The sequence below is a fragment of the Coralloluteibacterium stylophorae genome (assembly GCF_018122625.2).
Taxonomy (GTDB): Bacteria; Pseudomonadota; Gammaproteobacteria; order Xanthomonadales; family Xanthomonadaceae; genus Coralloluteibacterium; species Coralloluteibacterium stylophorae.
Map to the genome: position 1 here is coordinate 1 of NZ_JAGQFT020000010.1, position 54,991 is coordinate 54,991.

Annotated in this window: 58 protein-coding genes and 1 pseudogene (1 of these 59 cut by a window edge); 45 read left to right on the forward strand and 14 right to left on the reverse strand. The window is 69.0% G+C overall.

Annotated features, from left to right (window positions below):
• Positions 1-149 precede the first annotated feature (149 nt).
• From KB893_RS14060 to crtB, 6 genes are read left to right on the forward strand one after another with little or no spacing between them, the layout of a single operon-like run.
• A complete protein-coding gene (locus KB893_RS14060; RefSeq protein WP_211926102.1) occupies positions 150-1,040 on the forward strand; it encodes a polyprenyl synthetase family protein in 891 nt (296 codons plus the stop codon).
• Positions 1,037-2,110 (forward strand): type 2 isopentenyl-diphosphate Delta-isomerase, encoded by a 1,074-nt coding sequence (gene fni / locus KB893_RS14065; RefSeq protein WP_211926103.1) that lies wholly within the window; start codon positions 1,037-1,039, stop codon positions 2,108-2,110. The genes KB893_RS14060 and fni overlap by 4 nt, the downstream gene beginning before the upstream one ends.
• Positions 2,107-3,387 (forward strand): glycosyltransferase, encoded by a 1,281-nt coding sequence (locus KB893_RS14070; protein ID WP_211926104.1) that lies wholly within the window; start codon positions 2,107-2,109, stop codon positions 3,385-3,387. The genes fni and KB893_RS14070 overlap by 4 nt, the downstream gene beginning before the upstream one ends.
• The gene (crtY, locus tag KB893_RS14075) at positions 3,387-4,559 is read left to right on the forward strand and encodes a lycopene beta-cyclase CrtY (protein WP_211926105.1); all 1,173 of its coding nucleotides are present in this window, start codon (positions 3,387-3,389) and stop codon (positions 4,557-4,559) included. Before KB893_RS14070 ends, crtY begins: the two co-directional genes overlap by 1 nt.
• Positions 4,556-6,046, forward strand: coding sequence for a phytoene desaturase (locus KB893_RS14080; RefSeq protein WP_211926106.1), 1,491 nt, complete (start codon positions 4,556-4,558; stop codon positions 6,044-6,046). Before crtY ends, KB893_RS14080 begins: the two co-directional genes overlap by 4 nt.
• Positions 6,043-6,972, forward strand: coding sequence for a 15-cis-phytoene synthase CrtB (gene crtB, locus KB893_RS14085; protein ID WP_211926107.1), 930 nt, complete (start codon positions 6,043-6,045; stop codon positions 6,970-6,972). Before KB893_RS14080 ends, crtB begins: the two co-directional genes overlap by 4 nt.
• Here crtB and KB893_RS14090 read toward each other — a convergent pair.
• Positions 6,969-7,496, reverse strand: a complete 528-nt coding sequence (locus KB893_RS14090; protein ID WP_211926108.1) for a sterol desaturase family protein — start codon at positions 7,494-7,496, stop codon at positions 6,969-6,971. The two genes, crtB and KB893_RS14090, sit on opposite strands and share 4 nt — an antisense overlap.
• Positions 7,497-7,647: 151 nt before the next feature.
• On the opposite strand from KB893_RS14090, the gene KB893_RS14095 reads away from it, so the two are divergent.
• Positions 7,648-8,232: a DUF2238 domain-containing protein gene (locus KB893_RS14095; RefSeq protein ID WP_211926109.1), complete on the forward strand. Its 585-nt coding sequence runs from the start codon at positions 7,648-7,650 to the stop codon at positions 8,230-8,232.
• Between the two features lie 14 nt (positions 8,233-8,246).
• On the opposite strand, the gene cueR is transcribed toward KB893_RS14095, so the two are convergent.
• Both cueR and KB893_RS14105 read right to left on the reverse strand, forming a co-directional pair.
• Positions 8,247-8,708, reverse strand: coding sequence for a Cu(I)-responsive transcriptional regulator (gene cueR / locus KB893_RS14100; RefSeq protein WP_211926110.1), 462 nt, complete (start codon positions 8,706-8,708; stop codon positions 8,247-8,249).
• Complete coding sequence (locus KB893_RS14105) at positions 8,701-11,151, reverse strand: heavy metal translocating P-type ATPase (protein WP_211926111.1); 2,451 nt, start codon at positions 11,149-11,151, stop codon at positions 8,701-8,703. Before KB893_RS14105 ends, cueR begins: the two co-directional genes overlap by 8 nt.
• Before the next feature lie 120 nt (positions 11,152-11,271).
• Here KB893_RS14105 and KB893_RS14110 point away from each other — a divergent pair, with 120 nt between their 5' ends.
• Positions 11,272-11,499, forward strand: a complete 228-nt coding sequence (locus KB893_RS14110; RefSeq protein WP_211926112.1) for a cation transporter — start codon at positions 11,272-11,274, stop codon at positions 11,497-11,499.
• A 60-nt stretch (positions 11,500-11,559) separates the two neighbouring features.
• On the opposite strand, the gene KB893_RS14115 is transcribed toward KB893_RS14110, so the two are convergent.
• The 3 genes from KB893_RS14115 to KB893_RS14125 form a co-directional block, all read right to left on the reverse strand.
• Positions 11,560-12,045, reverse strand: a complete 486-nt coding sequence (locus KB893_RS14115; RefSeq protein ID WP_211926113.1) for a hypothetical protein — start codon at positions 12,043-12,045, stop codon at positions 11,560-11,562.
• 274 nt (positions 12,046-12,319) lie between these two features.
• Complete coding sequence (locus KB893_RS14120; protein ID WP_211926114.1) at positions 12,320-13,246, reverse strand: M14 family metallopeptidase; 927 nt, start codon at positions 13,244-13,246, stop codon at positions 12,320-12,322.
• 123 nt (positions 13,247-13,369) lie between these two features.
• Complete coding sequence (locus tag KB893_RS14125) at positions 13,370-13,927, reverse strand: DUF3228 family protein (RefSeq protein ID WP_211926115.1); 558 nt, start codon at positions 13,925-13,927, stop codon at positions 13,370-13,372.
• Positions 13,928-14,194: 267 nt separating this feature from the next.
• Between KB893_RS14125 and metF the strand changes: the two genes are divergently transcribed.
• The 3 genes from metF to KB893_RS14140 all read left to right on the forward strand — a co-directional run bounded on the left by metF (position 14,195) and on the right by KB893_RS14140 (position 16,635).
• On the forward strand, positions 14,195-15,019 hold the full coding sequence (gene metF / locus KB893_RS14130; RefSeq protein WP_211926116.1) for a methylenetetrahydrofolate reductase [NAD(P)H]: 825 nt from the start codon (positions 14,195-14,197) through the stop codon (positions 15,017-15,019).
• A gap of 67 nt (positions 15,020-15,086) precedes the next feature.
• Entirely contained in the window at positions 15,087-15,653 is a 567-nt protein-coding gene (locus KB893_RS14135; protein ID WP_211926117.1) for a hypothetical protein, read from the forward strand.
• A 58-nt stretch (positions 15,654-15,711) separates the two neighbouring features.
• Positions 15,712-16,635 carry a branched-chain amino acid transaminase gene (locus KB893_RS14140; protein WP_211926118.1) on the forward strand — a complete coding sequence of 308 codons (924 nt, stop codon included), beginning with the start codon at positions 15,712-15,714 and terminating at the stop codon, positions 16,633-16,635.
• Positions 16,636-16,701: 66 nt separating this feature from the next.
• Here the strand turns inward: KB893_RS14140 and KB893_RS14145 are convergent, their stop codons facing one another.
• The 7 genes from KB893_RS14145 to KB893_RS14175 form a co-directional block, all read right to left on the reverse strand.
• Positions 16,702-18,027 carry a sensor histidine kinase gene (locus tag KB893_RS14145; RefSeq protein WP_211926119.1) on the reverse strand — a complete coding sequence of 442 codons (1,326 nt, stop codon included), beginning with the start codon at positions 18,025-18,027 and terminating at the stop codon, positions 16,702-16,704.
• Positions 18,020-18,697, reverse strand: coding sequence for a response regulator transcription factor (locus KB893_RS14150; protein WP_211926120.1), 678 nt, complete (start codon positions 18,695-18,697; stop codon positions 18,020-18,022). Before KB893_RS14150 ends, KB893_RS14145 begins: the two co-directional genes overlap by 8 nt.
• A 164-nt stretch (positions 18,698-18,861) precedes the next feature.
• Complete coding sequence (locus tag KB893_RS14155) at positions 18,862-19,401, reverse strand: hypothetical protein (RefSeq protein ID WP_211926121.1); 540 nt, start codon at positions 19,399-19,401, stop codon at positions 18,862-18,864.
• 138 nt (positions 19,402-19,539) lie between these two features.
• A complete protein-coding gene (rimK, locus tag KB893_RS14160; RefSeq protein WP_211926122.1) occupies positions 19,540-20,490 on the reverse strand; it encodes a 30S ribosomal protein S6--L-glutamate ligase in 951 nt (316 codons plus the stop codon).
• A complete protein-coding gene (locus KB893_RS14165; RefSeq protein ID WP_211926123.1) occupies positions 20,487-20,933 on the reverse strand; it encodes an ATP-dependent zinc protease family protein in 447 nt (148 codons plus the stop codon). The genes rimK and KB893_RS14165 overlap by 4 nt, the downstream gene beginning before the upstream one ends.
• Positions 20,934-21,259: 326 nt before the next feature.
• Positions 21,260-22,156 carry a LysR family transcriptional regulator gene (locus KB893_RS14170; protein WP_425491172.1) on the reverse strand — a complete coding sequence of 299 codons (897 nt, stop codon included), beginning with the start codon at positions 22,154-22,156 and terminating at the stop codon, positions 21,260-21,262.
• A 332-nt stretch (positions 22,157-22,488) separates the two neighbouring features.
• Complete coding sequence (locus KB893_RS14175) at positions 22,489-22,767, reverse strand: hypothetical protein (protein ID WP_211926124.1); 279 nt, start codon at positions 22,765-22,767, stop codon at positions 22,489-22,491.
• Positions 22,768-22,993: 226 nt separating this feature from the next.
• Here KB893_RS14175 and KB893_RS14180 point away from each other — a divergent pair, with 226 nt between their 5' ends.
• From KB893_RS14180 to KB893_RS14350, 34 genes and pseudogenes are all read left to right on the forward strand, one after another.
• Positions 22,994-23,905: a LysR family transcriptional regulator gene (locus KB893_RS14180; protein WP_213173803.1), complete on the forward strand. Its 912-nt coding sequence runs from the start codon at positions 22,994-22,996 to the stop codon at positions 23,903-23,905.
• A gap of 516 nt (positions 23,906-24,421) precedes the next feature.
• Positions 24,422-25,198, forward strand: coding sequence for a receptor protein-tyrosine kinase (locus KB893_RS14185; protein ID WP_015038902.1), 777 nt, complete (start codon positions 24,422-24,424; stop codon positions 25,196-25,198).
• Positions 25,199-25,316: 118 nt separating this feature from the next.
• Positions 25,317-25,535 carry an AlpA family transcriptional regulator gene (locus tag KB893_RS14190; protein WP_016446183.1) on the forward strand — a complete coding sequence of 73 codons (219 nt, stop codon included), beginning with the start codon at positions 25,317-25,319 and terminating at the stop codon, positions 25,533-25,535.
• Between the two features lie 40 nt (positions 25,536-25,575).
• Positions 25,576-26,403: pseudogene (locus KB893_RS14195) on the forward strand (ParA family protein); the annotation flags it as partial.
• Positions 26,404-26,653: 250 nt separating this feature from the next.
• The gene (locus KB893_RS14205) at positions 26,654-28,312 is read left to right on the forward strand and encodes a ParB family protein (protein WP_211927817.1); all 1,659 of its coding nucleotides are present in this window, start codon (positions 26,654-26,656) and stop codon (positions 28,310-28,312) included.
• A 17-nt stretch (positions 28,313-28,329) separates the two neighbouring features.
• Positions 28,330-28,890 carry a DUF2857 domain-containing protein gene (locus KB893_RS14210; RefSeq protein WP_128721118.1) on the forward strand — a complete coding sequence of 187 codons (561 nt, stop codon included), beginning with the start codon at positions 28,330-28,332 and terminating at the stop codon, positions 28,888-28,890.
• Between the two features lie 2 nt (positions 28,891-28,892).
• A complete protein-coding gene (locus KB893_RS14215; RefSeq protein ID WP_213173804.1) occupies positions 28,893-30,086 on the forward strand; it encodes an STY4528 family pathogenicity island replication protein in 1,194 nt (397 codons plus the stop codon).
• A 238-nt stretch (positions 30,087-30,324) separates the two neighbouring features.
• On the forward strand, positions 30,325-31,077 hold the full coding sequence (locus KB893_RS14220; protein ID WP_023101518.1) for an OST-HTH/LOTUS domain-containing protein: 753 nt from the start codon (positions 30,325-30,327) through the stop codon (positions 31,075-31,077).
• A gap of 188 nt (positions 31,078-31,265) precedes the next feature.
• Positions 31,266-32,054, forward strand: a complete 789-nt coding sequence (locus KB893_RS14225) for a PFL_4669 family integrating conjugative element protein (protein ID WP_015038897.1) — start codon at positions 31,266-31,268, stop codon at positions 32,052-32,054.
• Positions 32,051-32,599 carry a DUF3158 family protein gene (locus tag KB893_RS14230; protein ID WP_034021438.1) on the forward strand — a complete coding sequence of 183 codons (549 nt, stop codon included), beginning with the start codon at positions 32,051-32,053 and terminating at the stop codon, positions 32,597-32,599. The genes KB893_RS14225 and KB893_RS14230 overlap by 4 nt, the downstream gene beginning before the upstream one ends.
• Positions 32,596-32,979, forward strand: a complete 384-nt coding sequence (locus tag KB893_RS14235) for a single-stranded DNA-binding protein (RefSeq protein ID WP_013721963.1) — start codon at positions 32,596-32,598, stop codon at positions 32,977-32,979. Before KB893_RS14230 ends, KB893_RS14235 begins: the two co-directional genes overlap by 4 nt.
• Positions 32,980-33,273: 294 nt before the next feature.
• Positions 33,274-35,289, forward strand: coding sequence for a DNA topoisomerase III (locus tag KB893_RS14240; protein ID WP_211926045.1), 2,016 nt, complete (start codon positions 33,274-33,276; stop codon positions 35,287-35,289).
• Positions 35,290-36,068: 779 nt separating this feature from the next.
• Positions 36,069-36,305, forward strand: a complete 237-nt coding sequence (locus KB893_RS14245) for a hypothetical protein (RefSeq protein ID WP_010792170.1) — start codon at positions 36,069-36,071, stop codon at positions 36,303-36,305.
• Between the two features lie 25 nt (positions 36,306-36,330).
• Positions 36,331-36,723: a hypothetical protein gene (locus tag KB893_RS14250; RefSeq protein WP_003141051.1), complete on the forward strand. Its 393-nt coding sequence runs from the start codon at positions 36,331-36,333 to the stop codon at positions 36,721-36,723.
• A gap of 250 nt (positions 36,724-36,973) precedes the next feature.
• Positions 36,974-37,690: a DUF5983 family protein gene (locus KB893_RS14255; RefSeq protein ID WP_211926046.1), complete on the forward strand. Its 717-nt coding sequence runs from the start codon at positions 36,974-36,976 to the stop codon at positions 37,688-37,690.
• A gap of 291 nt (positions 37,691-37,981) precedes the next feature.
• Positions 37,982-38,779, forward strand: coding sequence for a GTPase (locus KB893_RS14260; protein WP_211926047.1), 798 nt, complete (start codon positions 37,982-37,984; stop codon positions 38,777-38,779).
• 65 nt (positions 38,780-38,844) lie between these two features.
• Positions 38,845-39,210: a DUF3085 domain-containing protein gene (locus KB893_RS14265; protein ID WP_029578154.1), complete on the forward strand. Its 366-nt coding sequence runs from the start codon at positions 38,845-38,847 to the stop codon at positions 39,208-39,210.
• Between the two features lie 344 nt (positions 39,211-39,554).
• Complete coding sequence (locus tag KB893_RS14270; protein WP_031755002.1) at positions 39,555-40,106, forward strand: STY4534 family ICE replication protein; 552 nt, start codon at positions 39,555-39,557, stop codon at positions 40,104-40,106.
• Between the two features lie 55 nt (positions 40,107-40,161).
• Entirely contained in the window at positions 40,162-40,773 is a 612-nt protein-coding gene (locus tag KB893_RS14275; RefSeq protein WP_053461227.1) for a DUF3275 family protein, read from the forward strand.
• A gap of 89 nt (positions 40,774-40,862) precedes the next feature.
• Positions 40,863-41,228 (forward strand): hypothetical protein, encoded by a 366-nt coding sequence (locus tag KB893_RS14280; protein WP_088446852.1) that lies wholly within the window; start codon positions 40,863-40,865, stop codon positions 41,226-41,228.
• A gap of 85 nt (positions 41,229-41,313) precedes the next feature.
• Positions 41,314-41,964 carry a hypothetical protein gene (locus KB893_RS14285; protein WP_003141029.1) on the forward strand — a complete coding sequence of 217 codons (651 nt, stop codon included), beginning with the start codon at positions 41,314-41,316 and terminating at the stop codon, positions 41,962-41,964.
• A 65-nt stretch (positions 41,965-42,029) separates the two neighbouring features.
• Positions 42,030-43,139, forward strand: coding sequence for a DUF6094 domain-containing protein (locus KB893_RS14290; RefSeq protein ID WP_104727335.1), 1,110 nt, complete (start codon positions 42,030-42,032; stop codon positions 43,137-43,139).
• 101 nt (positions 43,140-43,240) lie between these two features.
• Positions 43,241-43,546, forward strand: a complete 306-nt coding sequence (locus KB893_RS14295) for a hypothetical protein (protein WP_023124349.1) — start codon at positions 43,241-43,243, stop codon at positions 43,544-43,546.
• Between the two features lie 99 nt (positions 43,547-43,645).
• Positions 43,646-45,919, forward strand: coding sequence for a helicase-related protein (locus KB893_RS14300; RefSeq protein WP_211926048.1), 2,274 nt, complete (start codon positions 43,646-43,648; stop codon positions 45,917-45,919).
• Between the two features lie 197 nt (positions 45,920-46,116).
• Positions 46,117-46,686, forward strand: a complete 570-nt coding sequence (gene pilL2, locus KB893_RS14305) for a PFGI-1 class ICE element type IV pilus protein PilL2 (protein ID WP_211926049.1) — start codon at positions 46,117-46,119, stop codon at positions 46,684-46,686.
• Entirely contained in the window at positions 46,683-47,330 is a 648-nt protein-coding gene (locus tag KB893_RS14310; RefSeq protein WP_211926050.1) for a hypothetical protein, read from the forward strand. Before pilL2 ends, KB893_RS14310 begins: the two co-directional genes overlap by 4 nt.
• A gap of 9 nt (positions 47,331-47,339) precedes the next feature.
• Entirely contained in the window at positions 47,340-48,059 is a 720-nt protein-coding gene (locus KB893_RS14315) for a TIGR03759 family integrating conjugative element protein (protein ID WP_211926051.1), read from the forward strand.
• Positions 48,044-48,664 carry a lysozyme family protein gene (locus tag KB893_RS14320; RefSeq protein WP_043104875.1) on the forward strand — a complete coding sequence of 207 codons (621 nt, stop codon included), beginning with the start codon at positions 48,044-48,046 and terminating at the stop codon, positions 48,662-48,664. The genes KB893_RS14315 and KB893_RS14320 overlap by 16 nt, the downstream gene beginning before the upstream one ends.
• Complete coding sequence (locus tag KB893_RS14325; RefSeq protein ID WP_034005136.1) at positions 48,661-49,194, forward strand: integrating conjugative element protein; 534 nt, start codon at positions 48,661-48,663, stop codon at positions 49,192-49,194. Before KB893_RS14320 ends, KB893_RS14325 begins: the two co-directional genes overlap by 4 nt.
• 8 nt (positions 49,195-49,202) lie before the next feature.
• Positions 49,203-51,359 carry a type IV conjugative transfer system coupling protein TraD gene (gene traD, locus KB893_RS14330; protein ID WP_211926052.1) on the forward strand — a complete coding sequence of 719 codons (2,157 nt, stop codon included), beginning with the start codon at positions 49,203-49,205 and terminating at the stop codon, positions 51,357-51,359.
• Complete coding sequence (locus KB893_RS14335; RefSeq protein ID WP_126624627.1) at positions 51,356-52,105, forward strand: TIGR03747 family integrating conjugative element membrane protein; 750 nt, start codon at positions 51,356-51,358, stop codon at positions 52,103-52,105. The genes traD and KB893_RS14335 overlap by 4 nt, the downstream gene beginning before the upstream one ends.
• Before the next feature lie 107 nt (positions 52,106-52,212).
• Complete coding sequence (locus tag KB893_RS14340) at positions 52,213-53,355, forward strand: Thoeris type III anti-phage system protein ThcB4 (protein WP_079380534.1); 1,143 nt, start codon at positions 52,213-52,215, stop codon at positions 53,353-53,355.
• Positions 53,356-53,358: 3 nt separating this feature from the next.
• The gene (locus KB893_RS14345) at positions 53,359-53,946 is read left to right on the forward strand and encodes a Thoeris type III anti-phage system protein ThcA (protein WP_043496611.1); all 588 of its coding nucleotides are present in this window, start codon (positions 53,359-53,361) and stop codon (positions 53,944-53,946) included.
• Between the two features lie 41 nt (positions 53,947-53,987).
• Positions 53,988-54,473, forward strand: a complete 486-nt coding sequence (locus KB893_RS14350; RefSeq protein WP_079758535.1) for a TIR domain-containing protein — start codon at positions 53,988-53,990, stop codon at positions 54,471-54,473.
• A gap of 16 nt (positions 54,474-54,489) precedes the next feature.
• On the opposite strand, the gene KB893_RS14355 is transcribed toward KB893_RS14350, so the two are convergent.
• Positions 54,490-54,991 carry the 3' portion of a uracil-DNA glycosylase gene (locus KB893_RS14355; RefSeq protein ID WP_079380532.1) on the reverse strand. 161 nt of this gene lie beyond the right edge of the window, so 502 of the gene's 663 nt are visible here — the last part of the coding sequence; its start codon lies beyond the right edge, outside the window; the stop codon is at positions 54,490-54,492.

Here is a 54,991-nt window from a genome sequence, read left to right on the forward strand (position 1 = left end):
CCCCGTTCCCCGTTCCCCGTTCCCCTGCCCCGACAATCACGCCGCGCAGCCCCGCATGACGCTCTCCTAGAGGACAGGGCGCGCGCCACGTATCCGAGGCAAGGACTCCGCACCCGTCGACCACGCACCCGACCGGGGAGACCAGGGACATGCCACAACTCGCGTCCGCCGTGGCGCCGACGCCCGCGATCGACCCGCTGCGCGAGCGGCTCGACGCGCGCCTGGGCGAGCTCCTGCCCGCGCCCTGCGACCCGCACGACCGGGTGTGCCTGGCGATGCGCGAGGCCACGCTGGCGCCGGGCAAGCGCATCCGCCCGATCCTGATGGTCCTGGCCGGACGCGAGCTCGGCTGCGACGCGCCGGCCCTCGTCGACCTGGGCTGCGCGGTGGAGATGGTGCACTCGGCCTCGCTGATCCTCGACGACATGCCCTGCATGGACGGCGCCGCCCTGCGCCGCGGGCGCCCTACGGTGCACCGCCGCTTCGGCGAGGACGTCGCCGTGCTCGCCGCGGTGGCCCTGCTGAGCCAGGCCTTCCGGGTGGTGGCCTCGCTGCCCGACGTGGCGCCGCCGCTGCGCAACCGCCTGGTCGCGAGCCTCGCCGACGTGGTCGGCACCCGCGGCCTGGTGCGCGGGCAGTACCAGGACCTGCACGACGGCCGGGATGCGCGCGGCGCGCAGGACATCAGCCACACCAACGAACTCAAGACCGGCGTGCTGTTCGCCACCGCGCTCGACATGGCCGGGCTGGTGGCCGGCGCCTCGGTGCGTGCGCGCCAGGCGCTGCGCCGGTTCGCGCTCGAGCTGGGCCAGGCCTTCCAGCTCCACGACGACCTGCAGGACCGCGGCGACAGCACGCGCACCGGCAAGGACACCGGGCGCGACGCGGGCAAGTCGACCCTGCTGGCCCTGCTCGGGCCGGACGAGGTGCGGCGCCGCCTGCGCGCCCACGTCGCCGCCGCCGAGTCGCAGCTCGAGCGCGTGTACGGACCGGACTGCGCGCTCGGCGCCTACCTCGACCGCCTGTTCGCCGCGGCATGAGCCTGCGCAGGGACCCGCTCGTGGACGCCGCGCTGCTGCGCCGCAAGGACGACCACCTGGACATCGTGCTCGACGACGAGCGCGCGCGGAGCACGGTCGTCACCGGCTTCTCCGCCTACCGCTTCGAGCACTGCGCGCTGCCCGAGCTCGACCTCGATGCCATCGACCTCGGCACCCACCTGTTCGGCAGGCCGCTGCGCGCGCCGTTCCTGATCAGCTCGATGACCGGCGGCGCGCTGCGTGCGGCGGGCATCAACCGCCACCTGGCGGAGGCCGCGCAGGCGCTGGGCATCGCGCTCGCCGTGGGTTCGCAGCGCGTGGCGCTGGAGACCGGGGCCGACCACGGTCTGACCCGCGACCTGCGCCGGCGCGCGCCCGACGTGCCGCTGCTGTCGAACCTCGGCGCCGCGCAGCTCCTGGCCGGCGGGCCGGACCTGGCCCGCCGTGCGGTGGAGATGATCGAGGCCGACGCGCTGATCATCCATCTCAATCCCCTGCAGGAGGCGGTCCAGGCCGGCGGCGACCGCGACTGGCGCGGCGTGCTGCGCGCGATCGAGACCTTGGCCGCGCGCCTGGCGGTGCCGCTGGTGGTCAAGGAGGTCGGCGCCGGGCTCTCGCCGGGCGTCGCCCGGCGCCTGGTCGAGGCCGGCGTCGCCGTGCTCGATGTCGCCGGTGCCGGCGGCACGAGCTGGGCGGCGGTGGAGGGCGAACGCGCGCGGCACGCCGACGATCGTGCGGTCGCCATGGCTTTTGCGGGCTGGGGAATCCCCACCGCGCAGGCGCTGGCCGAGGTGCGCGCGGCGCTGCCCGCGACGCCCCTGATCGCCTCCGGCGGCATCCGCGACGGCATCGACGCGGCCAAGGCCATCCGCCTGGGCGCCGATCTCGTCGGCCAGGCCGCCTCGGTGCTGACCAGCGCGGTGGCATCCACCGAGGCGGTGGTGGCCCACTTCGAGGTCGTCGTCCGCCAGCTCCGGATCGCCTGCTTCTGCACCGGCTGCGGCGACCTGCACGCACTGCGCCGCGCGCGCATGACCTGCGCCGCCGCGCCCGCGGTGCCGGTGGCATGAGCCACTTCGGTTTCGTCGCACCGGCCTTCCCGAGCCACTACCGGGCGCTGGAGGCCGTGGCCGCGGTGCTCATCGGGCGCGGCCATCGCGCGACCTTCTTCGGCCGGCCGGATGCCGCGTCGCTGCTGTCGGATCCCGGCATCGGCTTCGAGCCCGTGGGTGCGGACACGCATCCACCGGGCACGCTCGCGGCGACGCTGCGGCGCGCGGCCCATCCCGGCGGCCCGCTCGGCCTGCGCCGCGTCATCCAGGACGTGGCCGGCGCCACCGACATGCTGTGCCGCACGCTGCCGGCGGCGCTCGACCGCACCGGCGTCGACGCCCTGGTCTGCGACCAGATGGAGGCCGCCGGCGGGCTGGTCGCGGAGGCGGCCGGCCTGCCGTGGGTGTCGGTGGCCTGCGCCCTGCCGGTCAACCGCGAGCCGGGCCTGCCGCTGCCGGTGATGCCCTGGGCCTGGGCCAGCGACGACCAGGCCGCGCGGCTCTACGAAGGCAGCAGCCGTGTCTACGACCTGCTGATGGGCCCGCACCGGCGGGTGATCGAGCGCCATGCCGCGGGCTTCGGCCTCGCCCCGCGCGGCGCCCTGCACGACTGCCTGTCGCCCTATGCGCAGATCAGCCAGACGGTGGCGGCCTTCGACTTTCCGCGGCGCGACCTGCCGGCGCACTTCCACCACGTCGGGCCGCTGCGGCACGCCGGCGGTGCGGCACCATTGGATCTCGACCTGGCGCCGGGCCGGCCCTTCGTGTTCGCCTCGCTGGGCACGCTGCAGGGCCAGCGCCTGAACGTCTTCCGCCGCATCGCCACCGCCTGCCGGCGCCGCGGCGCACAGCTGCTGCTCGCCCACTGCGGCGGGCTGACGCCGGCGCAGGCGGATGCGCTGCGCGTGCCGGACGAGGTCTGGGTGACCGACTTCGCGCCGCAGCAGGCCGCACTCGCCCGCGCCGACGCGGTGGTCTCGCATGCCGGCCTCAACACGGTGATGGATGCCTTCGTCGCCGGCACCCCGATCCTGGCGATGCCGATCGCCTTCGACCAGCCCGGCGTCGCGGCGCGCGTGGTGCAATCCGGTGCAGGGCTGAAGGCTTCGCCGCACCTGGCCATGCCGACGCAGATCGCCGCGCGCCTGGGTCGCCTGCTCGACGAGCCGGCCTTCGCCGGCCATGCGCGGCGTCTGGGCGACGCCGTGCGCGCCGCCGGCGGCGCGCCGCGGGCGGCGGACCTGATCGAAGCCGTCGCCGCGACGGCGCGACCGGTCCTCGCCGACGCCGCCTGATGACGCCGGACCACGACCTCATCCTGGTGGGCGCGGGCCTGGCCAACGGGCTGATCGCGCTGCGCCTGGCACAGACGCGCCCCGACCTGCGCGTGCTGGTGCTCGAACGCGGCGATGCGCCCGGCGGCAACCACACCTGGTCGTTCCACGACGGCGACCTGACGCCCGCGCAGCAGCGCTGGATCGAACCGCTGGTGCATCGCCGCTGGCCCGCCTACGAAGTGCGCTTCCCGCAGCGCCGGCGGCGGCTGGGCAGCGGCTACGCGAGCATTCTCTCCGACGACTTCGGCGCACGGCTGCGGCAGGCGCTGGGCGCATCGCTGCGCTGCGGCGTCGAGGCGAGCGCGCCCGCGCCGACGCAGGTGGTGCTCGGCGACGGCACGGTGCTGACCGCGGCGGCCGTCGTCGACGGCCGCGGCGTGCGTGCCAGCCGGCACGTCGCGCTGGGCCACCAGGCCTTCCTCGGGCGCGTGCTGCGCACGGCGGCGCCGCACGGCGTGGAGGTGCCGGTGCTGATGGACGCCGAGGTGCGCCAGGGCCAGGGCTACCGCTTCGTCTACCTGCTGCCCTTCTCCGCCGACACGCTGCTGGTGGAGGACACCCACTACGTCGACGACGGCGGCTTCGACGTCGACGCGCTCGGCGCCCACATCGACGCCTACGCCGAGTCCCACGGCTGGCGCATCGCCCGAGTCCTGCGCGAGGAGCGCGGCGTGCTGCCGATCACGCTCGCCGGCGACTTCGAGGCGTTCTGGGCCGAAGGCGGCGGCCTGCCGCGTTCCGGGCTGGCCGCGGGGCTGTACCACGCCACCACCGGCTACTCGCTGCCGCACGCGGTGCGCCTGGCCGAGCGCATCGCCGCGCTGCCGCGGCTCGACGCCGCGAGCGTGCTCGCCGCCACCCGCGCCGAGGCCGAGGCCGCCTGGCGGGGCCAGGCCTTCTTCCGCCTGCTCAACCGCATGCTCTTCCTGGCCGGCCGGCCGCAGGACCGCTGGCGCGTCATGCAGCGCTTCTACGGCCTGCCCGAGGCGCTGATCGCCCGCTTCTACGCGGGTCGCCCGACGCTCGCCGACAAGGCGCGCATCCTCGCCGGCAAGCCGCCGGTGCCGGTCGGCGAGGCATGGACGGCGATGCGCAGGACCCATCTCGATCCCACAGGAACCCTGCAATGACCCAACCCAGGCGCGCCGTCGTCATCGGCGCCGGCTTCGGCGGACTGGCGCTCGCGATCCGGCTGCAGGCCGGCGGCGTCGCCACGACCCTGCTGGAGAAGCGCGACAGGCCCGGCGGCCGCGCCTACGTCTACGAGGACCAGGGCTTCGTCTTCGATGCCGGCCCGACGGTCATCACCGACCCCTCGGCGCTGGAGGAGCTGTTCGCGCTGGGCGGCAGGCGCATGGCCGACTACGTCGAGCTGCTGCCGGTCGATCCGTTCTACCGGCTGTGCTGGGAGGATGGTTCCTTCTTCGACTACGCCAACGACCAGGAGGCGCTGGACCGGCAGATCCATGCGCGCAACCCGGCCGACGTCGCCGGCTACCGGCGCTTCCTGGCCTATTCGCGCGCGGTGTTCGAGGAGGGCTACATCAAGCTCGGCGTGGTGCCCTTCCTCTCCTTCCGCGACATGCTCAGCGCGGGCCCGCAGCTCGCCCGCCTGCAGGCGTGGAAGAGCGTGTACGGCATCGTCTCGCGCTTCATCCAGGACGAGCAGCTGCGGCAGGCGTTTTCCTTCCACTCGCTGCTGGTGGGCGGCAACCCGTTCGCGACCTCGTCGATCTACACCCTGATCCACGCGCTGGAACGGCAGTGGGGCGTGTGGTTCCCGCGCGGCGGCACCGGCGCCCTGGTGCGCGGCATGGCGAGGCTGTTCGAGGACCTGGGCGGGCGCGTGGAGCTGGATGCCGACGTCGCGCGCATCGAGGTCGAGGGCGAACGCGCGCGTGCGGTGCGGCTCGCCGACGGACGCCGCTTCGAGGCCGAACTGGTCGCGTCCAACGCCGATGTCGTGCATACCTACGACGCGCTGCTGGGCCACCACGCGGCCGGCGCGCGCCGGGCCGCGGCGCTGAAGCGCAAGCGCTTCAGCATGTCGCTGTTCGTGCTGTATTTCGGCCTCGACACCCGGCACACGCAGCTGCGCCACCACACCGTCTGCTTCGGCCAGCGCTACCGTGGCCTGATCGACGAGATCTTCAGGGGCGACCGCCTCGCCGACGACTTCTCGCTCTACCTGCACGCGCCCTGCGCGACCGACCCCTCGCTCGCGCCGCCGGGCTGCGGCAGCCACTACGTGCTGGCGCCGGTGCCGCACCTGGGCCATGCCGACATCGACTGGGAGGTGGAAGGGCCGCGCTACCGCGACCGCATCCTCGACTACCTCGAGCGCTTCTACATGCCCGGCCTGCGCAGCCAGCTGGTGACCAGCCGCTTCATCACCCCCTTCGACTTCCGCGACACGCTCAACGCGCACCACGGCTCGGCCTTCTCGCTGGAGCCGGTGCTGACCCAGAGCGCCTGGTTCCGCCCGCACAACCGCGACGCCGACATCCCCAACCTCTACCTGGTCGGCGCCGGCACCCATCCCGGCGCGGGCGTACCCGGCGTGATCGGCTCGGCCAAGGCCACCGCGCGGCTGATGCTGGAGGAGGCGGCCACGTGAGCGAGGCGCTGCTGGCGCACGCCACGCGCTCGATCGAGCTCGGCTCGAAGAGCTTCGCCACCGCGGCCAGGCTGTTCGACCCGAGCACGCGGCGCAGCGCGGTCCTGCTCTACGCCTGGTGCCGGCACTGCGACGACGTGGTCGACGGCCAGCAGCACGGCTTCGGCCAGGGCGGGGGCGACCGCGGCGACGGCGCGCGCCGGCTGCAGGCGCTCGTCGATGCCACGCGGCGTGCGTATGCCGGCGAAGCGATGGCGGACCCGGCCTTCGCCGCGCTGCAGGCGGTCGCCGCCGCGCACACGATCCCCGAGCGCTTCCCGCTGGCGCACCTGGACGGCTTCGCGATGGACGTGCGCGGCGCGCGCTACCGCACGCTCGACGACACCCTCGCCTACTGCTACCGCGTCGCCGGCGTGGTCGGGTTGATGATGGCGATGGTGATGGGCGCGCGCGACGAGGCCACGCTCGACCGCGCCTGCGACCTCGGACTGGCCTTCCAGCTCACCAACATCGCGCGCGACCTCGTCGAGGACGCGGCGATCGGCCGCTGCTACCTGCCGGGCGAATGGCTCGACGAGCTGGGCGTTTCCCGGGAGGCGGTCGCCGATCCGCGCCATCGCGAGGCGCTGGCGGTCTTCGCCGCGCGCCTGGTCGATGCCGCGGAGCCCTACTACGCCTCGGCGCGCGGCGGCCTGGCGGCACTGCCGCTGCGCTCGGCCTGGGCCATCGCCACCGCGCGCGGCGTGTACCGGCAGATCGGGGTGAAGGTGAAGGCGCGAGGCGCGCGGGCCTGGGATGCGCGGGTGGCGACCACCAGGGCCGACAAGCTGCGCCTGCTCGCCGTCGCGGCCGGCACCGCACTGGCCTCGCGCGCCGGCAGCCGCGACGCGCGTCCGGCGACGCTGTGGCAGCGGCCGCGCGGCTAGGGCGCCCGCCGGTGCCCCGCATCGTCCGCCGGGGCCGCAGCGGAACGCCGGATCGGGCCGCCGTGGATCCGGCGCAGCTCGGCCTTCAGCGCCTCCGCCGAGGGCGCCCACAGGAAGCCGAACGACACGCAGCCGTCCTTGCCGTCGACCGCGTGGTGCATGCGATGGGCCTGGTACAGGCGCTTCAGGTAACCGCGCCGCGGCACGTAGCGGAACGGCCAGCGGTGGTGGACCAGGCCGTCGTGGGCGACGAAGTACAGCAGCCCGTAGGCGGTCATGCCGGCGCCGATCCATTCCAGCGGATGCCAGCCGCGCGTGCCGAACCAGATCAGCGCGATCGCGATGCCGGCGAACACCACGGCGAAGAGGTCGTTCTTCTCGAAGCGACCACGTCGCGGCGCGTGGTGCGAGCGATGCCAGCCCCAGCCCCAGCCGTGCATGACGTACTTGTGCGCGGCCCAGGCGACGCCCTCCATCGCCGCCAGCGTGGCCAGGAACACGAGGATGTTGGTCGTCAGGGACATGGCGGCCCGGCGCTGCGCGAGGCGACGAGGGTAACGCGAACGACCGGAGCGCCCCGTGACCGTCCGCGGCCGCGCGGCACCGCATGGCAGTCTCGCCGTAGCCACGTCCCGCGCCCCCCGCCCTGAGCCCGCAGAAGCCGACATCCCCCCCATGCCCGCACCGCCCGCGACCATCCGCGCCGCCCTCGCTGGACAGCACCCGGTCACCTGGCTCGTCCAGCTCTTCTACCTGGTCGCGATCCCGGTCCAGCTCGCGCTCGGGCAGCCGTGGGAGGCCTTCGCCGCCTTCGCCTCGCTCGGCCTGGTGCTCATCCCGCTCTCGGTGCGCTGCAACTCGCGGCTGGCGGTGCCGCGCTGGACCGAGATCGGCACCGCGCTGTTCGTCTTCGCCACCACCTTCCTCGGCGAGCGGCTCGACTTCTACGAGCGCCTGCCCTGGTGGGATGCCGCCGCGCACGCCGCCTCGGCTGCCGCGGTGGCGGCGATGGCGGCGATGGTGATGCGCCATCGCGCCACGGCCGTGGGCGCGCGGCTCACGCCCGGCATGCTCGCCGCGGTCGCCTTCACCACCGCGGTGTGCATGGGCAGCCTGTGGGAGATCCTGGAGTTCGCCTTCGACACCTTCTTCGACGCCAACACGCAGAAGGACGGCCACCTCGACACCATGGGCGACATCATCGCCAATACGCTCGGCGCCGCGGTGGGCGCGTGGCTCGTGCGGCGCGGGACGGCCTGACCGGCCGCGGCCGCTCAGCCGTCGGGACGGGTGTGGCCGCTGAGGTCGTCGAGGATCGGGCAGTCCGGTCGCGCATCGCCGTGGCAGCGGCGGGCGAGGTCCTGCAGCGTGCGCTGCATGGCCTGCATCTCGGCGATCCGCACACCCAGTTCCTCGGCATGCCGCGTGGCCAGACGCTTGACCTCGGCGCTGCTGCGCGCATCGTCCGACCACAGCCCAAGCAGCACCTCGATCTGCTTCATCGAAAACCCCAGCGCCCGCGCGCGCCGGATGAAGCGCAGCCGGTGCAGGTCGCCCTCGCCGTAGAGGCGGTAGCCGGCGGCGGTGCGCGCCGCTGCCGGGATCAGGCCGATGCCTTCGTAGTGCCGGATCATCTTCGCCGACACGCTGGTGAGCGCGGCCGCCTCGCCGATGGTGTGAAGATCCTGGCCGCCGGCGTCAGCGTCGGCGCACCTGGATCGTGTGGAGTCAGCCATGCGTCGTCTCCTGCCTCGATGTCGCGCGCTGCGGCCGCCAGCGCGTGAGCAGCAGGGTATTGCCGACCACGCTCAGCGACGAGAACGCCATCGCCGCGCCGGCCAGCACCGGATCGAGCAGGCCGAACGCAGCGAGCGGGATGCCGACGACGTTGTAGCCGAAGGCCCAGAACAGGTTCTGGTGGATCTTGCGCGTGGTGCGGCGCGAGACCGCGAGCGCGTCGGCGACCAGCGCCAGCTCCGGACGCATCAGGGTGATGGCCGCGGCGTGCATGGCGACATCGGTACCCGAGGCCATGGCGATGCCGACATCCGCCGCGGCCAGCGCGGGGGCATCGTTGATGCCGTCGCCGACCATGGCCACCACGCCGTCGCGGCGCAGCGCCCGGATGGCCTCGACCTTCTGCTCAGGGCGCACCTCGGCGTGTACCGCGTCGATGCCGAGCGCGCCGGCGACGGCGGCCGCGGCACCCGCGTTGTCGCCGGAGACCATCACCGTGCGCACGCCGAGCCGGTGCAGGCGCGCGATGGCCGCGCCCGCGCCCGGACGCGGTTCGTCGCGGAAGGCCAGCAGGCCGTGCAGCCGCACCGCGGCCCCGTCGTGGCCGGCCAGCCAGGACAGCGTGTGGCCCTGCGCCGCGAGTGCGTCGGCGCGCGCCCGCAGCGCGGTGGAGTCGGCGCCCGCCTCGTCCATCAGCGCCGCATTGCCGAGCCACACCTGCCGGCCTGCGACGGTCCCGGTGAGACCGCGGCCGGGCACCGCGCGCACGTCCTCGGCAGGCGCGACCGGAGCGCCCTCGACCGCGCGCAGCACCGCGCGCGCCAGCGGATGCTCGCTGCCCTGCTGCAGGGCGGCGGCCAGCGCCAGCAGCGCGTCGCGGCCGCCCGCGAGCGGCACCGCCTCGACCAGGCGCGGCTCGCCGGCGGTGAGCGTGCCGGTCTTGTCGAAGGCGACGGTACGGACCCGGTGCGCGAGCTCGAGCGCCTGCGCGTCCTTGATCAGGATCCCGGCCCGCGCGGCGACGCCGGTCCCCGCCATGATCGCGGTCGGCGTCGCCAGTCCGAGCGCGCAGGGGCAGGCGATGACCAGCACCGCGACCGCGTTGAGGATGGCCAGGCTCCAGTCGCCGGTCGCTAGGCCCCAGGCGACGAGCGTGAGCAGCGCCAGGGCGACCACCACCGGCACGAACACGGCGCTGACCCGGTCCACGGTCTTCTGGATCGGCGCCTTGCGCGCCTGCGCGTCCTCGACCAGGCGGATGATCCGCGCCAGCGCCGTCTCGCCGCCGACGGCCGTGGTCTCGACGACGACGGCGCCCTCGCCGTTGACCGCGCCGCCGGTGACGCGGTCGCCGGGGCCGCGCGCGACCGGCAGCGACTCGCCGGTGATCAGCGATTCGTCGGCGTGGGTGCGGCCTTCGCGCACGGTGCCGTCCACCGGCACGCGCTCGCCCGGGCGCACCACGACGCGATCGCCGACGCGCACCGCGTCGATCGGAACATCGATGTCGCCGGTGGCGCGGCGCACGCGGGCGGTCGCCGGCTTCAGCGCCTGCAGGCCGCGTATCGCCGCCGTCGTCTGCCGCCTGGCGCGCGCCTCCAGGAACCGACCCAGCAGGATCAGCGTGACGATCGCGGCGGAGGCCTCGAAGTAGAGGTCCGCCGGCCCGCCGTGCAGCGTGGCCCGCACCAGGTGGACCACCGACAGCCCATAGCCCGCCGAGGTGCCGAGCGCGACGAGCAGGTCCATGTTGCCGGTGCCCGCGCGCAGCGCCCTGAAGCCGGCACGGTAGAAGCGCGCGCCGAGCCAGAACTGCACCGGGGTCGCCAGCGCGAACTGGATCCACCCCGGCAGCATCCAGTGCCTGCCGACCAGCATGCTGAGCATGGGCAGCACCAGCGGCGCGGTGAGGACGGCCGCGATCAGCAGGTGGCGCGCCTCGCGACCGCCGGCGGGCGCCGGTTGCGCGCCGGCGGCATGGCCGCCGGTCGCGGCAGCCGGCCGCACCGCATAGCCCGCGCCCTCCACGGCGGCGGCCAGCGCCGCCGTGTCGGCAACGCCGAGGACGCGTACGCGGGCCCGCTCGGTCGCCGGGTTCACCGATGCATCGAGCACGCCGGGCACGCGCCGCAGCGCCCGTTCGACCCGGGCGACGCAGGACGCGCAGGTCATGCCGCCGATCGCGAGCTCCGCATCGGCGGTGGCGGCCGCATACCCGGCGGCCTCCACCGCCCGTACGAGCTCGGCCGGCGCGGGCAGCGCCGGTCCGCGCACCTCGGCGACGCTGGTGGCGAGGTTGACCTCGGCCTCGTCCACGCCCGGCAGCCTGCGCAGCGCGCGCTCGACGCGTCCGACGCAGGAGGCGCAGGTCATGCCCTCGACCGGGAACCTGAGGATGCCGTGCGGCCCGGGGGCCGCTCCGTAGGAAAGGGTGGTGTCCATGGCGCCAGCGTGAGGCTTGACACGATGGGAAGGTCAAGCGCGTCCGCCGCCGTCGCCGCCATTGACCTTCCTACGGTGGCAAGGCCCAGGCTGTCCCCGTCGAGCCCGAAGGAGAACGAGATGCGACTGAACGTGGAAGGCATGACCTGCGCGCACTGCCAGCGCGCCCTCGAGAGGGCGGTGGCCGCGCTGGGCGGCACCGCGACGGTGGACCTGGCGGCGGGGACGGTGGACGTGGCCGGGGTCGAGGACGCAGCCGCGCTGCGGCGGGCCATCGAGGACGAGGGATATGCCGTGGTGGACGCGCCCGTCGGCGCGGCGACGGGCGGCTGCTGCGGGTCGCGCTGACGACCCGGACGCTGCACGGGCGCGCAGCCGTCCGCCACTGGAGGGGCGCGAGCCGCGTGCTCAGGCCGCCGGCGCGGGCGGCGTCCCACTGGCCGCCGCCGCGCGCCGGAACAGCGCGGCGGCGGCCAGCCACGGCACGACGAATGCGGCCGCCAGGGCGCTCGCCCCGCCCGCGCCCGACGCCAGCGCGAACACCGCGACCAGGGCCTGCGCGCCGGCGGTGAGCGCCAGCGCGCGCGCCATGCCTGGCGGGTCGAAGCGCGCGACGACGGCGCCGAGCAGGCCGATCGCGAGCACCGCCGCGAACAACAGGTTGGCGGGGTCGTCCTCGCTGCCGATGAGGCCGACGGCGAGATTGCTCCAGACCAGGGCGAGCGCAGTGCCGGCGGCGAGGGCCACGCCGGCCAGGTAGCAGGGCCCGCGCGTGGATCGCAGCGCCAGGTCGATCGCGCCGCAGGCTGCCGCCAGCAGCACGGCGGCGGCGAGGAAATCGCCGGGTCCCCAGTCCACGTCGTCGCCGGCCTGCATCGCCACCAGCGGCAGCATCAGCGCGCCGGCCGCGCCGCCCCAGAGGGCAAAGCGCGCCCGCCTTCGCCATCGTGTCCCTGCCGCGATCGCCGCCATGGTTCGCGCTCCCGAATACGGATGGCACCTGGGGCGGAGCCTAGTCCTGCGGCGTGCGCGTGGCGGTGCCGGTTGTCGGTGGGTGGGTCGGAAATGGGCCCAGGGCTCGGGGCTCGGAGCCTGTGCCGTCACCCCTGAGCCCGATGCCCTGAGGCTCGAGTCCGATGCCCCGGACCGTACGCCCTGCGCTCCGGCCTCAGCCGTCCGGATGCGCCAGCGCGAAGTCAATCGCCGCGCGCACCGCGGCGACCTGGGCGGCGTTGCACGCGTCCGGCGTGGTGCGCGGACTGTCGGGGTAGACCTCGGTGGTGGTCACGTAACGGGCTTCGGTGATGCCTGCGCACAGGCCGAGCTGCTGCACCGGATACTCGATGACGCCGGGGGCGACGATCGGCGAGCCGATGATCTCGCCGCGGGCGTCCGCCGGCGCGATGTGGGTCACCTGCGCCACCGCGGCGACGATGGCCTGCTGGAACGCCGGCTGCGGCCTGGCGCTATCGCCGACCAGGTAGAAGCCGTCGGGAATCCCGCCGGGCTCGTGCGGCTTGCCGTCGCGCGCGGCCAGCGCGGGACGGAACTCGCTCTCGTCGCTGTCGGTGGTCTCGTGCAGGTCGACGTGCACCAGGACCCGCGCGCGCAGCGGCGCGACCAGGCGCATGAGCGCGGCGGACTCGCCCGCCGGGCTGTCGGCGCGGAAGGAACGGTTGGGATCGACGGCATCCGGGTTCCAGCGGTGGATGCGCTCGTAAGCCCAGGGGCTGACGCAGGGCGCGACGAGCAGGTTCGCTCTTCCGGCGTAGTCGCCGGCATGCCGTTCGACGAAGCGCAGCGCGCCGTGCACGCCGCTGGTCTCGTAGCCGTGCACGCCGCCGGTGACCAGCGCCACGGGCAGCGCCTCGTCCCAGCCGCGGCTGCGGATCGCCAGCAGCGGGTAGTGTTCCGCACCGTAGTCGAGGCGGCCGTACTCGACGACCTCGCACTGCGCGCGCAGCCGCTCGACCGCCGCGAGCACCTCTTCGGCATAGCTGCGCCGCTGCGTCTGCCGCGCGAGCCATTCCGCCTTCTCCGCCGCGCCCCAGGGCCGGCCGGGCGTGCCGATGGGATAGGGGGTCGGGCTCGTCATCGCGTCCTGCTCCGCAAAAAGGGGCGTGGGACTGTAGCAGCCGGCGCCGGACCGCCGTCGCGGCGGGGCTGGCTGACGCTCACCCTGACCGCGGAGCCGGTCGAGGGCTGAGCGGCCGCGCCGTCACGGCCGCCAGTTCGCGTTGCGCTCCCAGAACGCGACGCTGCGCCGGTAGGCGGCCCGGTCGAGCAGTACGCCCGAGCCGCCCTCCTCCACGCCCAGCGCATTGCGCAGCATGGTGATCGGCGCCATCGGGATCTCCTCCGGCGCCATCGTGTACAGGCAGCCGACCACGCCCCAGTCGGCGGCGATCGACGTGCCCTCCTTCGCCAGTTGCTCGCGGCTGTAGAGGATCGGGATCAGGTAGCGCGCGACCGGCACCTCCACGCCCTCGAACCAGCGCACCAGCACGGCCAGTTCCTGCGATGAGCGCGCCTCGTAGGCCGAGCGCAGCAGGTGCCGGTTGGCATCGGTGACCGGCACGGTCAGGCAGCGCGTCGAGGTCCAGTTGCGGTGCACGTGCAGCCGGCAGAACGGCGCGTAGCCGGGCAGCACGCGCTCGGGCGCCTCGGCGGCGAGGCGCGCTTCGAAGGCCTCGGGCGTGCAGTCCTGGATGGCGTTGGCGCGGCCGCCCTTCGGAAACAGGCGCGTGCGCGCGAAGGCGGTGAGGACGATGGACATGGCGCGGACCGATGGGGCGGGCCGCGCACGGTACAGCCCCGTCCCCGGCGCCTGTCCAGCGCGGAGCCGCCCTCGCCCGCTGGTCGGTTGCGCCGGGTCCCGTGAGCCAGTGGGCACCGTCGCCCCGGACTGGTGGCACCGGGAGGAACCACCGAAGCTCCGGCGCGGGCCCGAGCCGCGCACCGGCGGAGATGCGCCCAAGCCAACTACACATCCATCGCGATAAAGCGATACCATGCGCCGCGACTCCGGCCCGTGCGCGACGCGATGCTCCCGATCAGCTTCGAGTTCTATCCGCCCAAGACCGAGGACCAGCGTGCGCAGCTCGACCGCACGGCGAAGAAGCTGGCCGTCCACGCGCCGGAATACGTGTCGTGCACCTTCGGTGCGGGCGGCTCGACGCTGAGCCACACCCCGGAGACGGTGCGCCGGCTCAGGCAGCAGCACGGCCTCGATGCCGCGCCGCACCTGTCCTGCGTGGGCGGCAGCCGCCAGGAGATCCGCGAGCTGCTCAAGCTCTACCGCGCGATCGGCTGCAGCCGCATCGTCGCGCTGCGCGGCGACCTGCCCTCGGGCATGGGCCACCCCGGCGACCTGCGCTACGCCTCCGAGCTGGTCGCCTTCATCCGCGAGGAGTTCGGCGACCGCTTCCGCGTCGAGGTCGGCTGCTATCCCGAAGTGCACCCGCAGGCCGACGATGCGCTGGCGGACCTGCGCCACTTCAAGGCCAAGGTCGACGCCGGCGCCGATGCCGCGATCACCCAGTACTTCTACAACGCCGACGCCTACTTCCACTTCGTCGACAGCGCGCGCAGGTCGGGCGTGGACGTGCCGATCGTGCCGGGCGTGATGCCGATCGCGAACTTCAGCCAGCTGCGCCGCTTCTCCGAGGCCTGCGGCGCGGAGATCCCGCGCTGGATGCACAAGCGCATGCAGGCGCTGGGCGACGATGCAGACGGCGTGCGCGAGTTCGCCGCCGACCTTGTGGCGACGCTGTGCCGGCGGCTGATCGACGGCGGCGCGCCGGCGCTGCACTTCTACACGCTCAACCTCGCCCGTCCGGTGTCGGCGGTCCTGGCGCGGCTGAGCTGACGCCGTTCATCCGGTTTTCGGTTCGGATCTTGCAGGCTCCGCGCACCCCAAGCGGACCTCCGCCCCGATGCCGCGCCTCCTGCCGACCGCCGCCGCGTTCCTCCTCGCCGCCCTGGCCACGCAGGCGGCGCCCGCCCGCGCGCAGGCGGCGGTGCATCGCTGCGTCGGCCCGGACGGCACCTCGATCTACAGCGACCGCGGCTGCGCCGGCTTCGATGCCGCCGAACGGCCCGCGCCCGGCGAGCAGCCTTCGCCGTCGACGCGCGCGGCCCTGCAACGCGGCTGCGCGCGGCGTCCGCACCAGCTCGCCGCACGCCTGCAGGCGGCGCTGGCCTCGCAGGACGTCAACCGCGTCGCTAGCGTCTACGACTGGGCCGGGAAGTCGACCTGGGAGGCGCAGGGCATCATGGAACGCCTGCACACGCTCGCCCGCGACGCGGTGACGACGGTGGTGCTGGAGGGCAGCGAGAACGCGGTCGCCGGGCCGGGCATCGGCGCCGCTGTCGGCGGCGCGAGGGTGCCCGAACGCCCCGAGCGCGTGCGGATCGAGCGCCTGCCGACGCCGGCCAACACCGCCCGCTACGTGCACATGGCGCTGATGGAGCGCGCGGGCTGCTGGTGGGTGCACTTCTGACGCCCGTTCCGGGACGGACGCTACACTCGCCGGCTGCACCCACTTCCGCGGCGATCCCATGCAGAGCTATCCCGACCACATCTGGCACAACGGCCGCATCAAGCCCTGGGCCGAGGCGACCGTCCACGTCATGGCCCACGGCCTGCACTACGGCTCGTCCGTGTTCGAGGGCGTGCGCTGCTACGACACGCCGCGCGGGCCGGTGATCTTCCGCATGTCCGACCACAACCGGCGCCTGCTGCAGTCGGCGCACATCTACGACATGGCGGTGCCGTACTCGGTGGAGGAGCTCAATGCCGCCAGCCGCGAGGTGCTGCGGGCGAACGGATTGACCTCGGCCTACATCCGGCCGGTGGCGTTCCGCGGCCTGGGCGGCTTCGGCCTCAGTGCGGATACGCCGGTCGACGTGGCGGTCGCTGCCTGGCACTGGGGCCCCTACCTCGGCGCCGCAGCGCTGGAATCGGGCATCGACGCCTGCGTCTCCAGCTGGCAGCGCTTCGCGCCCAACACCGTCCCCGCCGGCGCCAAGGCGGGCGGCAACTATCTCTCGGGGCAGCTGGTGGCGCGCGAGGCGCGGCGGCTCGGCTTCGGTGAAGGCATCGCCCTGGCCTCCACCGGCCTGCTCAGCGAAGGAGCCGGCGAGAACCTGTTCCTGGTGTTCGGCGACGAGCTGCACACCCCGCCGGCCAGCGCCGCGCTGCTCAACGGCATCACCCGCCACACCATCCGCACGCTGGCCGAGGACGCCGGCCTGAAGGTGATCGAGCGCGACCTGCCGCGCGAATACCTCTACCTCTGCGACGAGCTGTTCATGTGCGGCACCGCGGCCGAGATCACCCCGATCCGCAGCGTCGACGGCAAGCCCATCGGCCGCGGCGAGCGCGGTCCGGTGACCAGGCGGATCCAGGACCTGTTCTTCGGCCTGTTCGACGGCCGCACCGAGGACCGCTGGGGTTGGCTGGAGCCTCTCGGACAGGAGTAGTGGACCGGGAGAAACGAGAGTGGAGGAGTGGGATACGAGGGCCGGCGCTGCGCTGCCACCCGCTTCTCACTTCTCCTCACTCGCTCCTCGCCCCTGGAAGCACAGCGTGGCGACCGCGCCCACCTCGCGCGGGGCGATCGAGACCTGCCAGCCGTAGAGGTCGCACAGGCGGGTCACGATCGACAGGCCGATGCCGCCGCCCTTGGTGCCGCCCGACGCGCTGCCGCGATAGCCGCGTTCGAACAGGTGTGCGGCATCCTCGGCGCTGAGGCCGGGACCGGTGTCGGACACGTAGGCGCAGTCGCCGTCCAGGCGCACCCGCACCTCGCCCTCGACGGTGTACTTACAGGCGTTGCCGATCAGGTTGCCGAGCGCGACCGAGACCACCGCCTCCGGCGCGTTCACCGGCTCGGCCGTGTTGCCCTCCACGATCAGCTCCACGCGCTTGGCGCCCATCTGCGCGCGGTTGGCGTCGGCGAGCTGGTCGGCGACCCTGCGCACGTCGGTCATGCCGCTGCCGCGCTCGCCGCGGGAGAGCATCAGCAGCGAGGTGATCAGGTGCGTGCACTGCTGCTCGGCGCGCTCGATCCGCTCCAGGCGCTGGCGCATCTTCGGCGCGAGGTCGGGGCTGGCCATCACCAGCTCGATCGCGCCGCGGATCACCGCCAGCGGCGTGCGCAGCTCGTGGCTGACGTCGGCGTTGAACTCGCGGTCGCGCACGACCAGCTCGGTGAGGCGGTCGGCGTAGTCGTCGAGCGAGGTGGCCAGCAGGCCGACCTCGTCGTCGGCGAAGTGCGGCGCGAGCTTCTCCGGCTCGCGCCGCCCGCTGAACGCGCGCACGCGCTGCGCGAGCTCGGCCACCGGACTCATCACCCGTCCGGCCGACCACAGGCCGATGAAGCCGGCCAGAAGGGTCAGCAGCACCACCGAGCCGCCGAGCAGGATGATCAGCTGCTGCTGGTCGAGCGCCTGGCGGGCATAGCTGTAGCGGATGAAGGCGACCATCTCCGGTCCGCGTTCGACGCTCAGCTTGTAGCGCCCCTTGCGGCCCTGCTCGCCGGCCTCGGTCAGGTCGTAGACGCCGGTCGGCAGGTCGCGCCACTGCGGCGGGATCATCTGGCTGCTGGGGCGCGCGGCGAGCACCCGGATCTGCTGGTCGCTGAGCTGGTACTCGGCGTCCGGGTCGGGATAGCGCCGCTTGAACTCGAAGAAGCTGCGGGTCTCCTTCTGCAGCCAGTCCTCGACCAGCTCGTTCTCGATCCGCGCACGCAGCACCAGGGTCGCCGTGGCGAACAGCGCCGTCAGCCCGAAGCCCAGCAGCAGGAAGGAGACGATGATGCGGCTGCGCAGCCGGCGCCGGAAGCGCCGCGGCGCACGCTTGCCCTCAGCCATCCGGATTGGCGACGCGGTAACCGATACCGTGGCGGGTCTGGATCAGCGGCTTGCCGAACGGCTTGTCGACCGCGGCGCGCAGGCCGTGGATGTGCACGCGCAGGGAGTCCGAGTCCGGCAGCTCCTCGCCCCAGACCTTGGTCTCCAGCTCCTGCCGGGTGACCACCGCCGGCGAGGCCTCCATCAGCGCCTGCAGGATCTTCAGCGCGGTGGGATTGAGCTGCAGCAGCTTGCCCTGGCGGCGGACCTCGAGAGTGTCGAGGTTGTACTCGAGGTCGTCGACGTTCAGCACCCGCGGCTTGGCCGCCTTGCCGCGACGCGCGAGCACGTTGAGCCGGACCTCGACCTCCTGCAGCGCGAACGGCTTGACCAGGTAGTCGTCGGCGCCGGCGTCGAAGCCGCCCAGCTTGTTGTCGAGCGTGTCGCGCGCGGTGAGCATCAGCACCGGCGTCTGCTTGCGCGCCTCGGCGCGCAGCTTGCGGCAGACCTCCAGCCCGTCCATGCCCGGCAGGTTGAGGTCGAGGACGATCGCGTCGAACTCGTTGACCACGGCCAGGTGCAGCCCGGTCACCCCGTCAGCGGCGAAATCGACCGCGTGTCCGCGATCCTCGAGATAGTCGCCCAGATTCGCGGCGATGTCGGTGTTGTCTTCGATGACGAGGATGCGCATCGCGCCATTCTTCCACAGCCGGACAGCCGGCGATCATCGGAGGATACCGATGAGCGCCGACTGACCGCGAGGCCCACGGATGCGACACTCGACGAACAGCAACCTCGGCGTCGAGCGCAGAACGCTTCGTCGATGCACTGGGCCAGGGCTGCCTTCCGCAGCGGCTAGAGGCCCCGCTCTCCCAGGGTGCCTCGTGGCTCGCCACGCTTTATGAAGTCGGCCTGCTGATTCGACGCCTCGATCTGCGCCCGTCTGCGTTCGGCGACGGTGTAGCACTCGTTCACCGGCATGCGCGAGCCTACCTTGTGTTCGCGGCGGCAGACGAGGCGACTGTCCTCCGCCGCCTGCGTGAGGATCGTGTTGACCGCTTCCTGATCGTTGAAGAAGGCGATCTTCTCCGGTTCGGTCAATTCATGCACGGAGCCTCGCTCTGCGAGCAGCTCGCCCATTCTGTCCAGACGCGACCGCACGTCCCGCAACTGCTCGGTACCGATCTCGGCGTAGGTCTTGCCACCGCGGATCTCACGTTCGATCCGCTCCTTCTGCGCGGAGAAGGCGGCCGGATCCTCGGCCCGGACGCGAACGCCCTCGTCCTCCGCTGCGAATGCGATCGCGCCAACGACCGGAAGCGCCAAGGCCACCAGTATCACCTTCAGCATGCTCGCCATCATCATCCCCTCGAGACCGCCATGGGTCAGGATCAAAGAAAACCCGGACGACCTGCCGGCCGCCCGGGTAAGAAGTCACTGCCCCGATTACCGTACTCCGCCCGGAGGCGACGAGGTCGCGCGCGCGGGAAATGCGGTCGGGGCGAGACTAGGCGCGCAGCCATTAAACAACAGTTAAGGGGACGGATCGGACCCGTTAAGAACGGGTGAAGCCGACCTGCGGCGCGGCCGGGGCGCGCCGCGCCGCGTGCCCGGGCAGCCGGCGGCCAGGTAATCGACCACCGCGCCGGCGACGTCCACCCCGGTCGCCGCCTCGATGCCCTCCAGTCCCGGCGAGGCGTTGACCTCCAGCACCAGCGGCCCGCGCCTGGAACGCAGCATGTCCACGCCCGCCACGCCCAGCCCCAGCACCTGTGCCGCGCGCAGCGCGGTCTCGACTTCCGCCGCATCCAGCTCGACGGGCTCGGCGCTGCCGCCCCGGTGGAGGTTGGAGCGGAAGTCGCCCGCCGGCGCGCGCCGGCGCATGGCGGCGACCACGCGGTCGCCGACCACGAAGCAGCGCAGGTCGCTGCCGTCGGCCTCGGCGATGAACTCCTGCACCAGGAAATTGGCGTACAGGCCGCGCAGGGCCTCGATGACCGACTTCGACGAGGAGTTGCGTTCGGTCAGGATGACGCCGGCGCCCTGCGTCCCCTCGGTCAGCTTGATCACGTGCGGCGGCTCGCCGAGCAGCTGCAGGAGGTCGGCGGTGTCGTCGGGGTTGTCGCCGAACACGGTCAGCGGCAGGTCGATGCCCTGTGCCGCGAGCAGCTGGTGGCAGCGCAGCTTGTCGCGCGCGCGCAGCACCGCATCCGAGGGATTGGGCGTGTACACGCCCATCAGCTCGAACTGGCGCAGCACGGCAGTGCCATAACGGGTGACCGAGGCGCCGATGCGCGGCAGCACCGCATCGAAGTCGGCCAGCGGCTTGCCCTTGTAGTTGAGCTGGAAGCGGCCCGGCGCGATGTGCATGTAGCAGCGCAGCGGATCGAGCACGCGCACCGTGTGCCCGCGCGCGCGCGCGGCTTCGACCAGCCGCTGGGTCGAGACCAGCTTGGTGTTGCGGGAGAGGATGGCGAGCTTCATGCGGGAAGGTCCGTGGCGGGCAGTGTCCCCGCGGTCCATGACAGCGCCGGGTCCACCGCGAACCGCCCGCCGAGCGCGCTGCGCCCGATCAGCATCGGGAAGCGCATGTTGTGACGACTGCAGAGGTTGATCTCGATGTCGAGCCGCAGGCCGGCGAGCTGCAGTAGGCCGCGGACGAAGATGCGCTCGGTGCGGTGTCCGCCGGAGTCGGTGACGATGCGGCGGGTCAGTACGTCGGTCTCGACCTCGGTGGCGCGGCCGCCGGATCCGGCGTCGACGACGAAGCGCACGCGCTCGACGCCATCCACCGGGAAGGTCTCCAGGGTCTCCACGTGCAGGGCCGAGGAGCGCGCGCCGGTGTCGATCTTGGCGCGGATCGCGGCGATGCCGAACCCGGGCAGCGCCGCCCATTCCCGCCAGCCGACGACCCGCCTCTCAGCCATGCATCTTCCTGTGGTCGCGAGTCGAGGGGCGCGCAGATGAAAACGGCGGCCGTGAGGCCGCCGTGATCCGGGAACTGGAGCGGGTGAAGGGAACAGCACCCGGTCGCTAACTCGTTTATTACGAACGTTTTTTCCGATCCAGGCGTCACGGAATGGACTCAATTGTGGACTCAAGTCTTCGGCCTGGTCAACGCAGGCCGTTGCGGGTGATCCAAAGCGAGCCAAGCACATCCATCAACAGCCAGAGCATCGGGTTTCATTCGGAAGTCTATCTGTCTACTGGCACACCACGCCACAGGTCGCAACGGACAGGCGAGCTGCCGTCCTCAAAGGACTGGCTCTTCATCGACCGGTGCGGCCTCGTCTTTCACCCGCTCGATGAACCGCTTCATCGGCTCGGAGGGTTCGCCATGGCGGCGCAGCAGGTAGGTAGAGAGCATCGGTGCGGTGCCGGCCAGGGGACGAATGGAGATGTCCGGGCGCTGTAGCGTCTGCACCTGCGAGGCGATGGCGAAACCGATGCCGTAGCCCGCGCCGACCAGGGTCAGCATCACGCCCAGGCTGGTCACTTCATCGACCAGCTTGAGGGGCGTGCCTGCGTCCTGCAGCAGCGCTTGAATCTGATGGCGGCAGCCCGATCCCGATTCGGGATGGCACAGAACCAGCGGGAACTTCAAGGCTTCGGCCAGCGGCACCTGCACGTGTGCCAGCAAGGGGTGGCGTGCGGGCACGATCACCGACAGCGGATCGGTCCACACCGGCTCGGCGACGAGGCCATCATGCACCGCGTTTGACAAGCCAAAGCCGATGTCCAGAAGATCGTTGTGCAGCATCTTGAGTTGCTGCGCGAACGGCAGCTCGAAGACGCGAATCTCCAGCTCGGGCTCGTCCTCGCGGCTGCGTGCCAGTAAGGTGGCGATGCGGGGCTGCGCCAGGCTGTCGCAGATGGCGATGCGCAGGTGGCCCTGGTAGCCCTGCGCCGCCGCCTTGGCGCTCTTGACTGCCTGCTCCACGGTGGCCAGCACGCGCCGGCATTCGCCGAGGAACACCTGGCCGGCCCAGGTCAGCCGCGTCAGGCGTGTGCTGCGGTCGAACAGCTGCACGCCAAGCTGGCTTTCCAGGTCGCGCATCGCACGCGACACAGGCGATTGCTCGATGCCCAGACGCTCGGCTGCACGGGCCAGATGCAGTTCTTCCGCAACTGCGACGAAGTAACGCAGCAATCTGAAATCCAAGGCCACCTCCTGTTTGTCTTCTTCTGGTTCGGCCTCTCGGGCGCCAGCATCTCGATCCGCATCCCGTCAGCACCTCCTTCGATGGCATCGCTTCGAAGCACTCATGCCTGTCTGGAACAGTCCCGTCGCCGACACGCGCGGAACAGGCCGGCGCACACAGCCCGGGCATGGAATGCTGATGGTCAGTGTGCTGCGTCCGCAACGCTGGTAAATCAGCCAGTGTGCCGGGCACGCGCGCAGGCGCGCACGCGGGCTGGTGTCCGCGATCGGTGCAGCCGACGACGACACGCCGGCGTCAGGGCGGGCGTGTCGATGCAGTTTCATGGGGGTGTCTTTCGGCTCACCCCGGTCATGGCCTGGTCGGTCACGAAGCTCAGCTCCAACACCCCAGACTTCTGCGTAGCCGCCATCCCCTGGGCGACGCGCTCGTAGATCCACCAGGCGGTCGCCGCGGATGAAGTCCTCGGGCTGCGGGTGACGCGGCGCGGAGGCCTGCAGCCGCTGCGCGAGCTGCTCGTCGCCCATGCGTTCGTCGTCCAGGACACGCTGCCGTGGGTGGTGACGGACAGGTTCGCCACGTCGGGCTTGATCGGCTTCACTCCATTCAGACACAGATGCTAATAAGAATTATTATTGATTGTCCGTGGTTTTGTGTGATATGGCAACACCAATGGAATAACCCGGCTTTCAGACGCCGCCTCGTGCCGGCGACTGAAGGCCGGATGGCGGCAACTGGAAGCCTCTGTGACCGGCATAGCCACCGGGAAGCACTCATGCGGTTCCCTGCGGCCAGAGGAATGGACTCCACTTTCTGGGGGGAAGTACATGAACTTACGCCATCTTCGCTGTTTCATAGCCGTGGCCGAAGAGTTGCACTTTGGCCGGGCGGCACGGCGGCTGCATGTGGAGCAGTCGCCCCTGTCGCGCACGATCCGCCAACTGGAGGCCGACCTGGGCGTGGCGCTGCTAGAGCGCACGCCGCGCGGCGTGCGCCTGACCCCGGCCGGGCAGGTGTTTCTGGAGGAGGCCCGGCGCGTGCTGCTGACCCTTGAGCAAGCCCAGACCAAGACGCGGGCGGTGGCGGTGGGACACCGGGGCACCCTGCGCATCGCCCTGGCCGGCGGCGTCGGGCGGACCCGGCTGTCGGCGCTGCTCGCGCTGTGCCGCGAGGAGGCGCCGGAAGTGGGCATCCGGCTGTTCGAGGCGCCGCTGTCGCAGGTGGTGGGCGGCCTGGGCAACGACCTGTACGACGCGGCCTTTGCGATGGCCGGCGAGATGGCGGCCGGGGTGGTCGCCAGGCCGGTGTGGCAAGATCCACTGGTGGTGGCCATACCCGCGCGGCACCCCTTGCTGGCGCACAAGCGGGTACCGCTGGACGAGGTGGTGGGCTACCCGCTGGTGCTGTGTCACCCGCAGGTGTGTGCGGAGTGCAGCCGGCAATGCGAGCGCCTGCTGCGCCTGGTGGAGACACCGCCGGTCGTGGCCGAGTACGTGACGACCCACTCGTTGATGCTGGCCCTGGTGGCGGCCGGCTATGGCGTGGGATTTTCCACCGCGGCGCACGCGGTGGCATGCCGGCAGGCGGACGTAATCGTCCGGCCGCTGGATGAAGACTCGGCGGCGCTGACGACCTACCTGCTACATGCCGAGGGCGCGATGTCGGAGCCACTGCGCCACTTCATCGACCGTGCGCAGCGTGTCGGCCATATGCCGTTGGATACGCAACGGCTCGCATGAGGCTGTTTCAGGTGGGTTGGCCGATTCCATTTTGGTCAGAGCGCCAGACCTGTTTTGTCAAAGCGGGTTTCCATTGACGCGGTGCACCGGCGCGCCGCACTCAGGCGTTGCTCGCGGTTGCGGTTGGCATCCTGCAATGAAACTCGCATGCCCATCGTGGCGCGTCACAGCGAAGACGCGCGGCGCAACAGTGCTTGCCGTATGCGCATCGGCTCTGGCGTGTTGGGCTGATCGAGCTTTACTGGGCCTTTTCCCCTGCAAAGACTTTGGCCTGGTTATCCGGGTCAAGCATGGTGCCCGCGAATGAAGCTGGTGACAGCATGTTTCGCGGCTTGCGAATTGTGAGTGATGGCGCCATGCGCTGCAAGACGCACATCTCGCAACGAAACCGGCGGCATCGTCGATGCCACGGTCTTCGCCGCTTCGCCACTTGCTCGTTTCGCCCGGAGATTCCTGGACAGCCACGCACGTCGCCTGTACGGCGGGTGCGCGTGCGTGGACTCGGTGCGATGACGAATGGAGGCGCGCGATATGCCGAAGTCGAGCAGCCTGGCCGATGGCGCCAAGACCTACTACCGCCCGATCGAGGCGGCAATCCGCTGGAGCGGATTGCTGCGCTTCGAGCGGCGCATCCTGGCGACCTTGGGACAGCGGCCTCTGCCGGAGGCAACGGAGTTTCCGCGCTGGCCGATGCTGCGGTTGAACACCGAAAGAATCTTCGATGCGCTGGCTCACGGCGAGATGCCGTATGGCAAGGAGGGCTTGGTGCGGGACACGCAGGGCCTGGCGATGGACGATCCGTCGCTGACGGTGCGGCACGTCGATCTGAAAGCCTGGATGGCGCACTACTACCCCGGCGAGAAACCAGCGTTTCTGTTCGATGAGATCGAGCGTGCGCTTCACCCGGCGATCAGCCTGGACACAGTGGGCGCATTGCTGGCCGAGCGGGAAGCGATCAAGGCGCGGCTGGCGGAACACTTGGGCGTGCATGAGACGCTGCGCGCCGAGCACGAGGCGCTGCGGAAAACGCACGCCGCCTGCGCGGCCGACGCGGAGCGTGCGAACACGCCGGGGCCGCGCAGCGAATCGACCTACCTGAACATCGTTGGCGGATTACTGACGCTGCTGCTGGGCAAGTCGCCCAGCGGCACGCCGTATTCCAGCTTCCTGACGCAGGAGGCCATCATCAGCGCGATGGTGGCGCACCACGGCAACGCGATGGGCATCACCGAGCGCACCCTGCAGGCCAAGTTCGCACTGGCTCGGCGCAATCTGCAGAGCACAACTTCCTGAGCGATGCCAGACCGAATCTGCGGTCGCGGAAACCGCATTTGCGGTGTCTTTCTTCAACGCGGCGTTCTTAATTCGAGTCACGCCAATCAGCGCCACTGAGCGTTAAGGAGTGACCCTCATGTCTTCGCAGACTACCGCCACGGCGGCACCGACTGAGCACCGCATCCTGCGCCGCGCCGAGGTCGAAGCCAAGACCGGCTTCAAGCGCGCGCACATCTACAGCCTGATGAAGGAAGGCAAGTTCCCCAAGGCGCTGCGCCTGGGCGTGCGCGCGGTGGGCTGGGACTCGGTGGAGATCGAACAGTGGATCGCCGATCGCCTCAAAGAACGCGCCTGACGCTTCTTCTCGGTTCATGCCATTCGACGAGGAGAAGCTCATGCAGGTGGTGTCCATCATTTCGACCAAGGGCGGCGTGGGCAAGACCACGACGGCGGCCAACCTGGGCGGCTTCATCGCCGATGCCGGGCTGCGCGTGCTGCTGCTGGACCTGGACGTGCAGCCCACGCTGTCGAGCTACTTCACGCTGGACGTGCGCGCGCCCGGCGGCATCTACGAGATGTTGGCCTTCAACGAGCGGCGCATCGAGCAACTGGTGTCGCGCACCGCGATCGCGGGCCTGGACCTGGTGCTCTCCAACGACGACCGCGGCGAACTGAACACGCTGCTGCTGCACGCACCGGATGGGCGCCTGCGACTGCGCCATTTGCTTCCCGTCTTCCGCACGCACTATGACTTGCTGCTGATCGACACCCAGGGCGCGCGCAGCGTGTTGCTGGAGATGGCGGTGCTGGCGTCCGACTTGGCGCTGTCGCCGGTGACGCCGGAAATCCTCGCGGCGCGCGAGCTGCGCCGCGGCACGCTGCAACTGATCGAGGACATCGCGCCGTATCGGCACCTGGGCATCGAGCCGCCGCCGCTGCGCCTGCTCATCAACCGTGTGCATCCGGTGTCGTCGAACGCGCGGTTGGTCCAGCAGGCGCTGCGACAGGTGTTCCTGGAACAGGCCGGCGTGCAGGTGCTGGGCACCGACGTGCCGGCCATCGAAGCCTATCCGCGCGCTGCGACACGAGGGTTGCCGGTGCATCGGGTGGAGTACCGGCAGCCGGCGGGGCGCACGGCGCCCGCGGCGCTGGACACCATGCGCACGCTGGCCGGCGAGCTGTTCCCCGCGTGGCAGGAGCGCTTCGCGCTGGTCACCGGCCGGGGCGATGCGGGAGGGCCGGCCATGGCGGGCGCGCATGAACTGGCGCGCGGCCGTGAACGGCTGCGCGCGCTGATCGAGTTCGCGCTGGGCGAAGGCTGGCGCGTGGTGCGCACGTCCGGCGGGCACCTGAAATTCACGAAACCAGGCTGCGCGTCGATCTACACCAGCTCGACTGCGAGCGACTACCGTGCCGACCGCAATGCCCGCGCGCAGCTTCGCCGCGCCGACCGGCAGGCGCAGGAGAACGGCCGTGGCTGAGCTGACGCCGCAGGACATGGCTGCCAAGCTGCTGGCCACCGGCTTCGAGCGCAGCGGCCCTTCGGCCGCGACCTTGAGCGACCCCATCGCCGACACGCCGATGGTGGTGACGCTGGACCAGTTGCGGCCCTACGACCACGACCCCCGCGTGACGCGCAACCCGGCCTATGCGGAGATCAAGGCTTCCATCCGCGAACGCGGGCTGGACGCGCCCCCCGCGATCACGCGCAGGCCGGGCGAGGCGCACTACATCATTCGCAACGGCGGCAACACGCGGCTGGCGATCCTGCGCGAGTTGTGGAGCGAGACCAAGGATGAACGCTTCTTCCGCATTGCATGCCTGTTCCGCCCGTGGCCGGCGCGCGGCGAAATCGTGGCGCTGACCGGGCATCTGGCCGAGAACGAGCTGCGCGGCGGGCTGACCTTCATCGAGCGGGCGTTGGGCATCGAGAAGGCGCGCGAGTTCTACGAGCAGGAAAGCGGCCAGGCGCTGTCGCAGAGCGAACTCGCGCGGCGGCTGACTGCCGACGGCTATCCGGTGCCGCAGTCACACATCAGCCGCATGAACGATGCGGTGCGCTATCTGCTTCCGGCGATCCCGACGCTGTTGTACGGCGGATTGGGCCGGCATCAGGTGGACCGACTCGCGGTGCTGCGCAAGGCGTGCGAGCGCACCTGGGAGCGGCGTGCGCTGGGTCGCACCGTGGCCGTGGAATTCGCCACCTTGTTTCAGGACGTGCTGACGCAGTTCGACACTCAGCCGGACGACTTCTCGCCGCAGCGGGTGGAGGACGAGCTCGTGGGCCAGATGGCCGAGCTGCTGGAGGCGGACTACGACACGCTGGCGCTGGAGATCAACGACAGCGAAAGCCGCCAGCGTGCGCTGTCCAGCGAACCGGCGGCGCCGACGCCCCCGGCAGCGCCTGTCTTGCCTGCTGCACCGCCCTCGCCGGTCTCCGCGCCTCGGCAGCCACCCGCCTCGTCTGTGCCGCGCGACACCACGCCGGTCGCGCCTCCGGCGCCAGCAGCAACACCGCCTGCACCGCCCGGAGCGCCGGAGGAACAGCACGGGCAACGCGACGAGCGTCTGCAAGGGCACATCGTGACACCGGCACCGACCACCGAGCGCCTGCTGTCCATCCAACGGATGGTCGCGGACCAGCTCGGCGACAAGCTGCCCGACTTCGAGGCCGACGCGCTGCGTGCGATCCCCGTGCAGGCTGGCGGGCTCTATCCCATCTCGGACGTCTGGTACATCGAGCCGGGGCTGGACGCGCCGGATCGCCTGCGCGTGCACATCGCGCAGTTCGCGCGCGAGATCGCCGGGGACGCGGCGGTGGCCGACCACATCGAGGCCAGCGTCGGCGGCATCGGCTTCGTCTGCGTGGTGCCGGCCGTGGGCCAGGCGAAAGCGCTGCCGGCGTTCGCGCGGGCGGTGCTCACCCTGCTGCATGCGCTGAGTGCGGCGCCGCCCGCCGCGAACGGATTGGACCGCGCGCGGCTGGCCGACGAGCTGGCGGCGCTGCTCCATGGCCACGGCGGCTCGGCCACACGCCTGAGCGATGCTGCGCTGGTGAAGCTGTTCCGTCTGCTGCGCCTGGCGCGCCGGCTGCTGGACCTGCAAGCCGGCGAAGCGGGCCAGGAATCCTGAGCGCAGGAGGCTCTCGCATGTCGGCACCGCACCCGCTCAACCAGGCCGTGATCGCCCAGGCCCTGCATGACCTGCGCAACGGCCAGTTGCGCCGCTGCAAGGCCATGGGCTTCGGCGAGGAGGAGCTGGATGCGCTGAAGCACCCCGAGCTCGTGAGCATGCTGGTGAATGCCACGGTGTCGTGGTGTTCGGTGTCGGTGAACCGGGAAGTGTTGAAGCGGCTGCTGAGCCAGGTGCACGACGTGGAGCGGGAGATCGCCACGGTGGACCGCATGCTGCGCCTGGGGGCGAGCACGGAGATGGTCAGCAAGTTCTACGGCCTCACGCATCAGGAAGTGGCGCTGCGCCGCGACATCCTCGGGCTGCCCAAGCGCAAGGGCCGGCATCCGGTGCTCGACGAGGCGCAGGACGTGGCCTTGTGGAAGCGCTGGAAGGCCGGCGTCTCCGAGCGCCATATCGCCCTGACCGACGACATGGCGATGCTGGCGCTGACCATGGATCTGGCCGAGGCCATGACCCTGCCCATGTCGGTGATCTGGTCGGCGATACGGAACTGGATCGACCAGGGGCTGGTGTAGCCATGACCACGGGCAGCGCATCACGGCGCGATGGCCCGGTTGCGCTGTCGGCGTTGTTCGACGAGGCGCTGCGGCACCTTGAGCCGAAGGAACCGGCGCAGGGCACGGCGCCGAGCCAGGACGGCTTTCTCTACAGCGGCAACCGCCATGAGAGCGTGCCGCGCCGACTGTTCCTCGACCGACGCCTGACGCCGCTGGAGCGCAACGCCTGGCAGGTGTTCCGCCTGCAGCTCAACGACGACGGCGTGACCGCCTTTCCCACCTACGACCAATTGCGCCCCTACCTGGCCTCGATGCCGTGCGCGGCGCAGGCATCGCACGAGACCGTGGCGCGCGCCCTGACGCTGTTGCGGCTGACGCGCTGGCTGAGCCTGGTGCGACGACAGCGCGACCCGAAGACCGGCCGCATCCAAGGCAACCTCTACGTGCTGCACGACGAACCGCTGTCGCCCTTCGAGGCGATGCAGCTCGATGCCGACTACCTCGGCCTGGTCAGCCAGGCGCTGACCCATGCCGCCAAGGCGGTGCAGATCGTGGGCATGAACACGCTCAAGGAGATTGCCGAAGACCCGCTGCTCAGCGGCCGCACATTGCCGACCCGCTTGCAGGTGCTGGCGCAGCGCATGGCGCTGCATGGCTGGACGACGCCAGGTTATCCACAGGAGGGTGCGGACCACGAATCCGAAGAAGGCCAGGAAGCCCTTCTTCGGAATGCTGCGCGCCCGTCTTCGGAATCCGAAGCAGGACCGAAACCCGCGCCGGACGGCTCTCTTCGGATTCCGAAGGAGGACCGTACAGTACGTAATGATCGTATAAATGAAGTACGTACAGTACCGCGCGCGAGGGCCTTGCAGAACCTGCGGCTACCCGAGCGTTTCCTGCGCTTGAAGGACGAGCAGCAGGCCGGCGCGCTGGTGGCGCTGCAGCAGGTGGACGAGGCGCTGAGGCAGGCCGTTCTCGACGAGTGGGCGGCACGCTGCCACAACAGCGCGGTACGCAACCCGGCCGGCTACCTGTTTGGCATCATCCAGAAGGCGATCCGCGGGGAGTTCAAGGCCTGGGCCGGAGAAAGTGCATCGGCACCGCCAGCGCCCCCGTCACCTGCGCCCTCGTCACCGCCGGCATCCCGTGCGGCTGACCCCGAGGTCGCACGTGCCTACCTGGCTCAGCTCCGAGAAGCCTTGCGTGATCGCTGATGTTGACTATCCCCAGGGGATAGATGGAACAGACATCTTTCCGCCGCGCTCGATTGTCGCCCGCCGAATGACAGGCGAAACTGTCGCCTGTGAATCAGACGAGGACAGCCACGCACGAGCCCGGCCGACGATGGACACGACGACTTCCCCCGCCACAAACGCACTGCAACCACTACAGCAAGACGTTCAGCGCTTGCTGGGCAGATGCCTGTTGCGCCTTCAACAATACGAGCGCCTCATGAAAGCCATCGTGGCCCACCACGAGATTTCAGGCCCGGCGCATTCGCTGGAGGCCATTCGCGCAGCGCGGATTGAAGATGCCGCGACCAAGACCCTGGGCACGTTGGTCGGACAACTGTTTGGTTCGTATGTCGTCACCGATGGAAATGGCGGCGAGGAACGCGACGACGATCTTCCCGGCGACGTGATTTCCTTTCGCACGCGCGTGCAACTGAGCCTGTCTGCGCAGGACTACGCCAACACCCAGGCCGACCTCAAAGACCTGGTATCGCTGCGCAACACCCTGGTGCACCACTTCATCGATCAGCACGATCTATGGACCGTGGACGGGTGCCGCGTTGCACAGGACGAACTCGGTTCCGCCTACACGCGCATCGATCAACACTTCGAGCAGCTGCGCGGCTGGGCCGAGCACATGGATCAGGCGCGGCGCCTGGCAGCGGAGTTCGTCCAGTCGGATGTGTTCCACGACCTGGTGGTCAATGGCATCGCGCCGGACGGCACGGTGGACTGGCCGGCCGCCGGCATCGTCCGCGCGCTGCGCGAGGCCGCCGCGCAGTTGGCCGTCGAGGGCTGGACACCCATCGCCGCCGCTGGCCGCTGGATCGCGGACCGGCATCCCGAGCAACTTCCAGCCAAGTACGGCTGCAGCAGTTGGCGGCAGGTGGTGCACGAGTGCCGCCTGTTCGAGCTTCGCTACCGTGAGGTGGAGGGGCAACGGGCCGCTTGGTACAGACCTCGCGAGGCGTAGCCCCGCAACGCGGTCTCACCTCCGCGCGAGCCGCGAACAAGTCCGCCGAGCTATCCCCAGGGGATAGCCGGCACACACAGCCTTCCGTGCAGAACAAACCGGGCGCGCATGGGCTGCGGTTTGTTGACTGACAGCCTTCCGGCCGATGCCGATGCTGGCGACTCGCCCCTTCACCGCGAGTCGCTCCCATGGCCAACGAACGCACAGAACCCCTGCAACTGAATCTCGGATCGCTGCGCAGCGCGATGTCGCTGACGCTGCACACGCACCACGCTTCGCGCATCTGGCACGGCCGCGCGCCGACCGAGGGGCGCCCCGGCATCATCGGACTCAACGGCTATATCGGCGCCATGAACAAGATGAAGCGCGGCGCCGAGCAGGACGACCCGTACTCGGACTGGTGGATGTTGCGGATCGAGGACAAGCTCGCCGACACCAGGACCCGTCTGCAGACCCTGCGCGAACAGGTGGATCAGGCCTTGGCCGACGTGCCAGCGGCGCTGTCGCTGGGCGAGAACATGAACGTGCAGCCGGTGAAGCTGCCGCTGTTCGTCAATGCTCAGCTCGGTTTCATGGCGGTGTACCTGCTGGCCGACTACGACGACCTGGCACGCAAACTCATCCTGGCGCACCACACGGCGCTGATCGACCGCAGCACCTTGGAGCGCTGGCTCAATGATGGCGCGCACGCGCTGCGCAGCCTGTTCTCGCTGGCCCAGCAGTACCGCTACTCGGGCACGACGCGCGACGACTTCGCGGCGAAGAACGCCGCGGCGCGAGCGGCGCTGGAGAAGTTCGGCGAGCTGCCGCAGGACGTGCTGGAAGGCACGCGCCGCTCGCGCTTCGCGCCACCGATCGCGCGGCGGACGACCAAGCCCGGCACGCCGCCTGCTGCGCCCGCCATCGAGCCCGATGCGCCGGCTCACACGGATGGCGCAGCCGATGGTGCGGCGGGCGATGAGGGTACTGACGCATGACGGCATCGCCCCCCATCAGCCACTCCACGCGCTTCGTGGCGCTGGAACAGGCGGACTTCCAGCGGCTGGAACACGCAGGCTACCTAAAAGGCCTTTTACAGCCTTTTAAGGGTAAGGGGAGTCTGGAGACCTGGGCCAGCCAGTGCGCGGCGCTGCGCGACGACGTGATTGGCCTGGCGCAGCGGCGCGTGCTGCCCCAGGCGCGCGCCTACCCCTTCAGCCTGCTCCACGTGCAACTGGCCCAGCAGGCCACTGGCGCAGGGACGACCTTCCTGCGCTGGCGCAACCTCGACCGTTCCTCCATGGGCGTGGCGTTGTGGGAGGCCCTGCTGGCCAACCCCGCGACGCCGGCCTCGCTGATCGACGAGCTGTACGCGATGGAACTGCAGCGCATCGTGCTGAACATGCAGATCAGCCTGACCCACAGCATCGCTCGCCAAGCCCTGGAATGCGCCAGCAAGGCCGCCCAGGCCGAAGCGGCTTACCTGCGACGTGTCCACGGGCATACCGCGGCCGTTCCACCCACCACCAAGGAGTCACCATGAGCACGCACTTCGTCGGCGAGGGCAACATCGGTTCTGCGCCGGACTACCGCGAATTCCCGAACGGCAACGACGAGCCGCGCCGGCTGCTTCGCCTGAACGTCTATTTCGACAACCCGATCCCGAAGAAGGACGGCGAGTACGAAGATCGCGGCGGCTTCTGGGCGCCGGTGGAGCTGTGGCACCGCGACGCCGATCACTGGAAGACGCTGTATCAGAAGGGTATGCGGGTGCTGGTCGAGGGCCGCACCGTGCGCGACGAATGGGAGGACGCCGACGAGAACGAGCGCGTCACGTTCAAGGTCGAGGCCCGGCGCGTGGGCATCCTGCCGTACCGCATCGAGTCGGTGGCGCTCAGCGCCAAGCCGGCCGGCGGACAGTAGTTCGCCCATCGCCGCTCCCCCGAGGGCGGCTGTAGCAACCGTCATACGCCCGCGATGCACCAGCGAGCTATCCCCAGGGGATAGCTCCAAGGTCGTCCACAGAGTTCCAGCCGCCCTCCCGTAACGACGCTTTTGCTGTGCCAGCTCCTGCGGTCTATGCGCACCGCTGCGGCAACGGACCGCCTGCCGATCACAAAGCGGTGTCTGCGCCAATCGGCTTCCTTGCTGCCGGCATCTCCTGGCCCCGCCAAGCTGACGCCCATCCGATGAACCGCACATTTCCAAGGAGGCTTCATGCGCGTGTTCCTGTGCGAGAAGCCGTCCCAGGGCAAGGACATCGCCCGTGTGCTGGGTGCCGGTCAACGCGGCAACGGCTGCTACAGCGGCGCGGGTGTCGTCGTGACCTGGTGCATCGGTCATCTGGTGGAGGCGGTTCCGCCCGAAGGCTACGGCGAACAATACAAGCGCTGGGCCATCGAGCAACTGCCCATTCTTCCTGAGCGTTGGCGTGTCGAGCCCAAGGCGGCGACCGCGGCGCAATTCAAGGTCGTGCAGCAGCTCGTCGCCAAGGCGGGCGAGCTGGTGATAGCGACCGACTCCGACCGCGAGGGCGAGATGATCGCCCGCGAGATCATCGACCTGTGCGGCTACCACGGGCCGATTCAGCGCCTGTGGCTGTCGGCGCTCAACGATGCGTCGATCCGCAAGGCGCTGGGTGCGCTCAAGCCGTCCGCCGAGACGCTGCCGCTGTACTACTCGGCCCTGGCCCGCTCGCGTGCCGACTGGCTGATCGGCATGAACCTGAGCCGGCTGTTTACGCTTCTAGGTCGGCAGGCCGGCTACACCGGCGTGCTGTCGGTGGGGCGCGTGCAGACGCCGACGCTGAAGTTGGTGGTGGATCGTGATCGCGAGATCGCGCGCTTCGTCTCTGTGCCGTATTGGGCCGTGGACGTGCTGCTATCCCATGCCGGCCGGTCCTTCACCGCGAGCTGGATACCGCCCGAAGGCAGCACCGATGCAGCGGGTCGCTGCCTTCAGCAGCCGGTGGCGCAGCAGGCTGCGGATTGCATTCGCGCCGCACGCGATGCGCAGGTCGTGTCGGTGGACACCGAGCGCGTGCGCGAGGCACCGCCGCTGCCGTTCGACCTGGGCACGCTGCAGGAGGTGTGCTCCAAGCAGTTGGGCCTCGACGTGCAGGAGACGCTGGACATCGCGCAGGCGCTGTACGAGACGCACAAGGCGACGACCTATCCGCGCAGCGACTCGGGATACCTGCCCGAAAGCATGCTCGCGGAAGTGCCGGCGGTGCTCGATGCACTGCTCGCCACCGATCCCAGCCTGCGGCCCTTGATCGGCCAGCTCGACCGCAACCAGCGTTCGCGCGCCTGGAACGACGGCAAGGTGACGGCTCACCACGGCATCATCCCGACGCTGGAGCCCGCCAACCTGTCGGCCATGAACGAGAAGGAACTGGCCGTCTACCGGCTGATCCGCGCCCATTACCTCGCGCAGTTCCTCCCGCACCATGAGTTCGACCGGACGGTGGCGCAGTTCTCGTGCGGCAGTCAGTCGCTGGCGGCCGTGGGCAAGCAGATCGCCGTCACCGGCTGGCGCGAGGTGCTGGCGACGCCGGGGCCGGACGATGCCGATGGCGAGGATGCGCAGCGCAGCCAGGTGCTGCCGGCGCTGCATGCGGGCCTGTCCTGCCCGGTCGGGAAGGTGGATCTCAAGGCGCTGAAGACGCTGCCGCCCAAGCCCTACACGCAGGGCGAGCTGATCAAGGCCATGAAGACCGTCGCCAAGTTCGTGACCGACCCGCGGCTGAAACAGAAGCTGCGAGATACCACCGGCATCGGCACCGAGGCGACACGCGCCAACATCATCAACGGTCTGATCGGTCGCGGCTACCTGGTCAAGAAAGGCCGCGCCGTCCGCGCTTCCGACGCGGCATTCACGCTCATCGACGCGGTGCCCTCGGCCATCGCCGACCCCGGCACCACGGCGGTGTGGGAGCAGGCGCTCGACATGATCGAGGCCGGCCAGATGGCGTTGGACACCTTCATCGAGAAGCAGTCCGTGTGGGTCGGTCAGCTCGTGCAGCAGTACCGCGGCGCGACGCTCTCGCTCAAGCTGCCGCCGACGCCGGCCTGCCCACAGTGCGGCGCACCGATGCAGCAGCGCACGGGCAAGAGCGGCGCGTTCTGGTCCTGCTCGCGCTACCCGGACTGCAAGGGCACGTTGCCGATCGAGTCCCCGACGGGCCGGCGCAGCGCACCGCGCAAGCGGCGCGCTGCCTCCAAGGCGTCCTGATCCTCGCTTCCCCCTGCCGCGCCGGCCACTTCACTGGCGGCGAGGCAAACGTCCCGCACCGCGCGGGACTCCAAAGCGCGCGTCTCCTTCTGCAACGGTGTGCGCGCCCCGTCTGCCCGCCATCGGGCGACGGGGCGAGAAGGTCATTGCTCCACGAATCGCGCCCGCCGCCATTCCCTTGATCGGTGTGCCTTGCCTCGGTCATGAGGGGCTTCCTGACGCCTTGCCGCCGCGCGAGCCGTGAGGAGGCCCCTTGGGCCGAGGGTATTCCGTGCCGGTGCCCGCCGGCGGAACAACGGGCTCCCTTTGTGTGTGGATGCACGCCAGAGGTTTCCGGCCCCAGCCACGAAACGGGCCGGGTGCGATTGCTGACGCAGCGAACGGCTTTGACGACGGCCCGCGCTGACGCAGCCCACAGGTGGTTTTCCTTCCTCTCCAGCCGAAGGCCCGCGTGGCCTTCGGCGCCCTGGTCCTTGCCTTGTCCCGTGACGCGGGCCTGCCCTAAAGCGGACCGTCCGCGATTCGGTTTTCCCTGCGACGGCAGCCATGCTTCGCGCCCATCCTCACGCCATGCGTTGCTGACAGTCGTCAGCGGCATGCCCTGGCAGTCCCGGTCTTCAAGACTGCAACGCGGTTCGCCGCGTTGACCGATCCAGTCCGCTTCGCATCGCCCACCGCGGACGCTCGCCGGCCTGGCGACGATGCACTTTTCTCAACCACCCGAGGGGAACTCCATCCTCTACGGGATGCGTGCTCCTCGACCCACCAAGGAGCACGGCATGTCTGAACCTTCCGCATCTTCCTCTGCAACCGCAGTACGCAGTGGTGCGCTGGCGCTGGCCTGGACCGGCAAGCGTCTGCCGCTACAGGTGCTGCGCAGCGCGGCCGGCCACTACATCGGCACGCAAGACGACGAAGGCCCGGTATCGCGGGAGTCCGTCGAGTATTTCCCGACCCACCTCGCAGCACAGCGTGCCCTGGATACCCATGCCTGGACACAGCGCGCTCACCCCTGATTCCCACCCTTCAAGGAGTTCTCTCATGAATCTGTCTTTACCCGAAGACGTGCTCGATCAGATGGCGCTGGAACAGGCGCACTTCGACGCTGCACCGCAAGCCTTCTTCGAGGCCTGGAAGCGCGGCGCGCAGATCGCCGGCCACGAGTGGTTCGGCGACGGCACACGCGAAGGTCTGCAGCGTGCCACGACCAAGTGGGACCTGCGGCCCAACATGCTGATGCTCAACGACGCCCTGGGTGTGCTGAGCAGCGGTCAACGCATGTTCCTGTCCGCGATGGTGAGCTTCTACAACTCCCGCGAGGGCGGCGCGATGCTCAAGCGTTGCGGCTTCGAGGGGTTGTCCGACTTCGGCGGCCTCGATCTGGAACGGCGCCAGGTCATCGCCGACCTCACGCTGCACTACAACGGCTGGTGAGCCGCGCCTGGCAACCCACCGTTCTTTCATCCCACCCCACGAGGGACATGCGTCCCCGTTCGGGGCCATGTCCCTCCTTCTTTTCGCAGGAGCGGCCATGTCCCGAATCACCATCTTCCACTGACCTGCACCGCCCGCCACCAGGGCGGCCCGACGCCGCGGCCTGCTGACTGGCTGCCACTTCATCCACTCGCTGGGGTTCAATCCCCGGCAGGGGATTGCCTCGGCCATCCTCTGCTGGAGGAATCCTATGTCCCATTTCAAAAACCCCTTCGTCCGCGGCTACGATGGCCTGTCCGTGCAACGGCTGCTGGCGATTTCCTACGACGACGACTGCCCGCTGAGCTATCTGCCGCTGCACATCTCGCAGTCGCACCTGCCGGACAGCCAGGTCGAGCGCCATGCCTGCGTCTTCTGCGACGACTTCGCGCTGATCACCGAGGGCCAGAACGTGCCGCCCGAGCTGGACGCGCAGTGCCCCAGCCACGGCATCGCCCGAAACCTCGTCTACGCCGTCATGGCCGAAGAAGCCGGCCAGCCGCTGCACGTCGGCGATACCTACTCCGAGGAAGCCGCGCGCGAGGTGGTACGCCGCCTGCGCTTCGAGACCGGGTTCTACAGCCGTGCCTGGGAAATCAGTTCGGCGCACATCACCGAGGAGGCCGGTCGCTTCCTCGCCGAACTGGCGGACATCGCCACGCCGAGCGGTTTTCTGTTCGTGGCCTTCCGCATTCCCTACAGCCCGGCGGTCGGCATGAAGCTGATCGCCACGCCCTGGACGGATGCGAACCTGCAGCATGTCGAGAGCATCACCGCCGAAGAGCTGCGGCAGGAGCACCGGGCCAAGGGCATGCCGGAGTCCCTCGTGGAAGTGTTGCACCTGGCTGCGCTCGCCGACGTGCGGCTGCTGATCTTCGATGCCGACGCGCCCGTGCTGGACGGACTGACGCTCTACGACGACGAGTAACCCGCAACCCATTCGAGCCCCCACGTCGGGGCTCTTCTTTTTTCGCGGAACGCGGTGCCGGCGCATTGCCGATTCCCGGCGGACGGCCGCCGCCATGTGTCGCACGCTGGCCGCATGTTCGCTGGCGTTGCCGGCAGCATGCCCAGGCAGTCGAGACCTTCAAGACTGCGGCGCGGTTCGCCGTGCTGGTTGTTTCGTTCCCCGGGCGCACTCGCGTCCATCCACCTCACCCTCAAGGGACGGACCTCCCTTGCGGGCGGGAGTCCCTTGGTTGCCACAAGGAGTCTCCCGATGGATACCCAAGCCATCCGTGCACAGATGCCAACGCTGGTTGTCGGTCATGTGCCTACCAACGTCCGTTCGTTCAAGTTCAACATCTTCGACGGCCAGCCCAAGGTTTCGACGCTGGGCTTTCACATCGACCCGAAGCCTTTCGAGGGCAAGGTCATCGCCACCACCGACGAGGCCATCGTCGTCAAGACGGGACGAGCCGAGTTCGCGGTGCTCGATCGCACGCTCGTGACCGAAGTGCCCGACGAGGGCGCCAAGGTGCAGGTCGAACCCTATGTCAGACGCCGCTTCGACGGTCAGCGGGCGGACACGCCCGAGGAGCAGACCGAGTTCACCGCCGACGGCCAGCCCTACACGGTGAAGCGGTTGGTGCTCGGGTCCGCACCGGCGAAGCTGCCGATTCCCAAGCCCCGCTGCCCCGAGCTGCAGGAACTGGTCGACCAACTGGAGCAGTTGCCCGCTCCCGACGGTTTCCGGCGCGTCACCCACATGCTGGTGGATGCCGGCGCGCGGGACATCACCTGGGTCGATCCGCTGCCCGCCGACATCATCCGCACGCCGCCGGCCATCGGCTTCACCGTCGCCACGACGAAGTTCCAGGGTCGCGTCACCGTGCTGTATGAGCGTGGCCTCGACCTCTACGCGGTGGAGCTGCGCCGCGACGGCGAGCTGGTCGAACGGGTCGATGAGGTGTTCTTCGACACCCTCGGCGAGACGCTGGAACGGCTGATCGACGACGGGAGTTGGCGGCGCATCCGCGTGCAGTGCCTGTCGTGTCGTAAGGCTATCCGGCACTGATCTCACAGCAGCTTCCCGCCCTCGCGGCGGGAAGCCTCTTTTCCTGCCCCCTGGAGATCACACCCATGACTGTTCGATTCAAAGGCACGGAGCTGCGGCCCGTGCTCGCCGAAGCGGTGGCGAATCAATGCCGCGTCATCCTGGTCAAGGATCAGGGCGTGTACTTCCTGGCCGAGTGCGGCGAGCGCCGACCCGATGGTCGCCAGAAGACCATCGCCTATGCCGCCGGTTGCAACCCGGATGTCGATGCCTTCGACGACTGGTGGGAACTGGCGCGTGCCGAGTTCGGTGGCGACGACTTCGGCGAGTTCTTCGATCCGCAGGAGGGCGTGTTTGCGCGCATCCTGCGCAGCGAGGACGACCTCGACGTGTCCGCCACCGCGACACACCTGTCGCTGCAGGCGGTTCCTCCCACGCCCAGCGGTAACTGACCGCCCATCCCTGGCCCCCGCTCCGGGGGCCTCTTTCTTCTCGGCAATGCGGACAGCCGCGAGTGCCGATTGCCGCTCGCCTGCGCGCCGTCCCGGCGCCACGCTTCCGGCCATGTTCCGCTGACGTCCGTCAGCGACATGCCCAGGCAGCCACGATCTTCAAGGCTGCGACGCGGTTCCGACCGCGTTGATCACCCGAGTTCGCACCGGCATCCATGCGCGAACGGCCATCGGTTCTCGATGGCGATGCCACCAAGCTGTTCCATCAACCCACGCGGGGGTTCCACACCTTCCCCGCCTTGGGTCGGGTGTGTCTCCGCCTCATTGTTCCCAGGAGATTCACCATGACCACTTCCAACGAAAAGTCCTACTTCGATCTGCACATCACCGGCCTCGGGTACCTCAATCGCATCCGCGAAGTGAAGCCCAAGAAAGGCGATGCGTTCCTGGCCTGCGACATCGCGGCTCTGAACGGTCCCAGCGATGACGTCTCGTATGTGCGTTTCGACACGCGCGTATCGGGATCGGAAGCGCAGCACCTGGTGCGCCGCTGCATTCAGGCGGTCGACGCCGAGAAGAAGGTGATGATCGGCTTCCGCATGGGCGACCTGTGGACCGACACCTTCACCTACTCCAAGGGCAAGCGTGCCGGCGAGCAGGGTGTGAGCCTCAAGGCCCGCCTGCTGTTCGTCAGTTGGATCAAGGTCGACGGCAAGCTCGTCTACAAGGCCGAGCCCAAGCCGACCGAGACCGACGAGCGGGACCCGGAAGTCCCTGTGACGTCCGACGCGCCCGCTGCGCAGCAAGCCTCGGCACCGGAGCCTTCCGAGCCCGTCGCCGATGCTGCCGACGACGCAGCCGATGCCCCCGCATTGGCCGTTGCCGAGTCGTTCTGATCCGCAAGGCCCCATCCCCGGGGCCTTGTCTTCTCTTCGTCAGCAGGAGACCTTCATGATCACCATCCCCGGCCAACTGGCCATCAAGACCATCCACGGCAGGAACGGCGACTTCAACGTCGGCCGCCTGGCGACCTCGATCGGCGAGTTCGTCGTGAAGAACGCCGAACTCGATCAGTACCGCGAGGGCAAGTACGACGGTGATTTCGTCATCGTCGAGATTCGCCCCTCCACGTACAACGCCAACGGCCGCATGGTCATCGAGATCCGCGCCCATCTGGGCGGGATGACACTGTCCAACATCGACGCCCTGAGCCGCGACGAAGCCCGCCGGCTGAGTCCGCAGGAAGTCGATCCGGTCGACGAGGAGGCGCAGGCGCCCGTGCCGGCAACGCCCCCGGCCAAGCCGAAGGCGAAGCCGCGCAGTCCGCGTGATCCCCTGGTCGATACCACGCCGTTCGGCAGCGAACCGGCTCCCGTGTCCGCTGCGGCCTCGGCCGAGGCAGACGACGCGGCGCTGTTCGGTGCCTTGTGGCCCCTGGGCGAGACCGTGAAGCTCGATGCGACCGTGGATCGTCGTGTGCTGCGTCAGCAGCGCGACCGTCTCGACAAGCTGGGCTACGAGTTCGCTCCGTTGTCCCAGGACTGGCACCTCAAAGCTGCCTGATCCATCCGCCGCCTTACGCGGCATTCCGCCACCCGCCGGGGTTCTCCCCCGACGGGGAGGGCTCCGGCCTTTGCTTCAAGGAGACCCTCATGGGCTGGACCTTCGTTCGTCAGACGCGCGATCAGTTGATCCGCGAGCTGCTCGCTCCGCAAGCGTCCAAACGCGCTTGCTGCGAAGTCATCGACCACACGCTGGACGGCGACGTTCTGTGGACCGTGGTTCGCATCACCGCCAGGCAGGCGGGCGTCATGGGCCTCGCGGCCGGTGAGTCCGTCTGCTACATCGGCTGCCATCTGCTGGAAAGCTCGGGCGGCGATTGGGGCTACAAGTCCCTCGATGAGTCCGTGCATCCGTACTACTACTCGTGCCCGCTGCGCTATCTCGACATGGCGCCGGTGCAAAGCCCCAAGTGGCGCGAGCGGGTTCACCGCTTCCACGCGGGGCGCGCTGTCTAGCGGCACGCATCTTCCTTCCACCCAACCGGGGCGAGCATGGCCCCGCGGGCTGTGGTTGCTCCTTCATTTTCAAGAGGACATCACCATGCCTGCACCTTCTTCCGCGAAACCGCTGTACCGCATCGACGAATGCCCCGACCTCATGGCCGACGGTTGCGTCGGTGACGAGCAGGGCAATCTCGTCTTTCTCTCGATCTGGGCGCGCGACACCGCCGTTCAGGAGTTCCTCGCCCGCCTGACCCTCGGCCGGGATGAACAGGGACTGGATCAGTTCCACGTCATCACCGAGCAGGGCGCATCCATCCCGGTCTTCGTCGGCAATGTCGAGAACCTGGAAAAGCGCATCACCCGCGCCTATCGGCGAACGCTGTTCGGTTCGCTGACGAATGTGTGGCTGTTCGATCGTCGCTGCGTGAAGCCAGACAAGGCCAACGCCAGCGCGCTGGCGCTTCTGCCCAGGGATTCCGCTCACCGGCTCGACCGGCTGTGGACGCTGGTGCAGGACACCTGCCCGCTGCCACTGCTCGACCACTGGCGCGACACCGTGCTGGAGCTGTTGCAGACACGGCGGATGCTGACCGGTCTTCCCTTGGCCCTCGGGCCGCTGGAAGGCCATCGGCTGGCCCTCGATGTCCCGGCGCTGACGAAGGCGTTGGGCGAGCTGATCCGCAACGGCACCCTCGGCGCCACGCAGTACGAACTGGCCGCGAACGCACCGCTTCGGCGTGTGGCGTGAGCCATCCCCACGGGCATGCGCGCCGCGCGTGCCCGCCTTCCCTCATCCATCATCAGGAGAAATCCATGGCACTCATGTTTCCGCGCCTGGCGCGCAACTTCATTCGTAACGGCTACTTCCCCACCGACGAGCCGACGCTGGAGCGGGCCTTGTCCGCACTGGCGCCGTCTCCCGGCTCCATGTCCATCCTCGATCCCTGCGCCGGCGAAGGCGTGGCGATTGCCGAAGCCGCCCACGCCCTCGGGCGCGAGCAGGTCCAGGCCTTCGCCGTCGAGTACGACGCTGAGCGTGCCCGCCACGCACGGCAACTGGTCGATCGCTGCATCCACGGTGACCTGATGGACACACTGATCTCGCGCCAGTCCTTCGGGCTGCTGTGGCTGAACCCGCCGTATGGCGACCTGAGCAAGGACGTGAACGGCAACATCGGCTATCAGGGCCAGGGCCGTGCGCGGCTGGAAAAGCTCTTCTATCAGCGCGCGCTGCCGCTGCTGCAGTACGACGGCGTGCTGATCTTCATCGTGCCGTCCTACGTGCTCGACCCCGAGCTGGTCGGATGGCTGACGCGCCACTTCGCCGACCTACGCATCTACCGTGCGGTGGAAACGCAGTTCAAGCAGGTGGTGATCTTCGGCCGCAGGATTCGTCAGCGCGACCAGGCGTCGGAGTCGGTCAAGGCCGTGCGTGGTCTGCTGCTGCAGATCGGACAGGGCGACGCCGAAGCCGAGGAGCTGCCGCTCGAATGGCCGTTCCTGCCGTACACCGTCCCTGCCAGCCCGGCCGAGCCGGAGCACTTCTATCGCGTGACGATGGAGCCCGAGCAGTTCGCCGATGAAGTCGGCCGGCTGCAAGGTCTCTGGCCGGCGCTCGATACGCACCTGGGCGTCGCGCAGCAATCGCTGCGTCCGCCCGCGCGGGCCTTGTCGCACTGGCATCTCGCCTTGGCCTTGGCCGCAGGCGCGATCTCTGGCGTAGTGAAGTCCAAGAGCGGGCGCGTGCTCGTCGTCAAAGGTGATACCCACAAGGAGAAGACCCTCCAGACGGAATACACCGAACGCGACGACGGCTCCGTGGCCGAGACGCGCATCCTCACCGACAAGTTCGTGCCGGTCATTCGTGCATGGGACTTGACGCTGGGCTCGCCTACGTGGGGCGAAGTGCTGACCATCCGCTGATCGCTGTTCCCTGACGGTTCGCCGTCGCTTTCATCCACCCACCGGGGTCACGTTGCCCCGATGGGGTGCCGTGGCCCCTTCTTCCAGAAGGAGAAACCACCATGGCACTCGCAGTCCTCAACCTCGCGTCACAAGCACGCTTTTCGCCAGGGCAGGTGGTCATGACCGCCGGCGTCGACGAGCTGGTCCGACAGGGCCGGCTCAACCCCTCGCCGTACCTGCGCCGCCATCTTCATGGCGATTGGGGCGACCTGGACGACAGCGATCGACGGCAGAACGACGCCGCGCTGAAGTCCGGTGAGGATCGTCTGTTCTCGTCCTACCAGGTCACGCGCGACCTGAAGCTCTGGATCATCACCGAATGGGATCGCAGCGTCACCACACTGCTGTTGCCCAGCGAATACTGATCCGCATCCAGCGGCCTCGCGCCGCTTCTTTCTTCCCGCCCAGGGGCATGTCACCGCCCCGTGGGGGAGGTGCATGCCCCATTGCTTTGGAGCATCACCATGTCCCTCGATCTCGAAACCGTTCCCGAAACCGCTGTGCAGGGCGACCTGCTCGAAGCGGCCGCTTCACCCCTCACGCTCAGCCTGCAGGACTTCGTGTCCGAGTTCGGCGACGAGCTGCTCGACTCGCTCAACCGCGCCAATCCGCCGGTCTACACCGGCCAGGTGCGGGGGCATCGGCAACTGATCCTCGCCACGCTCAAGCGCAAGCTGTTCCCGGCGCAAGCCGATGTGGTCCACGCTGTCACCGAGCTGTTGGTCGATCGCGGCGAACGCGCCGCGATCGTCAATGGCGAGATGGGCTGCGGCAAGACGACGGTGGGTATTGCCACCGCCGCCGTGCTCAACGCCGAAGGCTACCGCCGCACCCTGGTGCTCTCGCCACCCCACTTGGTCTACAAGTGGCGGCGCGAAATCCAGGAGACGGTGGCCGGTGCCAAGGTCTGGGTGCTCAATGGCCCGGACACGCTGGTCAAGCTGCTGAAACTGCGCGAGCAGTTGGGCGTGCCGGCCCAGGGCCAGGAGTTCTTCGTCCTGGGCCGCGTGCGGATGCGGATGGGGTTCCACTGGAAGCCTGTCTTCGTTCGGCGGCGCACGCCTCACGGCGACGTGGGGGCCTGCCCGGATTGCGGGCATGTCATCACCGACCTCGACGGCGAGCCGATCAACCCGGTCGAACTCGAAGCCGAAGAGTCCCACCGCAAGTGCAGCCACTGCCGTGCACCGCTGTGGTCCTTGATCCGTCCCAGAGGCCTGTCCGCCAGCGACCAGTCCTCGACCGTGCTCAAGGCACTGAAGCGTATTCCAACCATCGGGGAAGTCACCGCGCAGAAGCTGATGCAGAAGTTCGGTGACGCCTTCCTCGCGTCGATGCTCGGGGACAACATCCACGAGTTCATCAACCTGATGGATGACCGCGGCGAGTTGGTCTTCTCGGATCGGCAAGCCCACCGGATGGAACGCGCGATGGCCAACATGGAGTTCGGCTTCGGCGAGGGCGGCTACCAGCCGTCCGAGTTCATCAAGAGGCAGCTTCCCCAAGGCACGTTCGACCTGCTCATCGCCGACGAGGCGCACGAGTACAAGAACGGCGGCTCCGCTCAGGGCCAGGCCATGGGGGTGTTGGCGGCCAAGGCGCGCAAGACGCTGCTGCTCACCGGCACACTGATGGGCGGCTACGGCGACGACCTGTTCCACCTGCTGTTCCGAGCCCTGCCGGGGCGGATGATCGAAGACGGCTACCGGCCCACGAAGAGCGGCAGCATGACGTCGGCCGCGATGGCGTTCATGCGCGATCACGGCGTGCTCAAGGACATCTATTCCGAGAGCACCGGCACGGCGCACAAGACGGCCAAGGGCACCAAGGTATCGGTGCGAACGGTCAAGGCGCCGGGGTTCGGTCCCAAGGGCGTGCTGCGTTGCGTCCTGCCGTTCACAGTCTTCCTCAAGCTGAAGGACATCGGTGGCAACGTGCTGCCGCCCTACGACGAGGAGTTCCGCGAAGTCGCGATGGACACGGCGCAAGCCGCGGCCTACCGCGATCTGGCAGGTCGGCTGACCCAGGAGCTGAAGCAGGCCCTGGCGAAGCGCGACACGACGCTGCTCGGTGTAGTCCTCAACGTGCTGCTGGCCTGGCCGGACTGCTGCTTCCGGTCGGAGACAGTGGTGCATCCGCGCACGCGCAACACCTTGGCGTTCGTTCCGGCTCAGTTCAACGAGCTGGAGGTGATGCCCAAGGAGCGCGAGCTGATCGAGATCTGCAAGCAAGAGAAGGCAGAAGGTCGCAAGACCCTGGTCTATTCGGTCTACACCGGCACGCGCGACACCACGTCGCATTTGAAGGTGCTGCTGGAGCAGGAAGGCTTCAAGGTGGCGGTGCTGCGCGCGAGCGTGGATGCCTCCCGCCGTGAGGACTGGATCGCCGAGCAGTTGGACCGTGGCATCGACGTGCTCATCACCAATCCCGAGCTGGTGAAAACCGGCCTGGATCTGCTGGAGTTCCCGACCATCGTGTTCCTCCAGTCCGGCTACAACGTGTATTCGTTGCAGCAGGCTGCCCGGCGCTCCTGGCGCATCGGCCAGAAGCAGCCGGTGCGCGTGATCTACCTCGGCTACGCCAACTCCTCGCAGATGACCTGCCTGGGGCTGATGGCCCGGAAGATCATGGTGTCGCAGAGCACGTCGGGCGACGTGCCCGAGTCGGGCCTGGATGTTCTGAACCAGGATGGCGATTCCGTCGAGGTCGCCCTGGCCCGGCAGCTTGTCACGGCCTGATCCATGTACCCATGCCGGCGGCCCCTCGGGGTCGCCGGCTTCTTTCCATGGCCCTTCGGGGCCGTTTTTCTTGGGCGTATGACAGTTCATGGCGCCGCCCGCCATGTATTCGGGCGGGCGTCAGTGCGTTTTGTTTGCTGCCCGCAGGCCAAGCGGCGGCGATGGTGAGCGCTCCGTGTTCCAGGGAAGCGCCCTCCATGCAACCATCCATCCGCGCTGTTCACCGCCTGGCCCTCGTCGCTGGCTTGCTGGCCGGCAGCCTCTTGGCCGCCGGCTGCGCCACGACCGCCGCACCGTCTGCGTCAGCGGTGCCGGCCGCATCGCCAACCGCCGTCGCGCCGGAGCCGGGTTTCGTTCCGGTGGCCCGCTACGGACGCTACACCCTGGTCGAGCTGGTGCCGGAACCTGCGCAGCGGGATCTCTTGCAGCAGGCGGTGGAGGTCTCGATTCCGCCCATGCTCGATGCCAGCGTGGGCGATGCCATGCGCCATGTGCTCCTGCGCTCCGGCTACCGGCTCTGCGATGCGGCCGAGGCCGCATCGCTCTACGCGCTGCCGCTGCCCGCCGCACACCTGCGCCTGGGCCCGCTGATGCTGCGCGATGCCTTGCTGACCCTTGCCGGCCCCGCCTGGGAGCTGTCGGTCGATGACTTGACCCGCCAGGTCTGCTTCAGCCGGCGCGGTGCTCCCACCTTCCTTTCCGCCAACCCGCCCGGCACCGCCACGCCCGTGCCGGACGCCGACCGGCCCGAGGAGATGCAGCCATGACCTTTCCCCAAGCGCCATCCGAGCGCAATTCCTGCACGCGCTGGCTCAAGATCGCCGCGGCCTTCTGGCTGCTGCTCATCAGTGCCGTGGCACTCATCAACAGCGTCGGCCTGTCGCGGCTCGCCGAACGGACCCAGAGCACCGCACAGGATGCGCAGGTCAATGCGCTGGTCCTGCGCGTGGCCGATCTCGAACAACAGGCCGATGCGGACAAGCGCCGGCCGGCGCCGATCAGCCAGGCCGAATTCGCCACCGCGCGGCAGGCGCTGGACGAGCGGATGACGCGCCTCGAAGAGGCCGACGAGGCGAGGGCCTTTGCCGTCGACCTGCAGACGCTGCAGACGCGCGTGAACGGAATCGATACCCGCCTGGAGAAGACCCGGCAGGTGGCATCCGCCGCTCGCCCGCGCGCTCCGGTTGCGACGAAGCCCAAGGTGCCGGAGCCGCCATTCCGGGTGCTCGGCGTGGAGCTACGGGGAGGCGAGCGCTTTCTGTCGATCACCTCCACCGCTGCGGCCTCGCTCGCGGGCGCCCGGCTGCTGCGCGAGGGCGATGCCGAGGGCGGTTGGCAACTGCAATCCATCGAGGCGCAGGCGGGCGTATTCCAGGTAAATGGCCAGACGCAGCGCGTTGCGGTGCCGTAGGAGGTCGCCATGATCCTGCGGTCGTCGCTCGCTGCCGTCGTTCTGTTCGCCGCTTTCGGCGCATCCGCCCAGCCGGCCCCGGTGACGAACTCGCGCATGGTGCCCGCCCAGGTGCAGCCGGGCACTGATGCCGCGCTCGACGAGAGGCAGGCGCGGGAGTGGGGGCTTCAGCCCGAGGAGTGGGCGCGTTACCGGCAGCTGATGCAGGGGCCGCTCGGGGTCTATTCGCCCCAGCTCGATCCGCTCACGGCGCTGGGCATCGAGGCCCGCAGCGAGGAGGAGCGCAGGCGCTACGCGGAGTTGCAGGTGCAGGCCGAGGCCCGGCGCGTCGGCAAGGCGCTGGCCTACCAGCGCGCCTACGACGCGGCGTGGCAGCGCCTGTTTCCCGGCCAGCCGCGCGTGAGCCTGCCCGGCGCCAAGGCGCAGGGTGCCGGCAACACCGGCTCCGGGCGCCTGGCGGTCTTCGTCAAGGCCGACTGCGCACCGTGCGCGCAGCGCGTGCAGCAGTTGCAGGCGGCCGGCACGGCCTTCGATCTCTACATGGTCGGCAGCCGTCAGGACGACGCGCGCATCCGGCAGTGGGCCACCCAGGCGGGCATCGACCCGGCCAGGGTGCGCGCTCGCACCATCACGCTCAACCACGATGCGGGGCGCTGGCTGTCGCTCGGCCTCCCCGGCGATCTGCCGGCCGTGGTGCGCGAGGTGAACGGCCAATGGCAGCGGCAATAGGTACTCCGGGCCGGGAGCGTCGGCCATCCCGCGTCGCCATCCGCTGTACCGGCGCCGTGCTGCTGCTCGCCACCGGCGGCTGGGCGTTGGCCGCCCTGGCGCGGGAAGTGCCGCCGCCGGCCTATCAACTGGCGGCGCATCGTGCAGACGTGCCGGCGGCGGTGCTGTACGCGGTGGCCTTGCAGGAGAGCGGCGCCATGCTGCGCGGGCGCCTGATCCCCTGGCCGTGGTCGCTCAACGTCGCCGGCACGCCGCAGCGCTATGCCACCCGCGCCGAGGCCTGCGCGGGGCTGCACCGTGCGCTCGCCCACACGCCGGCCAATCGCATCGACGCCGGTCTCGGCCAGGTCAATCTCGGCTACCACGCGCATCGCTACACGCAGCCCTGCGAGCTGCTGGACCCGTACCGCAATCTCGCCGTCGCCGCGGAAATCCTGCGCGAACAGCACACGCCGGGCGAGGACTGGCTGCTTGCCATCGGCCGCTACCACCGGCCCGCCGGCGGGGCACCCGCAGCGCGCTACCGGCGCAGTGTGCATCGGCACCTGACCCGCGTGATCGACCCCGGCGTTCCCGTTCCAACCCTCCAGGCCACCACGCCATGAACCACACCGTCCTCATCGCCGCCATCGGGCTGCTGTCCACGACCACCGTCTTCGCCCAGACCGTCTCCGCGCCGCTGATCGTCGTCGAAGACCGCGGCGGCGACTCCGCGCTGCCGTACTACCAGTCGCTGAATCCTCAGCCGGATCAGGCCACGCCGCCGGCCCCGATGCCAGCCCTTCGCGCGGGCAACGCGGCCGACGCCGAAGCCGCCATGCTGCCGGTGCGCTCGACGCAACTGTCGCCGGGCGAGGTGCAGCGCCGCGTCATCCGGGCGCCGGGCCTGACGGCGCTGTTCCTGATCGGCGACGACGAGCGTTCGCGCGCCTGGCTGCGGCAGCGGCAGGCGGCGCTGCGAGAGCTGCAGGCCGTGGGCCTGGTGGTCAACGTGGAGTCGATGGCCGCGCTGACGGCGCTGCGTAGGCTGGCGCCCGGCCTGATCCTGTCGCCGGCCTCCGGCGACGACCTGGCCCAGCGCCTGGGCCTGCGCCACTACCCGGTGCTCATCACGTCCACCGGCATCGAGCAGTAGGTGCGCAAATGGCCCAACCGCATGCGGTCGAGGTGCTGCTGCGGCCAGCGGTGGAGCTTCATACCGTGGCGGTCTGCACCGGCGCCGCGATTCTGTGCCTGGTGGCACCGTGGTCGCTCGCGCTGAATCCGCTGCTCGGCCTGGGCTCGGCGCTGGCCTTCCTGACCTTCGGCGCGATTCGCCTGCGCGATGCCTGGGCGATCCTGCGCTATCGCCGCAACATCCGCCGCCTGCCGCGCTACGTGATGACCAGCCGCGACGTGCCGGTGAGTCAGCAACGGCTGTTCGTCGGCCGGGGCTTTCGCTGGGAGCAGCGGCACACACACCGGCTGATGCAGACCTACCGGCCGGAGTTCCGCCGCTATGTCGAGCCGACGGCGATCTACCGGGCCGCCCGGCGGCTGGAGGAGCGGCTTGAGTTCGCGCCGTTTCCCGTCTCGACGCTGGCGCGCGCGCTGGCCTGGGACAGCCCGCTCAACCCGGCGCGGCCGCTGCCGCCGGTCGGCGGACTGCCGCGCCTGCATGGCATCGAGCCGGCCGAGGTCGATGTCACGCTGCCGCTGGGCGAGCGCGTCGGCCACACCCTGGTGCTGGGCACCACGCGCGTGGGCAAGACGCGGCTGGCCGAGCTGTTCATCACGCAAGACATCCGCCGCAAGGTCCGCGGCGAGCACGAGGTGGTGATCGTCTTCGATCCCAAGGGCGATGCGGACCTGTTGAAGCGCATGTACGTCGAGGCCAAGCGTGCCGGGCGCGAAGGCGAGTTCTACGTCTTCCATCTGGGCTGGCCGGACATCTCGGCGCGCTACAACGCTGTGGGCCGGTTCGGGCGGATCTCCGAGGTGGCCACGCGCATCGCCGGACAGCTCTCGGGCGAAGGCAACAGCGCCGCGTTCCGCGAGTTCGCCTGGCGCTTCGTCAACATCATCGCGCGCGCCCTGGTCGAGCTGGGGCAGCGGCCGGACTACCTGCTGATCCAGCGCCACGTCATCAACATCGACGCGCTGTTCATCGAGTACGCCCAGCACTACTTCGCCAAGAACGAGCCGAAGGCTTGGGAGGTCATCGTCCAGCTCGAAGGCAAGCTGAACGACAAGAACATCCCGCGCAACATGATCGGGCGCGAGAAGCGCGTGGTGGCCCTCGAACAGTACCTGTCCCAAGTGCGCATCTATGACCCGGTGCTCGATGGCCTGCGCAGCGCCGTGCGCTACGACCGGACGTACTTCGACAAGATCGTCGCTTCGCTGCTGCCGCTGCTGGAGAAGCTCACCACCGGCAAGATCGCGCAACTGCTCGCACCGAACTATTCCGACCTGTCCGACCCGCGGCCGATCTTCGACTGGATGCAGGTCATCCGCAAACGCGCGGTGGTCTACGTGGGGCTGGATGCGCTGTCCGACGCCGAAGTCGCGGCGGCGGTGGGCAACTCGATGTTCAGCGATCTGGTCTCGGTCGCCGGCCACATCTACAAGTTCGGCATCGACGACGGGCTGCCCGGCGCAGCGGTGGGCGCCAAGATTCCAATCAACGTCCACGCCGACGAATTCAACGAACTCATGGGCGACGAGTTCATTCCGATGGTCAACAAGGGCGGCGGTGCCGGCGTGCAGGTGACGGCCTACACGCAGACCTTGAGCGACATCGAGGCGCGCATCGGCAACCGCGCCAAGGCCGGCCAGGTGGTCGGCAACTTCAACAACCTGTTCATGCTGCGCGTGCGCGAGACCGCCACCGCCGAACTGCTGACGCGACAACTGCCCAAGGTCGAGGTGTACGCCACCGCACTGATGAGCGGCGCCACCGACAGCTCCGACCCGCACGGCAATACCGCGTTCACGTCCAACACCCAGGACCGCATCAGCAGCAACAGCGTGCCGTTGATCGAGCCCGCGCATGTGGTGGCGCTGCCCAAGGGTCAGTGCTTCGCGCTGACCGAGGGCGGCAACATTTGGAAAGTCCGCATGCCGCTGCCGGCACCCGACCCCGACGAAGCCATGCCGAAGGATCTGCAGGAGCTGGCCGGCTACATGCGGCAGCACTACGTCGAGGCAGGAGACTGGTGGGAGAACCAAGGCATCCCCGGCCTGCAGGACAAGGCGCTGCCCGACGACCTGCTGGACGACTTCAAGCAGATGGCCGCGGCCGAAGAGGCCGAAGCATGAGCGATCCGGCCGTCGCGGCCCAGCGCCAGCAGCAACGACAGCAAGGCCTGATCGCCGGCCTGGTCACGCTGCCGTTCCGCTTGTTCGGCGTGCTGTGCGGCGCGCTGCTGCTGTGCATCCTGATCGAATGCGTCGGCATGCACTTCTTCTGGCCCGAGCAGGGCTGGCGCCACGCGCAGGGCATGCTGCACTACGAGCTGGATCAGCTCTCCACGCATTTCACCCGCAGCGCGCTGGTGCAGGAGCCGGGGCGCACCGCGCACCGGCTGGTCGAGCAGGGCTACGACTGGCTGTTCGTGAAGAGCGGTCTGCTGGACTGGATACGCGACGCCTCGGCGCAGGCCAGCGCCGGCAGCCATCGCCCGACCAAGGATTTCCGCCACTACATCGGCTTGGTCTACGTGAACGTGGAGAGCTACCTCATCGCGGCGGCCTACACGACGCTGGTCTTCCTCGTGCGGCTGCTGGTGCTGTGCCTGACCCTGCCGCTGTTCCTGATGGCCGCCTTCGTCGGCCTCGTGGACGGGTTGGTGCGCCGGGACATCCGCCGCTTCGGCGCGGGACGCGAGTCGGGGTTCATCTATCACCGCGCCAGGGCCAGCCTGATCCCGCTGGCCGTGCTGCCGTGGGTGACTTACCTGGCACTGCCGGTCAGCGTGAACCCGCTGCTGATCCTGCTGCCCAGCGCCGCACTGCTCGGCGTGGCGGTGTGCATTGCGGCGGCGACGTTCAAGAAGTACCTGTAGATCACTCCGGCTGTAGCAATTTAAAATTGCGGGGTTGCTTGCCTTCTTCGTTCAGACAGGCTCGCGCTTCGACAATCACGGTTGCTGCTGGAATCACAAGGAAGAGCATGACCGCCCTCTATCAACTTGCAGTGCTTGGTTCGCCAACCGATGCCCAGATTTCTGAGGTTGAAGAAGTCGTCGGAACTGCCGTAGGCATGTTCAACTTGCGACTAGGGCATGAAGTTGGATGGGAGGTGCGCCCGGAAGCGTTTAACCCCGACCAACAGCGCTCATCCGCTGCGGTATTTTTCGGAGGCGAGAATCCACCCCTTGCCAATGTGGCGAAGTTGCTGGAACGAGGCATCCCGTTACTGCCGATAGCGTCCGACGTCAATCGAGTTAGCGAAGAGATCCCTGAATTACTGCGACCTCTCAACTGCTTAGCCTATACGGCCAACGGACCACAGCGTGTCGCGACCGCTTTACTTGAGTGTGCGGGATTACTACCTCGCCAGCGTCGAGTATTTGTAAGCTACCGCCGCGGCGAAGCCCGTGATGCAGCCTTACAACTCTTCGATGCCTTGTCCGCTCGGCTATTCGATGTGTTTCTCGATACACATGGGATTCCACCTGCGGAAGATTTTCAGACGATGCTGTGGCATCGCCTTTGCGATTCCGACGTTCTTGTCATGCTTGACACACCAGGCTACTTTGAAAGCCGATGGACAAGCGCAGAGTTCGGACGCGCTCTGGCGAAAGGCATTAGCGTCTTACGGGTTGGCTGGCCAGACTGCACGCCATCTGCGCGAACAGCCACCGCCAGTCGCGCAGAATTGTTGCCCGAAGAAGTGGATGCGGCCACAGGACGCCTCGCAGACAGCGCTGTGGAGCGAATCTGTCTACAGCTCGAAGAAGTTCGCAGCCAAAGCCATGCGGTCCGTTCCGTCAATCTAGTGAGCAATTTGCGCAACGCTATTCAAACGATTGGCGGCCAACTTGTCGGCGTTGGACCGAACAAGGCGGTCTATATCCGACTACCGGATGGCCGGAATGTCGTCGTCTACCCAACAGTTGGTGTCCCCACGTCGACCACGTTGCATGACGCATCCACCAATTCGCCAGATCAATCGGTTGCCGTCGTTTACGATCATGTTGGCTTGCATCCCCGATGGCTGGGGCATTTGGACTGGCTGGGCCAGCATATCCACTCTGCGCGGTGGGTCAAAGCCAGCGAGGCTGGGTGGCAATTTGCGGACTGGGAGGTCTGAATCGTGAGCGCAATCTTCCTTTCAGCCAGTGTCCCACTTGTCGGCCGCGGCTCGTATCACGAGACCGCCAATCCATTCCTCATCCAGTGCGCTGTGAGGGAACTGGTCATAGCCGTCATCCGTCAGCACAAGATTGTGTGGGGAGGCCATCCCGCTATTACGCCCATGATCTGGAGCATTTGTGAGGATTTGGGTGTCGATTATTCTGGGTCCGTGGTTCTGTATCAGAGCACGTTCTTCAAGGACCGTTACCCGGAAGAAAACGACCGTTTTCACAATGTAGTCTTCACCAACGCAGTTGCCGGCGACAGGGATGCGAGCCTGCTGCTAATGCGGGAAGAAATGCTGTCGCGCGACGATCTCGTTGCCGCTGTTTTCATCGGCGGCATGGAAGGAGTGGAAGCCGAGCATGAACTCTTCAGGCAATTCCACCCCGCCGCCAAAGTTCTGCCCGTGCCATCGCCAGGCGGGGCAGCCCTGAACTTGGCCAAAGATCAAGGTTATTTCACCGACGTGGATCTTGGTGATATTGACTTTGCGCAACTCTTTCACACGCACCTCGCATTGAACATTCAAGGCGCAGCGAGCTGAATCTCCTCTGCCGATTCACACGAGCCAACGAAGGATTCGCCATGCCACGGAAAGTCTTCTATAGCTTCCACTATCAACGCGACAGTTGGCGCGCTTCCAAGATACGGAATATCGGTGTTGTTGAGGGCAACCAGCCCGCAAGCGATAACAAATGGGAAGAAGTGAAGCGAGGTGGCGAGGCCGCAATCAAGCGATGGATTGACGATCAACTGCAAGGACGGACGTGCGCAATTGTTCTGGTCGGCGCCGAAACGGCGAATCGCCCCTGGATTCGATATGAAATTGAGCAGTCATGGAATAGTGGCAAGGGACTCTTGGGAATACGAGTCCATAAGCTGCTGGACCATAACCAGCAACCATCAGTTGCCGGGGCCAATCCGTTTGACGCATTTACCTTGAACGACGGTAGAAAGCTATCCACCGTCGTCCGCATGTACGATCCACCGGGGGCCACCAGCAGCGCGGCCTATAACCACATCAGTGACAACCTATCGGGCTGGATTGAAGCGGCGATCGCTGCTCGCTAAGCAGCCCAGCCTCTCGTCAAAACAGCGACCCAGTGCTCATGGGGTGCCCATATAGTTCCGAGATTTGCTTCTGGAACTGGGTCTGTCCTCCGTAGCTAGGATGCCTCACGCAAATCACGGGTACGGAATCCGTGATGCGATGAGCCGCAGCGGCGGCATCGTTACCGATGGCGACGATACGCGAGGGGCGTAGCAAGACAATGAGCTGTTGGAGAAGTTCTTCGCCGGCTCGCCTCTCACGCGCGTTGTGCTGCCGGTTGGTGAAAGGATCTCCTGATTCATGCGGATGCAGAGGGAAAACGTTCCAGAGAAAGATGCGAGCATCAATATGTTCCAGCATGCCCCATATGACCGCGGCGGTTCGTTCGGCCACAGCACTGCCTATCGTCGGCCGCTCGGCGACCTGGTCGAGATTCCAACGCCTAGCGTGCTGGCTTATGTGAACGTCGTCGGTCAGGGCTAACCCAGTGCGGCGTCCTCCGCGGTATCCGAGGTCTCGTCCGATCCATATCGCGTCT

Bases quoted from the DNA above. Each gene is read 5' to 3' on its own strand.
- KB893_RS14060 (WP_211926102.1), top strand. From the start codon at position 150: ATGCCACAACTCGCGTCCGCCGTGGCGCCGACGCCCGCGATCGACCCG.
- fni (WP_211926103.1), top strand. From the start codon at position 1,037: ATGAGCCTGCGCAGGGACCCGCTCGTGGACGCCGCGCTGCTGCGCCGC.
- KB893_RS14070 (WP_211926104.1), top strand. From the start codon at position 2,107: ATGAGCCACTTCGGTTTCGTCGCACCGGCCTTCCCGAGCCACTACCGG.
- crtY (WP_211926105.1), top strand. From the start codon at position 3,387: ATGACGCCGGACCACGACCTCATCCTGGTGGGCGCGGGCCTGGCCAAC.
- KB893_RS14080 (WP_211926106.1), top strand. From the start codon at position 4,556: ATGACCCAACCCAGGCGCGCCGTCGTCATCGGCGCCGGCTTCGGCGGA.
- KB893_RS14090 (WP_211926108.1), bottom strand. From the start codon at position 7,496: ATGTCCCTGACGACCAACATCCTCGTGTTCCTGGCCACGCTGGCGGCG.
- KB893_RS14095 (WP_211926109.1), top strand. From the start codon at position 7,648: ATGCCCGCACCGCCCGCGACCATCCGCGCCGCCCTCGCTGGACAGCAC.
- cueR (WP_211926110.1), bottom strand. From the start codon at position 8,708: ATGGCTGACTCCACACGATCCAGGTGCGCCGACGCTGACGCCGGCGGC.
- KB893_RS14105 (WP_211926111.1), bottom strand. From the start codon at position 11,151: ATGGACACCACCCTTTCCTACGGAGCGGCCCCCGGGCCGCACGGCATC.
- KB893_RS14110 (WP_211926112.1), top strand. From the start codon at position 11,272: ATGCGACTGAACGTGGAAGGCATGACCTGCGCGCACTGCCAGCGCGCC.
- KB893_RS14115 (WP_211926113.1), bottom strand. From the start codon at position 12,045: ATGCTGCCGCTGGTGGCGATGCAGGCCGGCGACGACGTGGACTGGGGA.
- KB893_RS14120 (WP_211926114.1), bottom strand. From the start codon at position 13,246: ATGACGAGCCCGACCCCCTATCCCATCGGCACGCCCGGCCGGCCCTGG.
- KB893_RS14125 (WP_211926115.1), bottom strand. From the start codon at position 13,927: ATGTCCATCGTCCTCACCGCCTTCGCGCGCACGCGCCTGTTTCCGAAG.
- metF (WP_211926116.1), top strand. From the start codon at position 14,195: ATGCTCCCGATCAGCTTCGAGTTCTATCCGCCCAAGACCGAGGACCAG.
- KB893_RS14135 (WP_211926117.1), top strand. From the start codon at position 15,087: ATGCCGCGCCTCCTGCCGACCGCCGCCGCGTTCCTCCTCGCCGCCCTG.
- KB893_RS14140 (WP_211926118.1), top strand. From the start codon at position 15,712: ATGCAGAGCTATCCCGACCACATCTGGCACAACGGCCGCATCAAGCCC.
- KB893_RS14145 (WP_211926119.1), bottom strand. From the start codon at position 18,027: ATGGCTGAGGGCAAGCGTGCGCCGCGGCGCTTCCGGCGCCGGCTGCGC.
- KB893_RS14150 (WP_211926120.1), bottom strand. From the start codon at position 18,697: ATGCGCATCCTCGTCATCGAAGACAACACCGACATCGCCGCGAATCTG.
- rimK (WP_211926122.1), bottom strand. From the start codon at position 20,490: ATGAAGCTCGCCATCCTCTCCCGCAACACCAAGCTGGTCTCGACCCAG.
- KB893_RS14165 (WP_211926123.1), bottom strand. From the start codon at position 20,933: ATGGCTGAGAGGCGGGTCGTCGGCTGGCGGGAATGGGCGGCGCTGCCC.
- KB893_RS14180 (WP_213173803.1), top strand. From the start codon at position 22,994: ATGAACTTACGCCATCTTCGCTGTTTCATAGCCGTGGCCGAAGAGTTG.
- KB893_RS14185 (WP_015038902.1), top strand. From the start codon at position 24,422: ATGGAGGCGCGCGATATGCCGAAGTCGAGCAGCCTGGCCGATGGCGCC.
- KB893_RS14190 (WP_016446183.1), top strand. From the start codon at position 25,317: ATGTCTTCGCAGACTACCGCCACGGCGGCACCGACTGAGCACCGCATC.
- KB893_RS14210 (WP_128721118.1), top strand. From the start codon at position 28,330: ATGTCGGCACCGCACCCGCTCAACCAGGCCGTGATCGCCCAGGCCCTG.
- KB893_RS14215 (WP_213173804.1), top strand. From the start codon at position 28,893: ATGACCACGGGCAGCGCATCACGGCGCGATGGCCCGGTTGCGCTGTCG.
- KB893_RS14220 (WP_023101518.1), top strand. From the start codon at position 30,325: ATGAAAGCCATCGTGGCCCACCACGAGATTTCAGGCCCGGCGCATTCG.
- KB893_RS14225 (WP_015038897.1), top strand. From the start codon at position 31,266: ATGGCCAACGAACGCACAGAACCCCTGCAACTGAATCTCGGATCGCTG.
- KB893_RS14230 (WP_034021438.1), top strand. From the start codon at position 32,051: ATGACGGCATCGCCCCCCATCAGCCACTCCACGCGCTTCGTGGCGCTG.
- KB893_RS14235 (WP_013721963.1), top strand. From the start codon at position 32,596: ATGAGCACGCACTTCGTCGGCGAGGGCAACATCGGTTCTGCGCCGGAC.
- KB893_RS14240 (WP_211926045.1), top strand. From the start codon at position 33,274: ATGCGCGTGTTCCTGTGCGAGAAGCCGTCCCAGGGCAAGGACATCGCC.
- KB893_RS14245 (WP_010792170.1), top strand. From the start codon at position 36,069: ATGTCTGAACCTTCCGCATCTTCCTCTGCAACCGCAGTACGCAGTGGT.
- KB893_RS14250 (WP_003141051.1), top strand. From the start codon at position 36,331: ATGAATCTGTCTTTACCCGAAGACGTGCTCGATCAGATGGCGCTGGAA.
- KB893_RS14255 (WP_211926046.1), top strand. From the start codon at position 36,974: ATGTCCCATTTCAAAAACCCCTTCGTCCGCGGCTACGATGGCCTGTCC.
- KB893_RS14260 (WP_211926047.1), top strand. From the start codon at position 37,982: ATGGATACCCAAGCCATCCGTGCACAGATGCCAACGCTGGTTGTCGGT.
- KB893_RS14265 (WP_029578154.1), top strand. From the start codon at position 38,845: ATGACTGTTCGATTCAAAGGCACGGAGCTGCGGCCCGTGCTCGCCGAA.
- KB893_RS14270 (WP_031755002.1), top strand. From the start codon at position 39,555: ATGACCACTTCCAACGAAAAGTCCTACTTCGATCTGCACATCACCGGC.
- KB893_RS14275 (WP_053461227.1), top strand. From the start codon at position 40,162: ATGATCACCATCCCCGGCCAACTGGCCATCAAGACCATCCACGGCAGG.
- KB893_RS14280 (WP_088446852.1), top strand. From the start codon at position 40,863: ATGGGCTGGACCTTCGTTCGTCAGACGCGCGATCAGTTGATCCGCGAG.
- KB893_RS14285 (WP_003141029.1), top strand. From the start codon at position 41,314: ATGCCTGCACCTTCTTCCGCGAAACCGCTGTACCGCATCGACGAATGC.
- KB893_RS14290 (WP_104727335.1), top strand. From the start codon at position 42,030: ATGGCACTCATGTTTCCGCGCCTGGCGCGCAACTTCATTCGTAACGGC.
- KB893_RS14295 (WP_023124349.1), top strand. From the start codon at position 43,241: ATGGCACTCGCAGTCCTCAACCTCGCGTCACAAGCACGCTTTTCGCCA.
- KB893_RS14300 (WP_211926048.1), top strand. From the start codon at position 43,646: ATGTCCCTCGATCTCGAAACCGTTCCCGAAACCGCTGTGCAGGGCGAC.
- pilL2 (WP_211926049.1), top strand. From the start codon at position 46,117: ATGCAACCATCCATCCGCGCTGTTCACCGCCTGGCCCTCGTCGCTGGC.
- KB893_RS14310 (WP_211926050.1), top strand. From the start codon at position 46,683: ATGACCTTTCCCCAAGCGCCATCCGAGCGCAATTCCTGCACGCGCTGG.
- KB893_RS14315 (WP_211926051.1), top strand. From the start codon at position 47,340: ATGATCCTGCGGTCGTCGCTCGCTGCCGTCGTTCTGTTCGCCGCTTTC.
- KB893_RS14320 (WP_043104875.1), top strand. From the start codon at position 48,044: ATGGCAGCGGCAATAGGTACTCCGGGCCGGGAGCGTCGGCCATCCCGC.
- KB893_RS14325 (WP_034005136.1), top strand. From the start codon at position 48,661: ATGAACCACACCGTCCTCATCGCCGCCATCGGGCTGCTGTCCACGACC.
- traD (WP_211926052.1), top strand. From the start codon at position 49,203: ATGGCCCAACCGCATGCGGTCGAGGTGCTGCTGCGGCCAGCGGTGGAG.
- KB893_RS14335 (WP_126624627.1), top strand. From the start codon at position 51,356: ATGAGCGATCCGGCCGTCGCGGCCCAGCGCCAGCAGCAACGACAGCAA.
- KB893_RS14340 (WP_079380534.1), top strand. From the start codon at position 52,213: ATGACCGCCCTCTATCAACTTGCAGTGCTTGGTTCGCCAACCGATGCC.
- KB893_RS14350 (WP_079758535.1), top strand. From the start codon at position 53,988: ATGCCACGGAAAGTCTTCTATAGCTTCCACTATCAACGCGACAGTTGG.